Here is a 56,615-nt window from a genome sequence, read left to right on the forward strand (position 1 = left end):
GGTTTCGTCGGGGACCTTCAGGGTATCCTCACGCAGGTCCGGCGGTGGGGGTCGTCACGGGCGGCGCCCCCCCCCCGGCCGCTGCGGCCGGGGGCGGAGCGCGTCTCCGGGGCGGATCCGTCAGATGTGGATCTGGGCGGCCGTCCAGCCGGCGGAGCCGGTGGCGATGACGCCCTGGTCGGCCCAGCCGTTCCGGTTGAGGTACGCACGGAGGCTGCCGTTGGCGCCGACGATCACGTAGTCGGCGCGGCCGTCGGCGTCGAGGTCGGTCATCCGGACCTGCGGGCCCGTCCAGGAGGACGAACCGGTGGCGACGGTGCCCTGGTCGGACCAGCCGCCGTGGCCGTCGCCGCCCTTGTTCAGCAGCACCCGGGCGCTGCCGTTGTCGCCGATCACCAGGTAGTCGGCCCTGCGGTCCCCGTCGTAGTCGGAGAAGCGGACCTGGGAGTCGGTCCAGCCCGCCGAGCCCGCGGCGATGAAGCCGAGGTCCTCCCACTTCACGGTCGTTCCGGTGCCCGCGTTGCGGTAGGCGTGGACGCTGCCGTTGGCACCGACCACGAGGTAGTCGCCGCGGCCGTCCCCGTCGATGTCGGCGAAGCGCACCTGACCGCCGGTCCAGGCGGCCGAACCGGTGGCGATGGAGCCGATGTTGGACCAGGAGATCGAGCCGTTCGCGCCCGCGCGGTTCAGCAGCGCCTGGGTGCTGCCGTTGGCGCCGACGACGAGGTAGTCGCTGCGGCCGTCCCCGTCCATGTCGGCGAAGCGGACCTGGTTGCCGGTCCACGAGGACGAGCCGGTCGCGACGGACCCGAGGTCGGTCCAGGCGATCGCCCCGTTCGCGCCCGCCTTGTTGAGGAAGGCGCGGGTGCTGCCGTTGGGACCGACGACCAGGTAGTCGGCGCGGCCGTCCCCGTCGAGGTCGACGTCGGAGTCGGCGACGGTGGTCGCCTCGGGCAGGGCGGGCTTGACGACGACGTTCTCGACGATCCAGCCCTTGCCCGCGGCCCGGGCGACGGCGTCGTGGAACGCCGTCGCGATCTTGGCGTAGCCGGCGTTGTTCGGGTGCAGGCCGTCGCTCAGGTCGGCCGTGGTCACGGCCGAGGTGTCGGCCAGCTCGACGTGCGCGCCCTGGGCCTGGTAGTCCGACACCAGGGCGCGGACGGCGTTGTTGTAGGTGACGACCCGGGCCTGCGCGGCGCCGTCGGCGTTCGGGACGATGGTGGCGACGACCACGGTGATCCCCGGGGCCGAGGCGCGGATCCGGTCGACGAGGGCCTTCAGCCGGGCCGGCGCGTTCGCCACGTCGACGTTCTTGTTGATGTCGTTGGTGCCGATCTTCAGCGTCACCACGTTGGGCCGGGCCCGGTACAGCCATGACCCGACGTTGTCGTGGATCCCGCCGATGAACCAGCCGGAGTGGCCCTCGTGGTCGGTGTCCGGCAGGGTGCCGCCGCTCAGCGAGCCCACGAAGTCGACGGTGTTCCCGTGGCCCTGGAGCTTGTTCCACAGGTCCGGCCGGTAGCCGTCCCGGGTGCTGCTCCCGACGCCCAGGGTGATCGAGTCGCCCAGCGGCATGACGGCCAGCCGCGGGACCTTCCACTGCGGGTCGCCCGGCACCGGGGTCGGCAGCGGGGTCGGGCCGGGCGGCGGCGCGGGGGCCGGGCCGGAGACGGGCTCGCCGCGGTAGGTGTAGCCGTTGAGGGCGGTGACGGCCGCCATGGGGTTTCCGTCGCGGTACTGGTCGACGGCGAGGAAGTTGGGCTTCTTGCGGGCGGCCGGCATGCAGAACCGCTCCGCCCGGTTCTGCAGCTTCTCGTTGTCGTTCTTGTACGTCGGGTCCATCGCCACGTCACGGAAGTGGTTCATGACGAACAGGGGCCGGAACCTCGTCGGCTCCCCGGTGACCCCGGTGGCGTACCCCTGGGTGCTCAGCGGGACGTTGTCCCAGCGGGTCCGGCAGGTCCAGTCGGAGGAGCCGAGGCCGGGGCCCATGGACCAGTAGTTCTCGACCGTCCACTCGTCGTCGTTCATGATGCCCAGCGACTCCTTGTCGCCTCCCTGGCTGAACATCACCAGCCGGTTGTTGCGGGCGATCATGTCCTGGACCCTGGGCCAGCCGTTCTCCTTCACCTTCCACTCGCGCGGGTCGAAGACCAGGTCCGAGAGGGTTCCGGCGGTGGTGACGGCGCCCTCGGCGTTCCGCACGCCGAGCAGGCCGCCGAGCGCCGCGCGCAGCTGGTCCCCGGAGACGTGGTCCTCCATGAAGATCGTCACGATCTCGCCGGGACGGCTCCGCAGGAACGACCCGATCTCGCCCATCGGGACCGTCATGGCCTGCCGGGTCGCGGTCGAGCAGTCGGGCTTGTGGCAGAGGACGATCCGGCCCTCCTGGTCGTAGACGTCGACCATCAGGCCCCGGACGCCGTCGTTCAGCTGGGTCTGGATGCTGTGCGGCTGGTTGGGCGCGATGATGTGCCCGGCGTCCTGCTCGGTGTTGCTCATGGAGTTGTGCGTGGTCAGGTACGTCATCTGGTCGAAGGTCCGCTCCGAGGCCGCCGGCATCGGGCTCCGTACCGGATCGGCCGGGGTGAGGTACCAGACGGTGTCGGTGGTGGCGCTGCCCGTGATCGTGACGTCCTGGTGGATGTTGCCGGGGTTCACCGTCAGGCGCCGGCCGTCCGAGGGGCGGTGGATCAGGTAGCGGTCGCCGCCGACGGGCGACAGCGACCACTCGGTGTCGGCGCCGCCGCAGCCCAGCAGCCGGACGAAGTCGCCGTCGCGGCCCGCGCAGGCCCCGCCGCCGGCGAGGGCGATCTCGTACGCGCCGTTGGCGAGCCCCCGGAACTCCCACTGCTGGTTGTCCTCGTCGCCCTTCGGGGGACGGGTGGTCAGCGGGTCGTCGAGCGGGACCTCGATGGGGTAGACCGCGGACCCGGAGAGGTTGTTGCCGTTGACGATGCTCTGCACGTAGTAGCGCACCGCCGGGGTGGGCGCGGCCGAGGCGGGTGCCGCGTCCACGACGACGATGAAGACGCTCAGCGCGCCGATGGCCAGGACGCCGGCGAGGAGCCGGGCGATCCGGTCACGGAACCCGGCCCCTCTGCTCGTTCGTCGTGCGGCGGAGGTTGTTCGCAAGGTGCATCCTTCCCGGAGGGGGACTCGTGGGGCGGAGCGGGCCGGGCCGAGGGAGGTGCGGGCCGGCGACCGGGAACCCTCCCCCGGCGGACCTGCTCCCGCCCGTGCGGAGGGCGCGCCCGCCGCACGGGCCCGGGACGCGGCTCCGCGGCCGTGGAGCACCGGCCTCGGCCGCGCTCGCCGGGCCGGGACCGCGACCTGGGCCGTCACCCTCGGCGCACCCCTCGGCCTCCCCGTCTCCCCGTCTCCCCGTCTCCCCGTCAAGCGTTCGGTCGTTGCCGAGCACAGACTCCGCGCCGGCACTGCCGTACCGCTTACGTGTCGCTAACGCCCCGGGAGCGGGCCGTCCGCGGGCCCGGAGCCTGTCACGGGCGCGGGTCCGGGCCCGGGGGGCGACCGGTTCCGCGACGGCGGACAATGGGCTGTCCAAGAGAGTCCGGCAGCCGAGGCCGGAGCGGGAGCGGGGAGCGGGGAGCGGTGCGGACGGCGGATCCGGGACGCGGATCGGGCCGTGGACCCGAGCCGTGGACCCGGGCCGGGGCCGCGGGTGGGTGGTCGGTACGACCACGGTGCCGCGGCCACCACCCGGCTCCGCCCCGTACCGCCACGTCCTGCTCGTCCCGTCCCGTCACGGGCACGATCCGCCGGACAGCACCTCAGGAGGGGAAGCGTGACCGAGACCGGCAACACCCGATCCGCCGCCAGTGAGACACACGGGGAACCACGGAGCCGGCTGCGGCGCCTGATGCGCTTCGTCCCCCTGGTCGCCCCCGTCCTCCTGTGGGCCGTGCCGTGCTGGGTGCTCCTGCACACCGGCCAGCACTGGCCGCTCCCCGTCACGCTGCTCGGCACGGCCCTGTCCGTCCTCGGCCTGGTCGGCATGCCGCTCGCGATGGCGCGGGGTCACGGCCGGCGCCAGCAGGACCGGGCGGCGATCGTCGGGGACACGCTGCTGGGCGCCGTCTGGGTCCTGTTCACCTGGTCCGTCCTGCTCGGCGTCCTGCTGCGGCCCGCCCTGTCCGTCGCCGGCGTCGGCGACGGACAGGAACGGGCGCGCATCGTCACCTGGGCCGTCCTCGGCGTCGCCGCCGTGCTGCTCGCCTGGGGGTACACCGAGGCCCGGCGCGTGCCGCGCGTGCGCCGGCTCGACGTGGAACTCCCGCGTCTGGGGGCCGGGTTGGACGGCACCCGCGTCGCCCTGATCACCGACACCCACTACGGTCCGCTCGACCGCGCCCGCTGGTCGGCCCGGGTCTGCGAGACGGTGAACACCCTGGACGCCGACCTGGTCTGCCACACCGGCGACATCGCGGACGGCACGGCCGAACGCCGCCGCGCCCAGGCCGCGCCCCTGGGCACCGTGCGGGCGACCCGCGCCCGGGTCTACGTCACCGGGAACCACGAGTACTACAGCGAGGCCCAGGGCTGGGTCGACCTGATGGACGAACTGGGCTGGGAGCCGCTGCGCAACCGCCACCTGCTGCTCGAACGCGGCGGCGACACCCTCGTGGTCGCCGGCGTCGACGACGTCACCGCCGAGTCCTCCGGGCTCGCGGGCCACCGCGCCCACCTCGACGGCGCCCTCGACGGCGCCGACCCCGGCCTGCCGGTCCTGCTCCTCGCCCATCAGCCCGCGTTCGTCGACCGCGCGGCGGCCCACGGCGTCGACCTCCAGCTCTCCGGCCACACCCACGGCGGCCAGATCTGGCCGTTCCACTACCTGGTCCGCCTCGACCAGCCGACCGTCGCCGGCCTCAGCCGCCACGGCTCGCGCACCCTCCTCTACACCAGCCGCGGCACCGGTTTCTGGGGCCCGCCCTTCCGCGTCTTCGCCCCCAGCGAGATCACCCTCCTCGTCCTCCGCTCGCCCGGCCGCACCACGTCGCCGTAGCGGCGCGCGGCGGCCGGGGGCGCCGCCGGCCCCGACGGCGGCGCCCCTCCGGCCGGGCGCGTCCGGGAACGGCGGTGCCTGAGACGGCTCCGCCACGACGCGAAGGAGGGCGGCCCGCCCCGCCCGGCCCGCCCGGCCCGCCGGCCCCGGGTTCGCCGGCCTTCGGCGGTGCCCCTGGGACGAACCGTGGTGGATTCGGCGAGACGCCGTCACCGAACCGTGAAACCCGGGCGCGAACCTGAATCCCGTCACAGCGCAGCCGGTGCGCTGTCGTCGGGGGGAGTACCGCCATGAGTGCCGTCGTCCGCAGAGCCGCCGCCGTCCTCGTCTCCGTCTCCGCGCTGGCCCTGACCGCCTGCGGTCCCTCCGAGGACGCCGCCGCGGACCGACCCGCGACGCCGACCGCGCCCCCGTCCGCCTCCGCGACCCCGGCGACACCGGTCTCGCCGACGACGCCCCCGTCACCGACCGCCCCCGCCGAGCCTCCGGTGTCCACCCCGCCGGCCGCGCCGACGAAGCCCGTCACGCCGACGGCGCCCCCCGCACCCCCCTCGCCGACGGCCGACCCGGACCACGCCGTCTTCCCGTGCGGCACCCACGACGTGACGTTCACCGCGAGCCTGGCCGAGCCCACCACCAGCAGCTACCTGCTGAAGATCACCAACAGGACCGCCAAGCCGTGCCGGGTGCTCGGCCACCCCGTCGTGACCTTCGGCGACCTGGACGGACACGCGACGGAACGCGGCACGGCCCCCGGCATCGAGGAGGCCATCCGTCTCGCCCCGGGCCGATCCGCCTACGCGGGGCTCATGGGCGGTCCCAAGGGCCCCGGGAGCCGGACGGTCTCCTCGATCGCGATGACCATGACCACCGACTCCGACCTGGAGCAGACCCCGCTCACGGCCGCCACGCCCGGCCTGAACGTGTCCCCCGGAAACTCCGTCACCCCGTGGACCGACAACCCCGAGGACGCCCTCAGCCTGTGACGATCCGCCAGGAGGCGTCGGGCGGCCGCCCCCGACGCACCCGGTGAGCGCGAGCGCACCCGCCGCCCCCGGTCACCCCAGGAAGCTGAGCCGCACCTGCCGCTCCGGGTTGTCGACGTTCGTGTCGACCAGGCAGACCGACTGCCAGGTGCCCAGGGAGAGGCGGCCCGCCACGACGGGAAGGGTCGCGTGGGGCGGGAGGAAGGCGGGGAGGACGTGGTCGCGGCCGTGGCCGGGGGTGCCGTGGCGGTGCTGCCAGCGGTCGTCGGCGGGGAGCAGGTGGTGGAGGGTGGAGAGGAGGTCGCTGTCGCTGCCGGCGCCGGTCTCCAGGACGGCGAGGCCGGCGGTGGCGTGGGGGACGAAGAGGTTGAGGAGGCCGTCACGGCCCGTGGCCGTCTCCGTCAGGAAGTCCTCGCAGACCTTGGTGAGGTCGGTGACCGTCTCGCTGGCGCCGGTGGTGAGGCCGATGACGCGGGTGGTGAAAGAGTGTGACATGGGGTCATCCTGCCGTCCGAGGCGCAGGATCGCCCGTCCACGCTCCGAGACACCGTTGACCGTGTCGGCCGCGGGTCGCTACGTTCGCGCCATGTTGCGTACAGCCCTGCTCACCACGCGCGGTCACATCGACCTGCTGCGGGTGGCCTCCGCCACCTGTTCCCGCGGCTGCTGACGCCTTCTTCCCTCTGGTCCGCCCGTCGGGCCGGGTCCCCTTCCTGACGCTCTGATCCTCTCGCCGTACGCGTGTGCCTTCCGCGTGCGGTGACGTCGACGCGTACCCCTCTTCCCCCTCCCACCGGAGTTCCGTCATGGCCGTCGGTCACGCGCCCCCACCCCCCGCATCCCTTCTGCCGGATATATCGCTTATTCCGGATGTCGAATCGCTCACCCCCACCCGCCGCCCCGGGCGCCGGACCACCGTGCCGCGCTGGCTGCGGCGGGCCGTCGGGCCCGTGCTGCTCCTGCTGCTGTGGCAGGTGTCGAGCGCCACCGGGGTGCTCGCCCCCGAGGTGCTCGCCTCGCCCGGGACGATCGCGCGGTCCGCCGCCGGCCTGGTCGCCGACGGCACCCTGCCGACCGCGATGGGGGTCTCGCTCCAGCGGGTGGCGGCCGGACTGCTGATCGGCGGGGCCGTGGGCGTCACGCTCGCCCTGCTGTCCGGACTCTCCCGGCTCGGTGAGGACCTCGTCGACGCGACGGTGCAGATGCTGCGCACCGTCCCCTGGGTGGGACTGATCCCGCTGCTGATCATCTGGCTGGGCATCGGCGAGGCGCCGAAGGTCGCCCTGATCGCGCTGGGGACCGCCTTCCACCTCTATCTGAACGTGTATGCCGGGATCCGCGGCGTCGATGCCCAACTCGTCGAGGCGGGGCAGTCGTTGGGGCTCGGGCGGTGGGGGCTCGTGCGGCACGTGGTGCTGCCCGGCGCGCTCCCGGGCGCGATGACCGGGCTGCGGTACGCGCTCGCCACCGCGTGGCTCGCCCTCGTCTTCGGCGAGTCCATCAACGCCGACGCCGGGATCGGCTTCCTGATGAACCAGGCGCGGGAGTTCTTCCGCACCGACGTGATCGTCGTCTGCCTCGTCGTCTACGCCTTCCTCGGCCTGCTCGCCGACGCCGTCGTCCGCACTCTCGAAAGGCTGCTGCTGCAATGGCGACCGACCTTCACCGGACAGTGACCGTCCGAGGGCTCACCCGTTCCTTCGACGGCCGTCCGGTCGTCGACGGGCTCGATCTCACCCTGGAACCGGGGCAGTTCACCGCGCTGCTCGGGCACAGCGGCTGCGGCAAGTCCACCCTGCTGCGGGTGCTCGCCGGGCTCGACCGGGAGATCTCCGGCACCGTGCTCGTGCCGCGCCGCCGCGCGGTCGCCTTCCAGGCCCCTCGGCTGATGCCGTGGAAGCGGGTCTGGCGCAATGTGCTCCTCGGCCTGCCCGGCCGTCCCGACCGGGCCGTGGCCGACCGCGCCCTGGAGGAGGTCGGGCTCGGCCACCGGGCGAACGTCTGGCCCAAGACCCTCTCCGGCGGTGAGGCCCAACGCGCCTCTCTGGCACGGGCGTTGGTACGCGACCCGGACCTGCTGCTGCTCGACGAGCCGTTCGGCGCGCTCGACGCGCTGACCCGGATCAAGGCCCAGCGGCTCGTCGCCGAACTCTGGCGCCGGCGCGGCTGCACCGTGCTCCTGGTCACCCACGACGTGGACGAGGCGCTGCTCCTCGCGGACCGGGCACTGGTGATGCGCGACGGCGTCATCGCGTACGACACCCCGGTCGCGCTCGACCGGCCCCGCTCCCCCGCCGACCCCGCCTTCGCCGCCCTCCGCGGCCGCCTCCTCGCCGAACTCGGCGTCGAGGAGGGCCACGACGCCGGGGACGCCGAGGACGGAAAGGGCCGGGAGGCCGGGCCGCCGGAGTCCCGCGCCCCGGCCCCCGACCCTGCCCCCGACCCGGCCGCCGTCCCCGAGTCCGCCCCCGCCTCCTCCCCCACCCGCGTTCCCGCCGCGGCCACCCACCCCTAGGAGTCCCCTGTGAAGTCCCTCCGACGCACCCTCTCCGCCGCGCTGCTCCTGCCGCTCGCGCTGCTCGCCGCGACCGCCTGCACGCCCGCCTCCGGCGCCGACGCCGGCGGGAGCACCGACGGCAAGGGCGATCTCGTCCTGAACGTCGGCGACCAGAAGGGCGGCGCCGAGGCCGTCCTGCGCGCCGCCGGGGAGCTCGACGATCTGCCGTACCGGGTGAAATGGTCCACGTTCACCTCCGGGCCACCCCTCCTCGAAGCCATCAACGCGGGCGCCGTCGACATCGGCGGCGTCGGCAACACCCCACCGGTCTTCGCCGCCGGCGCCGGCTCGAAGATCACCGTGATCGCCGCGACCCACGGCGACTCGGCGGGCGAGGCCATCCTCGTGCCGAAGGACTCGCCGCTCCGGTCGGCCCGTGACCTGAAGGGGAGGAAGGTCGCGGTGGCGCAGGGCAGTTCGGCGCACTTCCAGCTGATCGGCTCGCTGGAGAAGGCCGGGCTGACGCTGAAGGACGTCCAGGTCACCCTCTTGCAGCCGGCCGACGCGCTCGCCGCCTTCACCAGCGGCAAGGTCGACGCGTGGGCGGTCTGGGACCCGTACACCTCCCAGGTGCTGCACAGCGGTTCGGGCCGGGTCCTCACCGACGGGCGGGGCCTCGTCAACGGCCTCGGTTTCCAGGTCGCCGCGCCGGCCGCGCTCGCGGACGCCGAGAAGTCGAAGGCCGTCGGCGACTTCGTCGAGCGGCTGCGGCGCGCCCAGGGCTGGGTGTTCGCGCACCCGGAGGAGTGGGCGAAGGTCTGGGCGAAGGAGACGGGGCTGCCGTACGAGGTGGCGCTCGCCGCCGTGAAGCGCAGCAATGGCACCCGCATCCCGGTCGCCCTCGACGAGGCGGCGATCGCCTCCGAGCAGAAGATCGCCGACACGTTCGCCGGGCTCGGCCTCATCCCGAACCGGTTCCGCTTCGCCGACTTCGTGGACAACCGCTTCGACAAGGACCTGCCGCCGTCGACCACCCCGGCGCGCTCCTACGGAAAGGACGACTGACCCATGACGGTCCACCTGCACTGGTTCCTGCCGACCGGCGGCGACGGGCGCACCCTCGTCGACCGGCACGCCTACACCGACGGCGGGATCACCCGGAACCGTTCGGGCGCCGCCGCCGGGGTCCGCGCTCCCGACATCGAGTACCTGGCGCAGATCGCCAAGGCGGCCGAGCGGCTCGGCTTCGAGGCCGTGCTGACGCCGACCGGCACGTGGTGCGAGGACGCCTGGCTGACGACGGTCGCGCTGGCGCAGCACACCGAGCGGCTGAAGTTCCTGGTGGCGTTCCGGCCGGGGGTGATCTCCCCGGTGCTCGCCGCGCAGATGGCGGCGACCTACCAGCGGATCACCCGCGGCCGGCTGCTGCTGAACGTGGTGACCGGCGGGGACTCCGTCGAGCAGCGGCGGTTCGGCGACCACCTGGACCACGACCAGCGGTACGCGCGGACCTCCGAGTTCCTGTCGATCGTGCGGGGTGTGTGGAGCGGACGCCCGTACGACTTCCGGGGCGAGCACTTCCAGGTGGAGGGCGGGCTCACCGCGCTGCCGCCGGACCCGCTGCCGGAGCTCTTCTTCGGCGGCTCGTCCCCGGCGGCCGGTCCCGTCGCCGCCGAGCACGCGGACGTCTACCTCACCTGGGGCGAGCCGCCGTGGCAGGTGAAGGAGAAGATCGACTGGATCCGCCGGCTCGCCGAGGAGCGCGGCCGGACCGTGCGCTTCGGCATCCGGCTGCACACGATCTCGCGCGACACCTCCCGCGAGGCGTGGGCGACGGCCGAGCGGCTGCTGGCCGACCTGGACGCCGGGACGGTCGCGGCGGCGCAGGCGCTGCTCGGCCGCAGCGAGTCGGTGGGCCAGCAGCGGATGCTCGCCCTCCACCGGGGCGGCGCGCTGGACCGGGACCGGCTGGAGATCGCCCCGAACCTGTGGGCGGGCGTGGGGCTCGTCCGGGGCGGGGCCGGTACGGCGCTGGTCGGCAGCCACGCGGACGTGGCCGACCGTGTCGAGGAGTACCACGACCTGGGCGTGGAGCACTTCGTGCTCTCCGGCTACCCGCATCTGGAGGAGGCGTACTGGTTCGGCGAGGGCGTCACCCCGCTGCTCGCGGAGCGCGGCCTGCTGACCACGGTCCCGGCGTCGCCCCTGCTGGCCGGCGTGGCGGGGATCGGGGGCGGACGCTAGTCCCTTCCCTTCGGGCCGGGCCGGGGAGCCCTCCACGCTCCGAAGGCGACGGGCAGAACACCGCCCGGCGGACGGGGGTGGGGTCCGGGAAGATCCCGGGCCCCACCCCCGTTGGTAGAAACGTGAACGATTCTGTGGTCGAAGCAGCGGTCCGGGCGGTGGACGTCATCGTGATCGGCGCCGGGCAGGCGGGGCTCTCCGCCGCCTTCCACCTGCGACGGGTCGGTCTGGAGCCGGACCGGGACTTCGTCGTCCTCGACCACGCGCCGCGCCCCGGCGGGGCCTGGCAGTTCCGCTGGCCCTCGCTGACCTACGGCAAGGTGCACGGGATGCACTCCCTGCCGGGCATGGAGCTGACCGGGGCGGATCCCGCCCGGCCCTCCTCCGAGGTGATCGGCGGCTATTTCGACACGTACGAGCGGACCTTCGGTCTGCGCGTGCACCGGCCCGTGGACGTGGCCGCCGTCCGGGAGGGCGAGGGCGGGAGGCTGCGGGTGGAGACCTCGGAGGGGGTGTACGCGGCCCGTGCGCTGATCAACGCCACCGGCACCTGGGACCGGCCGTTCTGGCCGCGCTACCCCGGCCAGGAGACCTTCCGGGGCGTCCAGCTGCACACCACCCGCTACCCGGGGCCGGAGGCGTTCGCCGGGCGGCGGGTGATCGTGGTGGGCGGCGGCGCGTCGGCCACCCAGCACCTCCTGGAGATCGCCGGCCACGCCGCCGCGACGACCTGGGTCACCCGGCGCGAGCCGGTCTTCCGCGAGGGCCCCTTCGGCGAGGCCGAGGGCCGCGCCGCCGTCGCCCTGGTCGAGGAGCGGGTCCGGCAGGGGCTGCCGCCGCGCAGCGTGGTCTCGGTGACCGGGCTGCCGCTGAACGACGCCATCCGCGCGGGGCTCGCGAACGGCGTCCTGGACCGGCAGCCGATGTTCGAACGGATCACGCCGACCGGGGCCGTCTGGGCGGACGGCCGCACGGTCGAGGCGGACGTGATCCTGTGGGCGACCGGCTTCCGGCCGGTGATCGACCACCTGGCCCCGCTGCGCCTGCGGGGGCCGGGCGGGGGCATCCAGCTGGAGGGGACCCGTGCCGTCCTGGACGAGCGCGTCCACCTGGTGGGTTACGGCCCGTCGGCCTCGACGATCGGTGCCAACCGGGCCGGTCGGGCGGCGGTGAGCGACATCCGCCGTCTCCTCGCCCGCGAGGAGGCGCGGGCAGGCGCGCCGGTCACGGTCTGAGCGAGCCGTCACGCGGCCGCCCCTGCCCGTCCGGGGACCGCAGCCCGGCCCCGGGCCCGTACCGGGACCCCCCGTCCGGTGCGTAGCGGGGCCGGGACCCCTCGTGCGGCGCGTACCGCGTCCCGGCCTCGGGTACGTACCGCGTCCCGCCGTCCGGCGCGCACCTCAGCGCCTCCTCCGGGCAGACGGCGCCGCGGGTGAGGAGGACCTGGGTGAGCACGTCGTGGGCGAGGGCGAAATGCCGCTCGTCCGGATGGGTGGTCAGCCTGATCTCGACCCAGGCGTCGTCGAAGGCCACTCCGGCCACCCGGGCCAGTCGCCTGGCCTGCCAGGAGGTGATGGGGGACCAGATCCAGCGACGCCGTCTGAGCTGCTTCATGCGCTGCCCAACGAGCCGGACGTCGTCGCGATACCGAGCAAATCGGTCGATATCCCGACACCCCACTTCCCGCTCGCCCATCCCTCGCGCGCCTGCCTCCGCCGCTCGTCGAATGCGGCCACGTTCGCCCGGCGGTCCGCGCGGTCGGCGGTGAAGCGGGTGCCCCCGGGGCCACGGCGACGAAGTGAGCCAGGGCGCAGTCGAGCGAGCCCGCACACACGGCGGCGCCGCCGGTTCCCTGGGACGGGGAACCGGCGGCGCCGTGAACTGCGAGCGTCAGACGAGCCAGCCCAGGAAGTGGAGGACGCCGGCGAGCAGATCGGTGATGACGTTCATGGTGGTGCTTCTCCTCGTACAGGTGTTTCGTGGGACAGCGCAGTCGCGGTCTGCAGCCCGTCGCTTGCGCACCGTAATCATCCGACGCCGTACGGGAGTTGGGCAACGAATCCGGAGACGATCACACGTTCGTGGGAACAACCGCTCCCACGTTCGCCTGTTCGTCACGGCGGACCAGGGTGGCGTACGTGCCGTCCACGGCCATCAGTTCCTCGTGCGTGCCGCTCTCGGCGATCCGGCCCGCTTCCAGGACCACGATCCGGTCGGCGTCACGGACGGTGGAGAGGCGGTGGGCGATGGTGATCGTGGTGCGGCCGGCGGAGAGGGCGTCGATGGCCTGCTGGACCGCGCGCTCGGTGCGGGTGTCGAGGGCGCTGGTCGCCTCGTCGAGGATGAGCACCGGCGGGTCGCGCAGGATCGTGCGGGCGATGGCCAGGCGCTGCTTCTCGCCGCCGGAGAAGCGGTAGCCGCGCTCGCCGACCAGGGTGTCGTACCCGTCCGGCAGCGAGGCGATGTGGTCGTGGATCTGGGCGGCCCTGGCGGCGGCCTCGATCTCCTCGCCGGTGGCGTCCGGCTTGGCGAAGCGCAGGTTGTCGGCGACGGAGGCGTGGAAGAGGTACGTCTCCTGGGAGACGACGCCGATCGCGTCCGCGAGGGTGTCGAAGCCGAGGTCGCGGACGTCGACGCCGTCCAGGGTGACGCGCCCCTCGGTCACGTCGTACAGCCGGGGCACGAGGTAGCTGAGCGTCGACTTGCCGGAGCCGGTGGGGCCGACGACGGCGAGGCTTCCGCCGGCGGGCACCGTCAGGTCGATGGAGTCGAGGGTGGGCCGGCCGGCGCGCTCGGGGTCGTAGTGGAAGCGGACCTTCTCGAAGCCGATCTCGCCGCGGACGGCGCCGATGCGGACGGGCTCCTCGGGCTCGGTGATGTCCACCGGGAGGTCGAGGTACTCGAAGATGCGCTGGAAGAGCGCGAGCGAGGTCTGCATCTGGACGCCGGTGGAGAGCAGGCTCACGGTGGGCCGGAAGAGGCCCTGCTGGAGCGAGACGAAGGCGACCAGGGTGCCGAGGGAGATCGCGGCGCCGCCGGCCTGCATGGCGAAGCCGGCCGCCCAGTAGAGCAGGGCGGGCATGGCGGCCATGACGATGCCGATGACGGACATCCGCCAGCGTCCGGCCATGGAGGAGCGCACTTCGAGGTCGACGAGGCGCTCGGACTCCCGCGCGAAGGACTCGGTGAGCGAGTCGGCGCGGCCCATGGTGCGGCCGAGCAGGATGCCGCTGACGGAGAGCGATTCGGTGACGGTCGCCGCCATGGCGGCCATCTGCTTCTGGCGCTGGGTGGTGATCCGCTTCCGCTCGCCGCCGACCCGCCGGCTGATCCAGACGAAGACGGGGAGCAGGAGGAGCGAGAAGAGGGTGAGCCGCCAGTCGAGGGCGAGCATCGCGACCACGGTCGCGACGACCGCGGTGAGGTTGGAGACCAGGGAGGTCGCCGTCGAGGTGACGGTGGCCTGCATGCCGCCGATGTCGTTGGCGATCCGGGACTGGACCTCGCCGGTCCGGGTCCGGGTGAAGAAGGCCAGCGGCATCCGCTGGAGCCGGCCGTAGACGGCGGTGCGCAGGTCGTGCATGACGCGCTGGCCGACCGTGGTCGAGATCAGGGTCTGGAGCACGCCGAAGACGCTGGTCAGCACGGCGGTGGCGATCATGCCCAGGGCGAGCAGGCTGAGCAGCCCGGTGCGCCCCTCGGGGATCGCGGTGTCGAGGATCTCCTTGAGGAGGAACGGGGTGGCGACCGAGACCAGCGAGGCGGCGCCGACCAGGAGGCCGACGAGCGCGAGGCGGGCGCGGTAGGGGCGGAAGAGGCCGAGGATGCGCCGCAGCTGGGCGGGCTCCTTCGGCTGCGCGGGATCGCGCGGCGGTGGCGTCCAGGTGGACTCGTCGTGGGGGCGCATGGGCTCCTTCGAGGGGATGCGACGTCAGGGTGCGCACACGTGGGGCGCACATCGGACTGTAGCTCACTCTTACCTATGTTCACAATGAACAAGGTCCTGATAATGTTCCCCCATGAACACCCCCGCCGTGAGCGCCCCCGACCCCGACGGGCTCCTCGCCGAGCAGCTGCTCCGGCTCACCCGCCGGCTCCACCGCATCCAGAAGCGCCACCTGGAGCCGGTCGGCATCACCCCGGCCCAGTCCCGGCTGCTGCGCCTGGTCGCCCACTTCGGCGACGCCCCGCCCCGGATGGCCGACCTCGCCGCCCGCCTGGAGGTCGTCCCCCGCGCCGTGACCAGCCTCGTCGACGGCCTGGAGGCGGCCGGACGGGTGCGTCGGGTGCCCGATCCGGCCAACCGGCGGGTGATCCGGATCGAGCTCACCGACGAGGGGCGCGCCACGCTGCGGGAGCTGCGAAGCGCGCGCCGGGCCGCCGCAGAGGACATCCTGGCTCCATTGACCGTCGAACAGCGCGAGGTGCTCGGAGGTCTGCTGACCGCCCTGGCCGGGCCCGTCCCGGAGAGCGGCTGCTGACGCCGCCGGCGCCCGCGCCGAGGGGAGCCGTGCCATGCCGCTGCTGGAACCGAACCCGCAGGCCCTCAGCCCGGGCCGGAAGCGGACCCCGGCTCCCGACCGGGTCGCGGACCTCCAGGCGCGGGGCACCCCGCGGCGGCTGCGCGAGGATCTGGCGGCCCTGCTCGGGCCGGAGAAGGTCCTCTCGGGCGTCTCCGACCTGGTGCGGTACGCCTCCGACGCCAGCCCCTACCGGTTCCTGCCGCAGGTGGTCGTCGTCGCGGAGGACGTCGACGACATCTCGGCCGTGCTGTCGTACGCGCACGGAAAGGGCCGCGAGGTGGTCTTCCGGGCCGCCGGGACCAGCCTCAACGGCCAGGCGCAGGGCGAGGACATCCTCGTCGACGTCCGCCGCCACTGGGTGGGCGTGGAGGTCCTGGACGGCGGCGCCCGGGCCCGGATCCGCCCCGGCACCACCGTCGTCCGGGCCAACGCGGCGCTCGCCCCCCACGGCCGGGTCCTCGGCCCCGACCCGGCCAGCGCGGTCGCCTGCACCATCGGCGGGGTCGTCGCCAACAACGCCTCGGGCATGACCGCCGGCACCACCCGGAACTCGTACCGGACGGTCTCCTCGCTCACCTTCGTCCTCCCGAGCGGCACGGTCGTCGACACCGCCGACCCGGCCGCCGACGAGGAGCTGGCCCGCGCCGAGCCCCGCCTCTGCGCGGGACTGCTCGCGATCAAGGCCGAGATCGAGGCCGACACGGAGCTCACGGCCCGGATCCGGGCCAAGTACGAGATCAAGAACACCAACGGCTACCGGCTCGACGCCTTCCTCGACGGCGCCACCCCGGTGCAGATCCTGCGCGGTCTCATGGTCGGCTCCGAGGGCACCCTCGGCTTCCTCTCCGAGGTCGTCTTCGACACCCTCCCGCTCGACCGGCTGGTCTCCACCGCCCTGCTCTTCTTCCCCACCCTGCCCGCCGCCGCGGCGGCCGTGCCCCGATTCAACGAGGCCGGGGCGCTCGCCGTCGAGCTGATGGACGGCAACACCCTGCGGGCCTCGGTGCGCGTGCCCGGCGTCCCGGCCGACTGGGCGGAGCTGCCCAGGGACACCACGGCGCTGCTCGTCGAGTTCCGGGCACCGGACGAGCCGGCCCTGGCCGCGTACGAGCGGGCCGCGGGAGAGGTGCTCGCCGGACTCGACCTGGTCGCCCCGGTGCCCTCCGCCGTCAACGCCTTCACCCGCGACCCGGCCGTCATCGGCGGCTACTGGAGGGCCCGCAAGGCGTTCGTGACGGCCGTCGGCGGCTCCCGCCCCTCCGGCACGACCCTGATCACCGAGGACTTCGCGGTGCCCCCGTCCCGGCTCGCCGAGGCGTGCGCGGAACTCCTCGACCTCCAGGGCCGGCACGGCTTCGACGCGGCCGTCGCCGGCCACGCCGCCCACGGCAACCTGCACTTCCTCCTCGCCTTCGACGCCGCGGACCCCGCCGACGTCGAGCGGTACGCCTCCTTCATGGACGACTTCTGCAAGCTCACCGTCGAACGCTTCGACGGCTCCCTGAAGGCCGAGCACGCCACCGGCCGCAACATCGCCCCCTTCCTGGAACTGGAATGGGGCCCCCGGGCGACCGCGCTCATGTGGCGGACCAAGGAACTCGTCGACCCGGACGGGGTCCTGGCCCCCCGCGTCGTCCTCGACCGGGACCCCCAGGCCCATCTGCGCGGCCTGAAGACCATCCCGTCCGTGGAACGGATCGCCGACCCCTGCATCGAGTGCGGCTTCTGCGAACCGACCTGCCCCAGCCACGACCTGACGACCACCCCCCGCCAGCGGATCGTGCTGCGCCGGGAGATGCTCCGGCAGGCCGACGGCTCCCCCGTCGAGCAGCGGCTCCTGGAGGCGTACGGCTACGACGCCGTCGACACCTGCGCCGGCGACTCCACCTGCAAGCTGGCCTGCCCCGTCGGCATCGACACCGGCGCGCTGATGAAGGAGTTCCGGCACGAGCGGCACTCCCCGCGCGAGGAGCGGATCGCCGCCCTGGCAGCCCGGCACTTCCGTGCCGTGGAGGTGTCCGCCCGGCTCGCCGTGGGCGCCGCCGGACGGATGGGCGACGGCTTCCTGGAGCGGGTGACCGGCCTCGCCCGCAAGGCCGTCCGGCCCGACCTCGTCCCGGAGTGGCTGCCCGAGATCCCCGGCGCCGCCCGGCACCGGCTGCCCCGCACCCACCGCCCGGCGGCCACCGCCGTCTACTACCCGGCCTGCGTCAACCGCATCTTCGGCAACGCCGAAGGAACTCCGGGTCCCTCCCTGCCCGAGGCCGTCGTCGCCGTCTCCGCCCGGGCCGGCCGGCCCGTGTGGATCCCCGACGACGTGGCCGGCACGTGCTGCGCCACCATCTGGCACTCCAAGGGGTACGCGGCGGGCAACGAGGTGATGGCCAACCGGATCGTCGAGGCCGCCTGGGGCTGGACCGCCGGCGGCCGCCTCCCGCTCGTCGTGGACGCCTCCTCGTGCACCCTCGGCATCGCCCACGAGGTCGTGGAGTACCTCACCGACGACAACCGCGCGCTGCACGCCGAACTCACCGTGGTGGACTCCCTGGTGTGGGCCGCCGACGAACTCCTCCCCCGGCTGGAGGCCCGCCGACGGCTGGAGTCGGCGGTGGTGCACCCCACCTGCTCGATGCGGCACCTCGGGGACGCGGAGAAGCTCACCGAGGTCGCGGAGTTCTGCGCCGACGAGGTCGTCGTACCGGTCGACGCCGGCTGCTGCGCCTTCGCGGGCGACCGGGGCATGCTCCACCCCGAACTGACGGCCTCGGCCACCGCCCGCGAGGCCGCCGAGGTCACCGCCCGTCCCTTCGACGCGTACCTCTCCGCCAACCGGATGTGCGAGATCGGCATGGACCGCGCCACCGGCCGCCGCTACGCCTCCGCCCTCCTCGCTCTGGAGCGTGCCACCCGCCCATGAGCCCGGAGCCTGTCCGGAAACGGCTCCCCCCGGCGGGTGAACCACCCGCCGGGGGGTGCGCCGCGGACGAAACCGGGTAACTCCTCCCCTTCCGTGTCGTCACCCGGACGGGGGAACCACCACCGTGACCGCAGAGCAGACCGCAGCAACCCCGGCGCCGGACCCGGACCCGCAGGGGGATCCGGCCCCGGACCGGCACCGGAATCCGGACCCAAGCGCCCCGGAGGACCGGAACCGGGAACGGCCCGCCGAGGAGTACCGCTTCCAGCCCGGCAAGCTCACCGCCCTGGAGGGCAGACCCACCTCGCCGTGGGTGATGGCCCGCCGGCTGCCGCAGCTCGTCCGCAGAGGGCTCGCGCTCGGCTGGCGGGTGGACCGCAGGGCCGTCACCGTGCTCCTCTCCTGCCAGGCCGTCTCCGCCGCCCTGGAGGCCACCGGCCTCGTCGCCACCGGCGCCACCCTCACCTCGCTCGTCGCCCCCGGCGACATCCGGGACCGGCTCGTCGAGGCGCTGCCGTCGATCGCGCTGATCGCCGCCGCCGTGGGCCTCAGGGCCGTCCTCGGCATCGTGATCTCCGACGTCTCCTCGCGCCTCTCGCCGCGGATCTCCCGCGAGGCCGAGCTGGAGATGCTGCACGCGGCGGCGAACGCCGAGCTCACCGCGTACGACCACCCCGGCTTCAACGACAAGTGGGACCACGCCGACCGGGGCGCCGACGTCGCCAAGGACCTCATCACCGAGTCGCAGATGCTGATGTCCTGCCTCGCCTCGATCGTCGCCGCCGCCGGCGTCGTCGCCGTCCTCCACCCCGTGCTGCTGCCGCTGCTCGTGCTCGCCGTGCTCCCCCAGGCGCTGGCCCGGATGAAGGGCGCGCACCTCCAGTGGGAGAGCAGCCGGGCCGTCTCCGCCGAGCGGCGCACCCTCGGCCATCTGCGCTGGTACATCGCCGACCGGCAGATCGCCGACCAGCTCCGCTCCGGTACCATGTTCGGCTTCCTCCTCGGCCGCTACCGCGAGATCGGCGCCCGCGTGGACGCCGTCACCGACCGGTCCATCCACCGCGGCTCGCGCTGGGCGATGGCCGGCTCGGTCGCCGGCGGCGCCGCCTCGGCCGTGATGTGGGGCGCGCTGGTGCTGCTGCTCGCCTCCGGGCGGATGACGCTCGCGTCGGCCGGCACCGCGGTCTTCGCGCTCCAGACGGTCGGCAACAACCTGTACGGGATCGTCGGCTACGGCACCCGGATCTTCCGCACCGGGCTGTACGTGGACGACTGGGCCGACTTCATCGCGGAGGCGGGCGGCCACCGCCTGGACCGGGGCACGATCGTCCCCGGCCCGCCGAAGAGCGTCCGCGCCGAACGGCTCTGCTACACGTACCCGGACGCCGACCGGGCCGCGCTCACCGACGTCACGCTGGAGGTGCGGGCCGGCGAGATCGTCGCCCTGGTCGGCGAGAACGGCTCCGGCAAGACGACCCTCTCCCGGCTGCTCACCGGCCTGTACCTGCCGAGCGAGGGCACCGTGACCTGGGACGCGCGGGACGTCCGGGAGCTCGACGCGTACGCGATGTGGCGGCACACGGCGGTCGTCCCGCAGGTCTTCGCGCACTGGCCGCTCTCCGCCGAGGAGAACGTGACGCTGGGCCAGCCGCGCGGCGGGAGCGGGGCGCTGCTGCGGGCCGCCGAGCGGTCCGGCGCGGGCGAGGTCGTGGACGGGCTGCGCAGCGGCTGGGGGACGCTGCTGGCACGGGAGTGGTTCGGCGGGGTCGAGCTGTCCGGCGGCCAGTGGCAGCGGATCGCGATCGCGCGGGCGTTCTACCGGCCCGGGGTGCTCGTCCTCGACGAGCCGACGAGCGCCCTCGACGCCCGGGCCGAGCACCGCATCTTCGCCGGACTGCGGGAGGTCGCCGAGGGGCGGCCCGTCGTGCTCGTCACGCACCGGCTGGCCAACGTGGCGGTCGCCGACCGGATCGTCGTCCTCGGGCACGGGCGGATCGTGCAGGAGGGCACCTACGCCGAACTCTCGGGCGCGCCGGGACTCTTCCGGGAGCTCCTGGAGCTCCAGAACGACCGGGGCGTCCCCGGACCGCGGCAGCCGGAGGAGTCCGCGGGGCAGGGGTGACGGGCGGGTCCCACGGGGGCCCGGACGGCCGGATCCGTACCGTCCGCGCCGGAAAATCCGTTGCCGAGGGCCCGCGCGGAGGGCGAACCTGGCACAGATCCCGCACCCCGGGATCCGCACCCACGGGGTCCTTCGAAGGGCCCCGGCCGACGCACGCCCGCGTGCGCCCGGCCCACCTCCCCGTCCGCCCCCGAGCACCCCTGGGGACGTCATGCAGATCCATCAACTCCCTTACGCCGACCCGGGGGTGCCCGACGTCCGGTCGGGGACCCGGTTCCTGATCTGGCTCGGACGCATGCAGCTCGGCGGGCAGGTGCGGTCGCTGCTGTGGGGGCTGCTGCTCCAGCTGTCCATCGCCGGTCTGCCGATCGGCGTCGGCCTCGCCGTGCAGGCCGTCGTCGACCGTGACGGCGGCGGGCTCGCGCTCGGCTGCGGGGTGGTCGTGGCGCTCGGCGCCGGCATCGCCGTCGGCGACACGATGCTGCACCGCACGGCCGTCACCAACTGGATCACCGCCGCCGCGCGGGTCCAGCAGCTGCTCGCCCGCAGGACCGCCGAGCTCGGCTCGCTGCTGACGCGGCGGGTCGCGGCGGGCGAGGTGGTCGCCGTGTCCACGGGCGACGTCGAGAAGATCGGCTGGTTCGTGGAGGCGTTCTCCCGCTTCGCCGCCGCCGTCCTCACCCTGCTGGCCGTCTGCGTCGGGCTCGTCGTCTACGAACCGGCGCTCGGCGCCGTCGTCGCGATCGGCGTCCCGGCGCTCGCCCTGGCCGCGCTGCCGCTGCTGCCCCGCGCGACCCGCCGGGCGGACGAGCAGCGCGAGAAGGCCGGCAAGGCCACCGAACTCGCCTCCGACACGGTCGCCGGGCTGCGCGTGCTGCGCGGCATCGGCGGCGAGGAGCTGTTCCTCGGCCGGTACCGGGCCGCCTCCCAGGAGGTCCGCCGGGCGGCCGTGCGCAGCGCCCGCATGTGGGCGCTGATCGCCGCCGTGCAGGTGCTGCTGCCGGGCCTGCTGCTCATCGCCGTGGTGGTGTACGGGGCGGGCCTGGCGCTCGATGGCCGGATCACGGTCGGCGCGCTGGTCACGGTCTACGGCGCGGTGGCGCTCACCCACCATCCGCTGCGGAACGTGGAGGAGATCGCCATGGCGTACGCCTTCTCCCGGCCCTCGGCGAAGCGCGCGGCGCGGGTCCTGGCCCTCCGCCGGGTCACCGAGCCCGCCGGCCACGGGCCGGACGGCCGGGAGCGGAAGGCGTCGGGCGACCTGTACGACCCGGTGACCGGGCTCATCGCCCCCGCCGGGATCCTCACCGCCGTGGTGTGCGGGGACCCGGACGCGGCCGGGCGGCTCGCCGACCGGCTCGGCGGGCACCCGGCCGAGCCGGGCGACGACCACGTCTCCGTCCGGCTGGGCGGGGTCCCGCTCGACGAGCTGCCGCTGGACGCCGCCCGGACGGCCGTCCTCGTCCAGGACAAGGAGCCGGTGCTGCTGTCGGGCACCCTCCACGACCTGCTCGACGTGCCCTCCTCCGGCTCCGTCCGGCCGGAGGACGCCCTCGCCGCCGCCCAGTGCGACGACGTGCTGGACGCGCTCGCGCAGGCGTCGGTGGACACCGACGGCGATCCGATGCGGACCCGGATCACCGAGCGGGGCCGCTCGCTCTCCGGCGGGCAGCGCCAGCGCCTCGCGCTCGCCCGCTCGCTGGTGACCGGCCCCGAGGTGCTCGTCCTCGACGAGCCGACCTCGGCGGTCGACTCGCACACCGAGGCCCGGGTCGCGGCCGGCGTCCGCAAGCTGCGCTCCGGCGCGACCACCGTGGTGCTGGCCTCGTCGCCGCTGCTCCTGGACCTGGCGGACCGGGTGGTCCTGGTCCACGAGGGCAGGGCCGTCGCGCACGGCACCCACCGCTCGCTCCTCGCGGACGAGCCGCTCTACCGGGCGGTCGTCACCCGGGAGACGGACGACGAACACGCCGCGGCGCCGGCCGGACCCCCCGAGGGTCCCCGGGCGGCCCGCCGGCTCGAAGCACTGGAAGGGGAAACCGCATGATCGGCCTGGCGCCGCCCGCGTACGACCCGGCGGCCCCCACGACCGCCACCACCCTGCCGGTCGCCGCCGGCACGACCGTCCGGGCCTACACCGGCGGCCTGCTGCGCCGGCACCGCAGGGCGTTCGCCCTGCTCATCGGCGTGAACGCGGTCGCCGTGACCGCGTCCATGGCGGGGCCGTACGTCCTCGGCCAGGTGGTGGACCGGCTCGCCGAGGGCGCCCGGGATCTCCCTCTGGGAAACGCGGTCGCGGTCTTCGCCGTCGCGCTGGTGGTGCAGACGGTCTTCGTGCGGCTGGTCCGGCTGCGCGGCGCGATGCTCGGCGAGGAGATGCTCGCCGACCTGCGCGAGGACTTCCTGGTCCGCGCGGTCGGCCTCCCGCCGGGCGTGCTGGAGCGGGCGGGCACCGGTGACCTGCTCTCCCGCATCACCACCGACGTGGACCGGCTGGCCAACGCGATGCGGGAGGCCGTGCCGCAGCTGGTCATCGGCGTGGTGTGGGCGGGGCTGCTGATCGGCGGGCTCGCCCTCACGGCGCCGCCGCTCGCCCTGGCGGTGGTGGTCGCCGCGCCGCTGCTGATCGCCGGCTGCCGCTGGTACTTCCGGCGGGCGCCCTCGGCCTACCGCTCGGAGGCGGCGGGGTACGCGGCGGTCGCCGCCGCGCTCGCCGAGACCGTCGACGCGGGCCGCACCGTCGAGGCCCACCGCCTCGGCGCGCGCCGGGTCGCGCTCTCGGACCGGCGGATCCAGGAGTGGACGCGATGGGAGCGGTACACCCTCTTCCTGCGGTCGGTGCTCTTCCCGGTGGTCAACCTGACGCACATCACGGTGCTGTGCGGCGTCCTCGCCATCGGCGGGTTCTGCGTCTTCCGGGGCTGGATGGACGTCGGGCAGCTGACGACCGGCGCGCTGCTCGCGCAGATGCTGGTGGACCCGATCGGGATCGTGCTGCGCTGGTACGACGAGCTCCAGGTGGCGCAGGTGTCGCTGGCCCGGCTGGTGGGCGTGCGGGACATCGAGCCGGAGCCCGGCGACGGGTCGGTGCGGCCCGACGGGCGCGCGGTCGAGGCGGCCGGGGTGCGCTTCGGGTACCGGGAGGGCGTGGACGTGCTGCACGGCGTGTCCCTCGCGGTGGCCCCGGGCACGCGGCTCGCGCTCGTCGGCCCTTCCGGCGCGGGCAAGTCGACGCTGGGCCGGCTCCTCGCGGGCATCTACGGGCCGCGCGCCGGTGCGGTCACGCTCGGCGGCGCCGAGCTGGCGCGGATGCCGGCCGAGCGGGTCCGCGAGCACGTGGCGCTGGTCAACCAGGAGCATCACGTCTTCGTCGGCACGCTCCGCGACAACCTGCTGCTCGCCCGCCCGGAGGCCGGTGACCCGGAGCTGTGGACGGCGCTGGCGGCGGTGGACGCGGAGGACTGGGCGCGGGGGCTCGACGCGGGCCTGGACACGGAGGTCGGTTCGGGCGGCCGGGCGCTGACCCCGGCGCAGGCGCAGCAGATCGCGCTGGCCCGGCTGGTGCTGGCCGACCCGCACACGCTGGTCCTGGACGAGGCGACCTCGCTGCTCGACCCGCGCGCCGCCCGGCATCTGGAGCGCTCGCTCGGGCGGGTGCTGGACGGGCGGACGGTCGTGGCGATCGCGCACCGGCTGCACACGGCCCACGACGCCGATCTGATCGCGGTGGTGGAGAACGGCCGGATCAGCGAGCTGGGCAGCCACCACGACCTGGTCGCGGCGGACGGCGCGTACGCGGCGTTGTGGCGCTCCTGGCACGGCTGAGCCCGGCCCCCCGGCCCGGGGGCGACGACCGTGACCCGCGCCCGGGCAGGGCGCGGGTCACGGTCGCGGGGCGGCGGGTCAGACGCCCGCGACCGACTGGATCCAGGAACGGTAGGCCGTCACGTTGGTGTACGCGGTGGTCGTCTGGCGGTCGCTGGTGGAGGCGACCCCGACCTGGACGCCGTTCGCCATCATCGGGCCGCCGGAGTCGCCGCCGGCGGTGATGCCGTCGCCGCGCCGGGCGCAGATCGCCGAGCCGTTGTACGCGTCGCGGCAGCCCCCGGTCACCGTCACGTTGGCGACCTTCAGGTAGCGGGACTGACAGGTGGCCTCGGAGCCGCACTGGGAGGTGGCGCCCCAGCCGTAGACCTGGACGTTCTGTCCGACGCTCACGGAACCGGGCTGGCCGAGCCGGGCGTAGGTCGCCGTCACGGAGCGGTCCAGGCGGACCAGCGCGAGGTCCGAGCTGTGGGTGTAGGTCTGGACGCCGTTGGCGACGGTCCCGCCGCTGTGCTGGTCCAGGCTGCCGATCCGGAAGGACAGTCCGCCCCCGGTGACGCAGTGCTTGGCCGTCAGGATCCAGGTGGGGGCGATGATCGTCGCGGAGCAGGTCTCCCTGCCGTTGGAGAGGAGCCGGGCCGCCCAGGGGCCGCTCTGGGCGTAGCCGCCGCCGATGATCGGCTGGACGGCCGCGGCGTCGGCGCGGGCGGGCGGCTCCGCCGCCGCGGCGGCGGGCGCGAAGAGGGCGAGCACGGAGAGCGCGGCGGCGGCCGACGCCCATATGCGGTGCGTACGCAAGGTTCCTCGTCTCCGACGGCACACGGAGGCGCCGCCTGTGGGGGGAGTGGGTGGAACCAGGGTCGTCACGCGCCGGACCTCCGGGTAATCCCGTTCGTCCATAACACCGCGTTATCCCCGGGGACCGGGGTCGCGGAGGGGAGCGCGGGACGCCCCGCCGCCGGGCCGGCGCCCAGGTCGCGGCGCGGGGCGCGGCGCGGCGCGGGGCGCGGCGCTAGAAGAAGCCGAGGGCCGAGGCTCCGCCGACTCCGCCGAGGACCATGAAGGCCGGCATGAGGACCTTCAGCTCGACCCAGCTGCCGGCCCGGAAGCGCATGCCCTTGGGCGGGCCGATCGGGTACCAGCGCTTGCGGCCGACGGGGATCGGCCAGAGGATCGGGCAGCCGGAGACGGTGAGGGCGTCGCCGATGTCGTGGACGAGGGCGCCGAGGACGATCGGCAGGCCCAGCCACAGGTACTCCTGGCCGGGGCCGGTGAAGAGCCAGTCCGAGCCGTTGCCCGGCTGGTCGAGGACGCCGGCGAGGATCCAGGCGCTGGTCGCGCCGAGCAGCCAGACCAGGACGTCGCTGGACATCCGGGCGGCCCGCCACAGCAGGCCCTCGACGGCGAGGACGAGGTGGACGAAGAGGATCGCGAGGACCGCCCAGCGGCCGCCGGTGACGGCCGCGACCGAGCAGCCGCCGCCGATGAGGACGGCCCACAGCCAGGTGTGGGTCAGGGTGCGGTGGCCACCGGAGCGGCGCGGGTCCTGGGGGCTGCGGGTCGCCTTGTAGACGGCGTACGACAGCTTGTCGACGATCTCGCAGAGGCCCCGGGAGACGGGGCCGAAGGCGCGCGAGATGGTGGCCGACTTGTGGTCCAGGTCGGGGGCGAGGGCGGCACCCGCGCACAGCAGCGCGCCGACGAGCAGCACCGGCCAGGGCATCGGGTAGTCGAAGGCGGCCGCGGCGGCTCCCACGCCCAGCCAGGCCGCCGCTCCGGACAGCGAGTGCGCCGGTCCCATCATGGTCGGTGTCGCCCCGTTTCTCCCCTGCCGGCGCCGAGTTGACGACCGGTCGACGGAGCAGCCTATCGGGCGTGATCTTCACGTTCGACGGCCGGTTCCCTCATCCGGGCGGAATGCAGGCAAGATGGGGACGTGACCCTTATCGATCAGCTGCCGCCGACCGCCGACCCCGATGCCCTCTTCGAGGCTTTCTCCGCCTGGGCCGAGGAGCGCGGCATCACGCTCTACCCGGCGCAGGAGGAGGCGCTGATCGAGGTGGTCTCCGGGGCGAACGTCATCCTGTCGACCCCGACCGGGTCCGGGAAGTCGCTGGTGGCTGCCGGAGCGCACTTCACGGCGCTCGCCAACGACCAGGTCACCTTCTACACGGCGCCGATCAAGGCGCTGGTGTCGGAGAAGTTCTTCGACCTGTGCAAGATCTTCGGCACGGAGAACGTCGGCATGCTGACCGGCGACGCGTCCGTGAACGCGGACGCGCCCGTCATCTGCTGCACGGCCGAGGTGCTGGCCTCGATCGCGCTGCGCGACGGCAAGGACGCCGACATCGGCCAGGTCGTCATGGACGAGTTCCACTTCTACGCGGAGCAGGACCGGGGGTGGGCCTGGCAGATCCCGCTCCTCGAACTGCCCCAGGCGCAGTTCGTCCTGATGTCGGCGACGCTCGGCGACGTGTCGATGTTCGAGAAGGACCTGACCCGGCGCACGGGCCGGCCGACCTCGGTGGTCCGCTCGGCGACCCGGCCGGTGCCGCTCTCCTACGAGTACCGGCTCACGCCCATCACCGACACCCTGACCGAGCTCCTGGAGACGAAGCAGGCGCCCGTCTACATCGTGCACTTCACGCAGGCGCAGGCCGTCGAGCGGGCGCAGTCGCTGATGAGCATCAACATGTGCACGCGCGAGGAGAAGGACAAGATCGCCGAGCTGATCGGCAACTTCCGCTTCACCACCAAGTTCGGCCAGAACCTCTCGCGGTACGTCCGGCACGGCATCGGCGTGCACCACGCGGGCATGCTGCCGAAGTACCGGCGGCTCGTGGAGAAGCTGGCGCAGGCCGGTCTGCTGAAGGTGATCTGCGGGACGGACACGCTCGGCGTGGGCGTGAACGTGCCGATCCGCACGGTGCTCTTCACCGCCCTGACCAAGTACGACGGCAACCGGGTCCGGACGCTGCGCGCCCGTGAGTTCCACCAGATCGCGGGCCGGGCAGGCCGGGCCGGCTTCGACACCGCCGGCTTCGTCGTGGCACAGGCGCCCGAGCACGTCATCGAGAACGAGAAGGCGCTCGCGAAGGCGGGCGACGACCCGAAGAAGCGCCGCAAGGTGGTCCGCAAGAAGGCCCCCGAGGGCTTCGTCGCCTGGAGCGACACCACCTTCGAGAAGCTTCAGACCGCCGAGCCGGAGCCGCTGACCTCCCGCTTCAAGGTCACCAACATCATGCTGCTGTCGGTGATCGCCCGCCCGGGCAACGCCTTCGAGGCGATGCGCAAGCTCCTGGAGGACAACCACGAGCCGCGCCGCAACCAGCTCAGGCACATCCGGCGGGCCATCGCGATCTACCGCTCGCTGCTCGACGGCGGTGTGGTGGAGCAGCTGGACACCCCGGACGCGGAGGGCCGCACGATCCGGCTGACCGTCGACCTCCAGCAGGACTTCGCGCTGAACCAGCCGCTGTCGACGTTCGCGCTGGCCGCCTTCGACCTGCTGGACCCGGAGTCCCCGTCGTACGCGCTCGACATGGTCTCGGTGGTCGAGTCGACGCTGGACGACCCGCGCCAGATCCTCGCCGCCATGCAGAACAAGGCGCGCGGCGAGGCCGTCGGGCGGATGAAGGCGGACGGCGTCGAGTACGAGGAGCGGATGGAACGGCTCCAGGAGGTCTCGTACCCGAAGCCGCTGGAGGAGCTGCTCTGGCACGCGTACAACGTCTACCGGAAGTCGCACCCGTGGGTCGGCGACCACCCGGTGTCGCCGAAGTCCGTCATCCGCGACATGTACGAACGCGCCATGACCTTCACCGAGTTCACCTCCCACTACGAGCTGGCGCGGACCGAGGGCATCGTGCTGCGCTACCTCGCGAGCGCGTACAAGGCGCTCGACCACACCATCCCGGACGACCTGAAGACGGACGACCTGGAGGACCTGATCGCCTGGCTGGGCGAGATGGTGCGCCAGGTGGACTCCTCGCTGCTCGACGAGTGGGAGCAGCTGGCGAACCCGGAGATCCAGACGGCCGAGGAGGCGCAGGAGAAGGCCGACCAGGTCAAGCCGGTCACGGCGAACGCCCGCGCCTTCCGCGTCCTGGTGCGCAACGCGATGTTCCGCCGGGTGGAGCTGGCGGCGCTCGACAAGGTCGGCGAGCTGGGCGAGATGGACGCCGAGTCCGGCTGGGACGCCGACGCGTGGGGCGAGGCGATGGACGCGTACTGGGACGAGTACGACGACCTCGGCACGGGTCCGGACGCGCGCGGCCCGAAGCTGCTCGCGATCGAGGAGGACGCCGCGCACGGCCTGTGGCGCGTCCGGCAGACCTTCGCCGACCCGAACGGCGACCATGACTGGGGCATCGGCGCGGAGGTCGATCTCGCGGCCTCCGACGAGGAGGGCCGGGCGGTCGTCCGCGTGACGTCGGTCGGACAGCTGTAGCGGACAGGACGCAGAGGACACCCCGAGGAGGACGCTCGTGACCAACCCCGCCGACAGGCTCGTGGACCTGCTCGATCTGGAACGGATCGAGGTGAACATCTTCCGCGGCCGCAGCCCGCAGGAGTCGCTCCAGCGGGTCTTCGGCGGGCAGGTCGCCGGCCAGGCCCTGGTGGCGGCCGGACGGACCGTGGACGAGGGCCGTCCGGTGCACTCGCTGCACGCGTACTTCCTGCGGCCGGGCCGGCCGGGCGTGCCGATCGTCTACCAGGTGGAGCGGGTGCGGGACGGCCGGTCGTTCACGACCCGGCGGGTCACGGCCGTCCAGGAGGGCCGGACGATCTTCAATCTGACGGCCTCCTTCCACCTCCCGGAGGAGGGTGCCTTCGAGCACCAGCTGCCGCCCCGGCACCTGGTGGACCCGGAGAGCCTGCCGAAGCTCGCGGACGAGGTCCGCGACCACCTCGGGGGGCTGCCGGAGTCGATGGAGCGGATGGCGCGGCGGATGCCCTTCGACATCCGGTACGTCGACCGGCTGCGGTGGACCAAGGACGAGGCCAAGGACGCCGACCCGCGCAGCGCGGTGTGGATGCGGGCGGTGGGGCCGCTGGGCGACGACCCGCTGGTGCACACCTGCGCGGTGACGTACGCCTCCGACATGACGCTCCTCGACGCGGTGCGGATCCCCGTCGAGCCGCTGTGGGGACCGCGCGGCTTCGACATGGCGTCGCTGGACCACGCGATGTGGTTCCACCGCCCGTTCCGGGCCGACGAGTGGTTCCTGTACGAGCAGGAGTCCCCGGTCGCGACGGGCGGCCGGGGACTGGCCCGGGGCCGGATCTACGACCGGGAGGGCCGGATGCTCGTCTCGGTGGTCCAGGAGGGCCTGTTCCGCGCCCTGGCCTGACCCCGGGGCCGGGTCACTCGTACTCGGTGCCGCCCTTGCGGGTGAGGTAGGCCGGGCTGACCGCCTTGGCGACGGCCCGGCCGCCCGTGACCGGGCTGTACCGCTCGACGGCCGGCCGGACGACGACGCCCTCCCTGAGGTGGGCGGAGCGCCCGGAGACGGTCTCGGCGCCGCTCGCGTGGGCGAGGACGGTGTCCAGGTCGTACGGGCCCTCGTACAGGCGCGGGACGAGCGGCACCTCGCCCGGCTCCAGGACCCGGGCCGGGTCCAGCCAGCGGACCTGCCCGTCGATCTCGGCGGAGACGTCGAAGAGCGCGTAGCCGATGGCCTCGCGGCGGGCGTCGGCGCCGTAGGCGAGGTCCTGGACGCCGGAGCCGTACACCTCGCCGAAGAAGCCGACGCGGGTGGCCCCGAGGCGGGTGGCGAGCCGCTCGGCGGCCGCGGGCAGGCCGTGGGCGTGGACGGCGCGCCAGTAGAGGTTGCGCGGGTCCTCCCGGAGGGCGAGGCCCTTGGCGCCGAAGCCCTTGGAGGAGACGTGCACCCCGCCGCCGCCGGCGACGTAGGTGAGCAGGCAGGCCGTGCCGTGGATCTTCTCCGTGAGGACGACCTCCTCGCCGGGCTCGAAGACGCCGGGGTAGCGGTGGAGGTTCTCGATGTCCACCCAGGGCAGCAGGGCGGGCGCGGCCTCGACCTCGCCGCTCATGGTCGGCGGGACCGGCGGCACCCATTTGGTGATCCCGAGCGTCTCCGCGAAGTCGGTGCCGTCGGCGGCGGCCCGGTCCAGGTCGACCCCGGCGAGGGTGCCCGGCCGGCAGACGATCCCCTGCGACAGCTCCCCGCGCAGCCGCACCGCCTTCACGCGGTCCGACGCCTTCCCGGCCAGGCGTCCGGTCAGTCCCAGTTCGTCGACGAGCGCGGCGGGCAGCACGGCCTGCTCCGGGATGTAGACGGCGGTGTCGCCGGTCCGGTAGGCGCCCTTGGCGACGACGGCCCGGTAGAGGCCGACCTGGGCCAGTTCGAGGGCGTCGGCGTTCGGATGGGGATGGACGGTGAGGATTTCGGCGGTGACGCGCAGGGTGGACATGGTTCAGGGCTCCGCTCGGTGTGGTCGGCGTTTCTCTCTCATCGCCGGTCACTGTGCCGGGCCGGAAAATCCGTGGCCTCCCCTTTTCCCGCTGGTAGCCTCACGCCTCCCCGGCCGGCGGGTCCAGGCCCGGCAGGGTGTCCTGCTCGACCTCGTGGCGCCGGGTGCGGATGCCGGGGGCCGGCGGGTGGAGCTTGGCGTCGCAGGTGGGGCCGAGGCCGGTGCGGCGGGAGCCGGCGCCGGTGAGGGGGCGGCCGCAGAGGCGGCAGCGGACCGGACGACGCGCCGCCGGGGCGGAATCGACCGCGATTGCCAGCGGTTCTTCACTCATGTTGTCATCACGTCCTAGTCTCGACGAGGAGCTCCCCATGAGTCTGTACGACATTCCGCTGAAGAACCTGGCCGGTGAGCCGGTCTCCCTGGCCGACTACCGCGACCGCGCCCTGCTGGTGGTGAACGTGGCCTCGAAGTGCGGCCTCACCCCGCAGTACGAGGGCCTGGAGCGGCTGCAGAAGGCGTACGGGGAGCGCGGTCTCACCGTCGTCGGCGTGCCCTGCAACCAGTTCCTCGGGCAGGAGCCGGGGTCGGCGGAGGAGATCCGGTCCTTCTGCTCGACGACGTACGGCGTCACCTTCCCCCTCCTGGAGAAGACCGACGTCAACGGCGACGGCCGGCACCCGCTGTACGCGGAGCTGACCCAGGTCGCGGACGCCGACGGCGAGGCCGGTGACGTGCAGTGGAACTTCGAGAAGTTCCTGATCTCCGCCGACGGGACCGTCACCCGCTTCCGTCCGCGCACCGAGCCGGAGGCCGCCGAGGTCGTCGCGGCGATCGAGGCGCTCCTCGCCTGAGCGGCGCGGACCCGCGCGCACGGGCCCCGGGCGGACGGCCCGGGGCCCGTGCGCGCATAGGATAGGATCATCAAGATCAGATCGTGACGACCGTAGGAGGTGGGTTCCATCCGCACGACGCAGGCAGGATGCTCCCCCTCGGCGGCCGTACCAGCGGCTCGGTCGTAGCGGCCGCGGGAGCCTCCTCACGGCTTCCCGGAAGGTCTTTCATGGCGCTCGACCCCTCTGTCCCCCTCCGCACCGCCACCGTCTCCCGGCTCCGCGCCGCGGGCTGCGTGTTCGCCGAGGACGAGGCGGAACTTCTCTTCTCCGCGGCCCATGACGCCGCCGGCCTCGACATCCTCGTCGAACGGCGCGCGGCGGGCCTCCCCCTGGAACACATCGTCGGCTGGGCGGACTTCGCCGGCCTGCGGATCACCGTCGAGCCGGGCGTGTTCGTGCCCCGGCGGCGCACCGAGTTCCTCGTCGAGCGGGCCGTGGCGCTGGCCGCGCCCGGCGCGCTCTGCGTCGACCTGTGCTGCGGCTCCGGCGCGGCCGGCGCGGTGCTCCTCTCGGCGGTGCCGGAGGCCCGCGTCTACGCGGCGGACGTCGAACCCGCCGCGGTGGCGTGCGCGCGCCGCAACATCGAACCGCGCGGCGGCCACGTCTTCGGCGGCGACCTCTTCGCCCCGCTGCCGGAGGAGCTGCGCGGCCGGGTCGAGGTGCTGGTCGCCAATGTGCCGTACGTCCCGACCGAGGAGGTCGGACTGCTGCCGCCCGAGGCCCGCGAGCACGAGCCGCTGGTCGCGCTCGACGGCGGCCCGGACGGCCTCGACGTCCTGCGCCGGGTGGCCGCCGACGCGCCCGGGTGGCTGGCGCCGGGCGGGCACCTGCTCGTCGAGACGAGCGAGCGCCAGACCGGCGCGGCGGCGGCCGCCGTCGCCGCGCACGGTCTGACGCCGCGCTTCGTCTCCTGCGAGGAGCGCTACGCCACCGTGCTCGTCGCGACCCTCGGGGAGTGACGGTCAGCGGCCGAAGGTGTCGATGTTCTCGATGAGCCAGGTGCCGTCCCGCAGCACCACGTCCACCGCGAACATCGCGCCCGCATAGACGCCCTGGTCCTGGGCCGCGGCCTGCTTCCCGCCCGCCTGGGACCGGGGCTTCCCGGCCGTGCTGACGCTGCTCTGGTCGGCGTAGACCAGGACCCGGGCGCGGTCGCCGTCGATCCGCTCGACCGCGCTGTCGGTGACGGTCGTGGTGATGACCGGCTTCTGCCGGCCGGCCTGGGCGAGCACCCCGGCGAAGAGCGTCCGGTGCTGCTCCACGGCCTTCCCGGTGAGGAAGGTCTTCCCGGCCTCCGCGAAGGCGCCCGTGTCGGTGTGGTCGTAGGAGAAGAGGGCGGCGACGGCCACCGCCGTCCGCCCCTTGATCTCGCTGGTGCGGGCGAGGTCGGTGAGCGCCGTGTTCCCGCGCGCGGGATCGTCGCGGAGCTCGCCGGCCCTGCTGTGCGCCCACCCGGCGAAGCCGCCGAGCAGGAGCGTCAGGACGCACAGGACCAGCAGCGGGAGGCGGTGCCGAGGCCGCTGCGCCGTCCCCTCGCCGGTCTCCTCCCGCTCCGGGACCTCGGCCCGGTCCGGTACGGGCTTCGCCGCCGGTCGCCGCCGCCCCGGGGGCGCGGGCTCGGTCAGGACGCCCACCGGGCTCCCGGCGCCGGCCTCCCCGGAGTCGGCGGGGCCTGCCGGGGCGGAGGCCGCGGGGGTGGCGGAGGCCGGCTGGTCGGCGCGGGCCTGACGGCGCCGCTGGCGGTTGAGGTGGTGGCGGGGCGTCGGCATCGTGCGGTGTCCTTTCGGGTGCTGGCGGCTGTCGCGGGCGGTCGGTGCGGCCCGGTCAGCCGGACGCGGTCCCGCCCACGGGGGCCTGCCCCAGCGCACTGAGCTTCCACTGGCCGCCGGCGCGGGTGAGTTCGCCCAGCATGCGGCTGTCCTTGTCGGTGCTCCTGCTGTCCGGCGTGGTGACGGTGACCCGCAGGGCGACCAGCAGCCGGGCCCGCCCCGAGCGGTCGTCGAGCTCGGTGACGGCGCCGGACAGCACCCGGGCCGTCGTCACCGTCTTCGCCGCCTTCACCTGGTCGGCGAACTCCTCGCGTCCGCCGACGAGCTGCTCGTGCAGTTCGCCGGTCGTGGAGGACTCCCAGAGGTCGAGCCCCTCGTCCACGCGCCGGTGGTCGAGCGTGTTGAGGTTCTGCACCGCCTGCTCCCCCGCCGCGAGCGCCCGATCGCGCTCCGCGGCGTACGCGGCGGAGTCGTCGTGGGCCGCGGCGTACCAGCCCTGGCCGGTCCAGGCCGCGAAGCCGCCCGCGACCAGGGTGAGCACGAGGGCCACGACCAGGGCCGGCCGGGCACCGGCCGCCGTGCGGACCGCGCGTGTCATGGGGTGCTCCCGTCTCCCGCCCAATGTCAGCGGGCCTTGATGTCGGTGATCCGCCACCGGTCGTCCTGGAACCGGGCGGTGACGGTGAGCTGGGCCGCCGCGGCGGTGGCGGCGCCCTTGTCCCGCCGCGAGACCTGGTCCAGGAAGACGAGGAGGCGTGCGCTGTCGCCGTCGAGTTCGATCACGCCGGTGCGGACGGCCTGGGTGGAGAGGGTGAGGCGCTGCTCGACCAGGCTCTTGCGGACCTGGGCGAACAGATCGCCGTACTGGCGGGCGGCGCGGCCGGCCAGCACGGTGGCGGCGGACCGCTCGGCGGCGCCGGAACTGGTGGGCGTGTAGGAGAAGATCCGGGCCAGTCCCTCGCTGACGTCGCCGGCGACCCGGTGGGTGGCGGCGGTGTCGGTCAGCGCCCTGTTGTCCGCCGAGGGGGTGGAACGGAGCTGGTGGGCCCCGTAGAAGAACGCGCTGCCGCCGAGGAGGAGGGCGGCGACGGCGGTGGGCACGAGGGCCTTCCGCAGTCGGGCGGCGCGACGGCCGGCGGGGGCGGAGCCGGAGTCGGAGTCGGAGCTGGAGCCGGTCGCGGTGTCGGCGTCGGGCGCGGCTTCGGTGTCGGTGTCGGTCCCGGTCCCGGTCGCGGTCCCGGTCCCGGTCGCGGTCCCGGTCCCGGTCGCGGTCCCGGTCTCGGTCGCGGTCTCGGTCCCGGTCCCGGTCTCGGTCTGGTCGTCGTTCAGGAGGGTCACTCGTCCTCCTCCGCTCCGGCGACGGGGACCGCGCTGAGCGCCGCCACTCTCCACGTGTTCTCACCGGTGCGGGTCAGCACGGCCTCCAGGCGCTTGCGGTCGGTGGTGGCGGCGCCCTTCCGGGGGGTGACGTCCACGCGGACGGTCGCGATGAGCTTGGCCGTGCCGGCGCGGGTGTCGAGGGCGGTGAGCGCGGCCTCGGTGACGGTGGCCCGGGCGGAGGCGCCCGCCGCGGGCTCGGTGCGGCCCAGTTCGGTGCGGAGCGGGCCGGTGGAGGCGTCGCGCCAGGCGTCGATGCCCGCCGCGGCGCTCTCGCGGGTGGAGGCGTCGAGCGTGTTCAGGACGGTGAGGCGCTGCCGGCCCTCGGCGAGGGCGGTGTCCCGCTCGCGGCCGAAGGCGAGCTCCTGGTCGGTGCGGGCCTCGAGGTAGATCCAGGCTCCGGTGCCGCAGAAGCCGAGGGCGACGGCGACGGCGACGGCGGAGAGGAGCCCGGCCCGCCTCATCGCTCGCTCCCGGTGTCCAGTCCGAGGAGTCCGGCCAGGTCCGTCGGGCCGCCGGTCCCGCCCGGCAGGGCCAGCGCGCCGGGGAGCGTCCGCGCGACGGCGGCGCCCTTCCGGCCCTCGGGGGTCAGGGTGCCCGCGCCGCGCGGGGCGGGCGCTGCGCCGCCCTCGGGGGCGTGGGCGGAGCCGCGTACGTTGATCCCGGACCCGGCCGGACTCGTGCAGGCGGCCCCGGTGTTGAGGGCGGGCGCGGTGCCGAGGTCGAGGCCGTTGCGGTAACGGGTACCGCCGTAGCCCGAGGTGCAGGGCAGCGGCTTGAAGAAGGTGACGGCCATGCCGATGTTCAGGCGTCCGTCGTCGACGGCGGTGGCTCCGGCCGCGACGGCGGCCGGGTAGGTCACGAGCAGTTCCTCGATGCCGCGCTGCCGGGTGAGGGCGATCTCCGAGGGGGTGAGGAGGTTGGCGAGGACGACGCCCAGGCTGGGGTCGACGTCGTTCAGGAGGCCGCTGACCTGGCCCGCCGCGTCGGGCGCGACGGTCAGCAGCCGGCGCAGGTCGGCGTCGGAGTCCTTGAGGGTGGCGGCGAGTTCGCGGGCGCCGGTGGCGAAGTTCCGGATGGCGCGGCTCTCGTCGGCCTGGGTGCGCAGGACGACCTCGCCGTCCTGGATGAGCCGGGTGGTGACCGGCAGGGCCTCGTCGGCGGCCTGGACGAAGGCGCTGCCGCTGTCGAGGAGGACCTGGAGGTCGTCGCCGTGTCCCTCGAACGCCTTGCCGAGCTCGTCGACGACGGTGCGGAGGGACTCCAGCGGGACGGAGCGGGTCAGGTCGTCCATGCTGCTGAGCACGTCGGTGACGGGGGCCGGCACCTGGGTGTCGGGCTGCTCGATGCGGGCGCCGTCGGCGAGGAAGGGGCCGTCGTCGCTCTCCGGGCGCAGGTCGATGTACTGCTCGCCGACCGCGGAGAGCCCGGCGACGACGGCTCGGGCGTCGGCGGGGATCCGGGGGGCCGACTTCTTGATCCGCAGTTCGGCGACGACGCCGTCGGCGGTGAGGTCGATGGCGCCGACGCGGCCCACGGAGACGCCCCGGTAGGTGACGTCGGAGTGGGGGAACAGCCCGCCCGCGCGGGCGAGATGGACGCGGACGGTGTAGTGGTCGGCGACGCCGGCGTAGTGGCCGAGGTCGGCGTAGCGGACGCCGACGAAGCCGAGGACGGTGACGGCGATGACGAGGAACGCGAGGTTCTTCAGCCGTACGGTACGGGTGATCACCGGTCTCCTCCGTCCTTCGGCGGGGTGGCCGGCCCGGTGGTGCCGGGGCCGAGGGGGGTGCCCGGCCCGGACGGGGGGGCCGTCCGGACCGGGGGCAGGGGGAGGGGCGACCCGGCGCCCCGGGCGGTGCCGTCGCCGCCCCGGCGCTGCCCGGCGGGCGCGTTCGGGTCCGTCGGGGAGGGCGTGGGGCCGGGGGTGGAGCCGGGGTCGGCCTGGGGGACGATCGGCGGGATCACCTCGGTCCCGGGTTCGGCCGCGAGGTGGAGGTAGGTGTTGAGGTAGTCGCCCTTGATGCCCTTCATCACCTCGTCGGTGAAGGGGTACGTCAGCAGGACCTGGAGCGATTCGGGCAGGTCGGCGCCGGCGTCCGCGAGGGCGGTCAGGGTCGGGGCGAGGGCCTTGAGGTCGGCGACCATGTCCTTCTTGCTCGCTTCGACGGTGGTGACGGCGACCCCGGACAGGGTGTCCAGGGCGCGGAGCATGGTGAGCAGGGAACCCCGCTGGTTCTCCAGCGTCTTCAGGCCGGGTGAGAGGTCGGTGAGGATCGTGCCCACGTCCTTCTTGCGGCCGGCGAGGGTGGTGGAGAGCCGGTTGAGGCCGTCGAGGGCGCGGGTGATGTCGCCGCGGTGCGCGTCCAGGTTCGTCACCAGCGTGTTCACCCGCTTGAGCATGGAGCGGACCTCGGGTTCGCGTCCGCCGAGCGCCGCGTTGAGTTCGCGGGTGATGGTCTTGAGCTGGTTGACGCCGCCGCCGTTGAGGAGCAGGGAGAGGGCGCCGAACACCTCCTCGACCTCGGTGTTGCGGCTGGTGCGGGCGAGCGGGATGACGGCTCCGTCGGCGAGCCGGTCGCCGGTGTCCCGGCGGGCCGCGGCCTGCTGGACGCCGGACCGGGACGCGCCGGCGGGGAGCGGGGCGACGAGCTGGACGTACTTCTCGCCGAGGAGGCTGGACTGTTCCACCCGGGCGCCGGTGCCCGCGGGCAGCCGGACGTCGCCGTTGATCTTCAGGGTGACGCGGGCGGACCAGGTGGCGGGGTCCAGTTCGATGGCGGTGACGCGGCCGACGGCGACGTCGTCGACCTTGACCGCGGCCTGCGGCACGAGGCTGAGGACGTCGGCGATCTCGGCGGTGACGGTGTAGGGGTGGTCGCCGAGGTCGGCGCCGCCGGGCAGCGGCAGGTTCTCGATGCCGTCGAACCGGACGGGGATCGAGGGGACCGCGCCGAGGGCGACGGCCAGGCCGAGGCCGAGGGCGACCGCGCCGGCGGCGCCGGCTCCGGCGGCCCGTCGGGAGGGCAGGCGGGGGCGTCTCACCGCTCCTCCTCTCCGGGGTTCGCGGGGGCGTCGGTGCCCGCCGGGGGTCCGCTGCTCGCGGCGGCTCCGGACACGGGCAGCGGGAGCAGCGGTCCGCCCATGCTGATCTCGTTGAGGTTGGCGCGGCCGTCGATGGTGCGGGTGTCCTTGTCGTAGGCGTCGACGAGGTTGCCGGCGGCGAGCGGGGCGACGTCGAGGGCCTCGGCGAGGGAGGCCCGCTGGTCGACGAGGGTCTGGGTGAGGGGCACGAGCCGGTCGACGTTCTTCTTCAGTTCGCCGCGGTTGTCCTTGATGAAGGTCTTGACCTGGGCGAGGGCCTTGCCGAGTTCCTTGAGGGCGCCGGCGAGGTCGTCCTTGTTCGCGGCGAAGAACCCGACGACCTCGTCGAGGCGTTCCTGGGCGGTGCGGACGTCGCCGTCCTTCTCCTTGAGCATGGTGGTGAAGGTCTGGAGCTGTCCGAGGGTGGTGAAGAACTCGTCGCTGCTGCCGTCGAGGGTCTTGGCGGCCTTGCCGAAGCGTTCGATGGAGCCGCCGATGGCCTCGCCGTTGCCCTTGAGGTTCTTCGCTCCGGTGTCGAGGAGCTTCGAGAGGGCTCCGGTGGAGTTGGCGCCGTCGGGGCCGAGCGCCCGGCTCAGGTCGGTGAGGGAGGCGTAGAGCTGGTCGATCTCGACGGGGACGCGGTTGCGGGAGGCGGGGAGTTCGGTGCCGTCGTCGAGGGCGGGGCCGGAGGTGTAGGCGGGGGTCAGCTGGACGTACCGGTCGGCGACGATGCTCGGGGCGACGACGAGGGCGCGGGCGTCGGCGGGGACGCGGACGCCTTCGTCGAGGCGGAGGGCGACGCGTACCCGGGTGCCCTGGGGCTCCACGGACTCGACCTCTCCGACGCGGACGCCGAGGACGCGCAGGTCGGAGCCGGCGTAGATGCCGACGGCCCGGTCGAAGTAGGCGGTGACGCGGATGCCTTCCTCGTCGAGGGCGCGGACGGCGACGAGTCCGCAGGCGGCGAGCACCGCGAGGGTGAGGCCGGCGGCGAGGGGCCTTCTGGTCCTGGTCATCGTGCACCGCTCCCCTGGGCCGCCGCCTTCTGTTTCGGCGGCATGCATCCGGTCGTGGGCTGGGAGCCCTCGGGCAGGTAGCCGCGGGGCACCACGCCGCACAGGTAGCTGTCGAACCAGCGGCCGTTGCCGAGGGTGTTGCCGACGAGCCGGTAGTAGGGGCCGACGAGCGCGAGCGTCTTGTCGAGCTGGCCGCTGTTCTTCTCCAGGACGCCGGTGACGCGGCTCAGGGCCTTGAGGGTCGGCCCGAGCTGCCGCTCGTTGTCGCCGACGAGGCCGCCGAGTTCGGTGCCGAGGGCGCGGCTGCCCTTGAGCAGGGCGCGGATGGCGTCGCGGCGCTTGGTGAGTTCGCCGAGGAGCGAGCCGCCGTCCTCCAGGAGGAGCTCGAAGCTGGACTTCCTGTCCTTGAGGGTCTTGGTGAACTTCTCGCTGTTCCGGAGGAGCCGGACGAGTTCGGTGTCGCGCTTGGAGACGGACTTCGACAGCTGGGAGAGGCCGTCGGCGGCGTTGCGGACGTGCGGCGGCGAGTTCTTGAAGGTGTCGGAGATCGTCTCGAAGCTCTCGGCGAGCTTTCCGGTGTCGAGGGCGTCGATGGTGCCGCTGAGGTCCTGGAACGCCTGGGTCACGTCGTACGGCGAGGTGGTGCGCGCCAGCGGGATGCGGGTGCCGGGGTCCTGGCGTGCGGAGCCCAGCGGGTCGAGGGCGAGGTACTTCTCGCCGAGGAGGGTCTTGATGGCGATGGCGGCGGTGGTCCGGTCACCGACCCAGGCGTCGCCGACCTCGAAGACCACCTTGACCTTGGCGCCGTCGAGGGTGACGGCGGTGACCTCGCCGACCTTGACGCCGGCGACGCGGACCTCGTCGCCGGCGTCGAGCCCCGCGGCCTCGGAGAAGTCGGCGCTGTAGGTGGTGTCGTCGCCGACGAGGGGGAGCCGTTCGACGTTGTAGGCGAGGGCGGCCAGGAGGCCGAGGAGGAGCAGTCCCACGACGGCGACGGCGATCGGGTTGCGTTCCCTGGCGGGCTTGATCCGGAGGGGGCTCATCCGCGGCACCTCGGTTCGGTCACGGCGATGCCGGTCGGCGGCTTGGAGCCGTCGGACGTCCTGACGCCGGTCACGCGCGCCTCGCAGAGGTAGAGGTTGAACCAGGAGCCGTACGAGGAGAGGCGGGCGAGTGCGGTCAGCTTGCCGGGGGTGTTGGCGAGGAACCGCTCCAGGGCGGGGGTGTGGGCGCCGAGGGTGCCCGAGAGCCGGCCGAGTTCGCGGATGTCCTTCTTGAGCGGGGCGCGGCTGTCCTGGAAGAGGCCGGCGGTCGTGGTGGTGAGGGCGCCCATGGCCTGGACCGCCTCGCCGAGGGGCTTGCGGTCGGTGTCGAAGCCGGTGACGAGCTTCTGGAGGGTGACGACGAGGTCCTCGAAGCCGGCCTCGCGGTCGTTGAGGGTGGTGAGGACGGTGTTGAGGTGGGTGACGACGTCGCCGATGACCTGGTCCTTGGCGGCCACGGTCCGGGTGAGGGAGCCGATGTGGCGGAGCAGGCTGTCGACGGTGCCGCTCTCGCCCTGGAGGACCTGGACGAGCGAGCCGGCGAGGTCGTTGACGTCGGCGGGCGACAGGCCCTCGAAGAGCGGCTTGAAGCCGTTGAAGAGGAGGGTGAGGTCGAGCGCGGGGGTGGTGCGGTCGAGCGGGATCGTCCCGCCGTCGTCCAGGGTGCCGGTCACGTCGCCGCTGCCCCGGCCGAGGGAGACGTACCGCTGGCCGACCATGTTGAGGTACTTGACGGCGGCGGTGGCGGAGCGGGGCAGGGTGCGGTCCTCGCGGACCGTGAAGGTGACCTGGGCGGTGCGCCGTTCGACGACGCGGACGTCGGTCACCTCGCCGACCTTCACGCCGGCGATGCGCACGGAGTCGCCGGCGACGAGGCCGGTGACGTCGGTGAACAGCGCCTTGTAGGAGCGGGTGGCGGAGCCGACGCCGGTGTTGGCGATGCTGAAGCCGAGGACCGTGGTGGCGACCGCCGTGACCAGGACGAAGGCGAGGGACTTGAGGACGGTGCCGGTCAGTCCGCGGCGCCGGGTGTGGGTCTGCTTCCTCGTCATCGGAGGGTCACCTCCGCTCCGCGGAAGGCGGGGCCGGCGAGCAGGCTGCTCCAGTCGGGCAGGGCGTCGGCCCGCTGTCCCGCGCCGGGGGCGAGGAGTTCGGTGACGAGGTCGTTCTCCTGCGGGGAGTTGGCGGGGCCGAGGTCCTGGTCGGCCGCGGCGGAGGCGCGGGCGGCGGGTGCGGCCGGGACGCCGAGGTAGGGCACCGGGTAGCAGCGGGGGCCGCCGCCGGAGTCGTACCGGGGGGTGTCGCGGCCGGGGACGTACGCGCCCCGTGAGGGCACGGTGGTGACGTTCACGTGGAGTCCCGGCCGGTCGGTCCCCTTGCCGAGCGCCTTGTCCATGGCGGGCACGAACTGGGCGAGGGTGCGCAGGGTGCAGGGGAAGGACGAGGAGTACTCGGCGAGCAGCTCCAGGGTGGGGCGGCTCTTCGCGCTGAGCCGGATGATCGTGTCCTTGTTCCTGCGGAGGAAGGCGGTCAGGTCCTGGGCGGTGCGGGTGGTGGCGCCGAGGGTGTCGGAGAGCGCCGCCTCCTGCTCGGCGAGGGTGCCGCTGGTGGTGGTGAAGTCGGTGAGCGCGGTGAGGATGTCCGGGGCGGCGTCCGCGTAGAGGTGGCTGACCTTCACGAGTTCCTTGAGGTCCCGGGTGAGGGCGGGCAGTTGGGGGTTGAACTTCTTGAGGTGGCTGTCGAGCCGGGCGAGGGTGTCGCCGAGCTTGTCGCCGCGTCCTTCGAGGGCCTGGGAGACGGCGGAGAGGGTGGCGGAGAGCTTCTGCGGCTGGACGGCGGTGAGCATCGGCAGGACGTTGTCGAGGACCTGCTGGAGTTCGATCGCGTTGCCGGAGCGGTCCTCGGGGATGACGGCGCCCGGGCCGAGCGGCTCCGGGGAGGGGTGCGCGGGCGGTACGAGGGCGACGAACCGCTCGCCGAAGAGGGTGGTGGGCAGCATCTGGGCGCGGACGTCGGAGGGGACGTGGTCCAGGGCTCCGGGGCGCAGGGCGAGGGTGAGGCGGGCGCCGGTGCCGGTGGCGTCGATGGCGCGGACCTCGCCGACGACGACGCCGCGGAGTTTCACCTCGGCGCCGAGGTGCATCTCGTTGCCGACGCTGCCGGTCTCGACGACGACCGGGTCGGAGTCGGTGAACTTCTTGTCGTAGACGGCGACCGCCAGCCAGGCGAGCAGGGCGGGCATTAGCAGGAAGACGACGCCGGCGGACCGGCGGCGCAGGGTCTCTCCTCGTGGAGCGTTCATCTCACCCCGCCACCTTCACGGTCGTGGTCGCGCCCCAGAGGGCCAGGGACAGGAAGAAGTCGGTGACGCTGATCAGCACGATGGCGTTGCGCACCGACCGGCCGACGGCGATGCCGACGCCGGCGGGGCCGCCGGAGGCGCGGAAGCCGTAGTAGCAGTGGGCGACGATGACCATGACGCTGAAGATGAGCACCTTGAGCATCGACAGCAGGACGTCCGTCGGTGACAGGAACAGGTTGAAGTAGTGGTCGTACGTGCCCTGGGACTGGCCGTTGAAGAAGACCGTCACGGTGCGCGAGGCCAGGTAGGACGAGAGCAGGCCGACCGCGTAGAGCGGGACGATGGCGACGACGCCGGCGATGATGCGGGTGGTGACCAGGTACGGCATGGAGCGGATGCCCATGCCTTCGAGGGCGTCGACCTCCTCGTTGATCCGCATGGCGCCGAGCTGGGCGGTGAAGCCGGCGCCGACGGTCGCGGAGAGGGCGAGGCCGGCGACGAGCGGGGCGATCTCGCGGGTGTTGAAGTAGGCGGAGACGAAGCCGGTGAAGGCGGCGGTGCCGATCTGTTCGAGGGCGGCGTGGCCCTGGAGGCCGACGACGGTCCCGGTGAAGAGCGTCATCGCGATCATGACGCCGACGGTGCCGCCGACGACGCCGAGTCCGCCGGAGCCGAAGGCCACCTCGGCGAGCAGCCGCTGCACCTCCTTGAGGTAGCGGCGCAGGGTCCTCGGGACCCAGAGCAGGGCCCTCACGTAGAACAGGAGCTGGTCGCCGGAGCGGTCGAGCCAGGCGAGCGGGGAGGCCATCGTCTCAGCCTCCCTTCGGCGGGACGATCTGGAGGTACAGGCCCGTCAGCACCATGTTCACGAAGAAGAGCAGCATGAAGGTGATGACGACGGCCTGGTTGACGGCGTCGCCGACGCCCTTGGGGCCGCCACGGGGGTTGAGCCCCCGGTAGGCGGCGACGATGCCCGCGATGAAGCCGAAGATCAGGGCCTTCAGTTCGCTGATGTACAGGTCGGGCAGCTGGGCGAGGGCGGAGAAGCTGGAGAGGTAGGCGCCGGGGGTGCCGCCCTGGAGGACGATGTTGAAGAAGTAGCCGCCGAGAGTGCCGACGACGGAGACCATCCCATTGAGGAGGACGGCGACGGCCATGGTGGCGAGGACGCGGGGGACGACGAGGCGCTGGACCGGCGAGACGCCCATGACCTCCATCGCGTCGAGCTCCTCGCGGATCTTGCGGGAGCCGAGGTCGGCGCAGATCGCGGAGCCCGCGGCGCCGGCGATGAGGAGGGCGACGATGAGCGGGCTGGCCTGCTGGATGACGGCGAGGACGCTGGCGCCGCCGGTGAAGGACTGGGCGCCCAGCTGCTGGGTGAGCGAGCCGACCTGAAGGGCGATCACGGCGCCGAACGGGATGGAGACGAGGGCCGCAGGCAGGATGGTGACGCTCGCGACGAACCAGAACTGCTCGACGAACTCCCGGAACTGGAAGGGCCTGCGGAAGACGGCCCGGCTCACCTCGGCGGCGAGGGCGAAGAGGCGGCCGGTCTGCCGCAGCGCGCCCCCGATCACGAGCCGCCGCCGGTGGTCGGTATCGGGACGGTCGGCGCTGCGGCGTGCCGCGCGTAGGTCGCCTCGATGGCGGCGCGGGCGGCGGGCGGCAGCGTGTCCAGCATGCCGAGGACGCGCTCCCGGCGGCGGGCGACGGCCGCGCGCGGGGGCAGGCCGGGCGAGGGTTCCAGCTGCGGGACGATGACGCGGGGTGTGTCCGGCCGGCCGGCGGGGGCCTGGTCGGCCTCGGCGGCGAGGGTGGCCGCGTCCTTCTCCTCGGACATGCCGATGGGGCCTTCGCGGCGGCCGGCGAGGAACTGGGTGACGACGGGCTCGTCGCTGGTCAGGAGCACCTCGCGGGGCCCGAAGGTGACGAGGTTGCGCCGGAAGAACATCCCCATGTTGTCGGGGACGGTGGCGGCGATGTCGAGGTTGTGGGTGACGATCAGCATCGTCGCGTCGATCCGCGCGTTGAGGTCGATCAGGAGCTGGGAGAGGTACGCGGTGCGGACCGGGTCGAGGCCGGAGTCGGGCTCGTCGCACAGCACGATCTGCGGGTCGAGGACGAGCGCGCGGGCCAGGCCGGCGCGCTTGCGCATGCCGCCGCTGATCTCGCCGGGCAGCTTGCCCTCGGCGCCGAGGAGGCCGACGAGGTCGATGCGCTCCATGACGATGCGCCGGATCTCGGACTCGCGCTTGCGGGTGTGCTCGCGCAGCGGGAAGGCGATGTTGTCGAAGAGGGTCATGGAGCCGAAGAGGGCGCCGTCCTGGAACATGAGGCCGAAGAGCTTGCGGGTCTCGTAGATGTCCCGTTCCGGACTGCGGACCATGTCGACGCCGTTGATGAGGACCCGGCCCTGCTGGGGTTTCAGCAGCCCGATGAGCGATTTCAGGAAAACGGTCTTTCCGGTTCCGGAAGGACCGAGCATGACGCTCACCTCTCCGGCCGGCAACGTCAGCGACACGTCCTGCCAGATGTTCTGCTTGCCGAAGGACATGGTCAGTCCCTCAACGACTACTTCGATTCCCATCCCACCTCCAGCAGGCGTGCGTGGCGCGTGCGCCGCGGGCGCACGGTAGGCCGTTCTGGATCACCCGGACAATAGGTGTGGCGCAAAGTCATTGATCCGCTTCCGCGTTTGTCACGGCGGAGACAAAACCGGGAGGTTCTTTTGTCTCCGCCGCGACAGAATGGGGCGCCGACCTGCGGCTGAGCGTCGACTCCCGGGAACGCTACGGCTGAGTAACCTCGCGGGGCAATACCGGATCCGGAGTTTTCGCGGAACAGGCACCGCCAGGGGCCCGCTTATCAGGCCGGAGACAATTCCGTGAGAGCGCTTGTCATCCTCGTAAGAATTCGGGCGACCTGACCGGCGGAACCCCTCCCCGACCTCGTCTGATCGATCAGAATTGTCGACATTACGCACGCCGGAACCAAGCGCATTCTCGCCATCGCTCACCCCCTTGACAGGCATTGAGACGTCTTCAAAGAATCATGGTTCGCGCCATTGTTCGGCTAAGTTTCCCGCAAGTAACGTCAGGTTTCACGGCGGGACGACTACCGGCTCGCCGGCCATTCCGGCCCCGCCGCGGCACCCCCACCGAAGCACCCTCTGCCGGTCAATCCCCAAGGAGAGTCCCAGAGCCATGAAGAAGTCGATCAGAAACCTGGCCGTCGTCGCGGGAGGCGCCTCCGCCGCCTTCGCCCTCACCGTGAGCCCCGCCACCGCGGTGCCCTCGACCGTCTGGACCGTCACCCCGAACCCGGCCAGCATCACCGCGGTCAACAGCGGGAACATCGTCCTCAGCGTCAACGGCATCGCGATGACGTGTACGAAGTCGAACGGCGCGGGCACGGGAGCGAGCACCACCGGCAACCCGGCGACCGTCGGCCAGATCACCTCCATCGCCTTCGGCGCGACGGGTGCGCCCTGCACCAGCGTGCTGGGCCCGGTGACCACCGTCCCGACCACCCCCTGGACGATCGTGGCGCAGGACTACACCGCCGCGACCGGGGTCACCAAGGGATACGTCGGCAACGTCGACGCCAAGGTGACGGTCGGCGCCTGCGTCTTCCGCGTCACGGGCAAGGCGTCCGCCACGTACACCAACTCGACGGGCGCGCTGGCCGTCAACAGCGTCGCGGGCGAGCTCACCGTCGTCTCGTCGACCGGTTGCGGTGCGGCCGTCCCGGTCGGCGCCAAGCCGACCTTCAAGGGCACGTACCTCTTCAAGGCGGGCACGGCCATCCCGAAGATCGTCGGCTCGAACCCGTAAGGGTCCAGGAACCCGCGTCCGTCCGGCCGGCCTCCCGGCCGGGCGGACGCGGGGCTGTCCGCACCCCCGCACACCAGCCCTCCCCCAGGAGTCTCCGCGCCGTGAAGAAGCCGATCGGAAAGCTCGCCGCCGTCGCAGGCGCGACCGCGGCCGTCTGCGCCCTCACGGCCGCATCGGCCCCGGCGGCGCCGTCGACCGTCTGGACCGTCAGCCCGTCACCGGCCGGCTTCTCGGCGACGAACAGCGCCAACGCCGTCCTGCTGATCGAGATCGTCAAGGGCAACGGCATCGGCATCACCTGCTCCCGCACGGCCTTCTCCGGCACCCTGCGGAGCGCCACCGGCGACCCGGCGGCCGTCGGCACCGTCGGCGCCGTCACCCTCGGCTCCTCCGGCGCGGCCTGCACCAGCGCCCTCGGCCCGGTGACGTTCGCTCCGTCCCCGCCCTGGACCTTCGTCGCCGAGGACCACACCGCCTCCACCGGTGTCACCGAGGGGCACCTCGCCGACGTCGATCTCAGGGGGACCGTCGGCGCCTGCGTCTTCCGCGTCCGGGGACGCCTTCCCCTCACCTACACCAACGCGACGGGCAGGCTGACCCTCTCCGCCGCCACCGGCGACCTGACCGTCGTCTCCCAGACCAACTGCGGCGACGCGGCGCCGGTCGGCGTCAGCCTCGTCGTCAGGGCGGACCACCTCGTCAGGACGACGGGCACCGCCCTCCCCCCGGCGATCGTCGGCACCGGCCCGTGAGCCCCCGCACCCGCACCTCCCCCGCGTTCGCGCACGACCCCGAGCGGAGCACCCGATGAGAGGCCCACGGCCCACCCCCCGTCCCTCCCGCGCGCGTGCGCGCGGCGCGACGATCGCCGCGTTCGTGGCGCTCGCCCCCCTGCTCCCGGCGGCGGCCGTCGCCATGGGGACCCTGAAGGTCGACACCGCGCTGCCCTACGTCTGCGCCCTGCCCTCGGGGCAGCAGCCCGCGACCGTACGGATCACGGCGGCCTTCCCCGAACGGGCGGCCGTGGGCGAGGAGATCCGGCCCGCCGACGTCACCACGACCGTGGAGCTCCCGGCGGCGGCCGTGGCCGACCTCACGGCGCTGGAGGCCGCCACCGTACGGGCGGAGACCCGGCTCGCCGTCGGCGTGTCCCAGAACGGGCAGCGCGCGGAGGCGACCTGGAGCGGCACGGTCCAGCCCGTCGCCGTGCCCGCCGAAGGCCCGCTCACGCTGACCACCTCCGGCGACGTGCCGATCCTGACCACGGACACCGCCGGCGATCTGACCCTCGCCGCCGGGGGGATCGCCGTCGACCTCGCCCCGAGCACCGCCGACGGCGCGGCGACCGTGCCCGCCTCCCTCGCCGTCACCTGCGTCCCGCACCCGGACGCCCAGGGCGGTACGCGGCTCGCCACGGTCCCGGTCGGTGCCGGCACCGGCACCGGGGAACCGAGCACCCCCGCCCCGACGCCGACCCCGCCGTCCCCGTCCGGCTCCTCCCCGGCGTCGCCGTCCCCCTCCTCCGGCCTTCCTCCGCCGTCGCTCCCGGGGGACCCGACGGGCCCCGCGCGCCCGCCGGTCACCGGCGGGGCGGGCGAGCCGCCGCGTGTCGGACCGCGGGCGGACGCGGGACCGGCGGACGCGGGACCGGCGGACGCCGGCGAGGAGACGCCCGGCACCCCGGCACCCCGCCCGGACGTGCCCCCGTGCGTGACCGAGAAGCCGACGCCCGTCTCGCTGTCGGCGTACATCACCGGCTACTCCAACGTGCGCAAGCTGAACGGCGCCTCGCTCCTCCCGGTGACCTGCATGCTGATCGAGCAGGGCGACATGCAGATACCGACCACCCCTCCGCCGGAGGGCGAGTTCCACTTCACCAACCTGTCCCTGGGGAACCTCGACTACCAAGGGCGCAAGCAGACCCCGCCGTTCACCTCCACGTTCCTGACCTTCGACTTCCAGCCGGTCACCGCGACGATGGTCCTGGAGCAGACGGGGCCCATCACGATCGACACCCTGGTCCGCGTCATCTTCGCGACCGGCGACAACCACCTGGAGAACACGGTCCGGGCCCCGCTCGTCCTGCGCGTCCTCGACGTCGAGGTGAACGGCGTCCCGCTCGACGTGGGCCCCTCCTGCCGCACCGCCGCTCCGCTCTCCTCGCCGGAGCCCAAGCCCGCCGAGTACCCCGGGAACCACCTCGTGCTGCTCGGGCTGGGGAAGATCCCCTTCGGCCTGCCCGCCGAGGGGTACATCCTGACCGGCGGCGGCCCCCTCACCGGGGAGGTGACCATCCCGGCCTTCCAGGGGTGCGGCTCCGACGGCGAGAACTTCGACCGGCTCTTCACCGCCGCCATCTCCGGCCCCGGCAACCACCTCAAGCAGATCCAGGGCCAGACCTGTTCCGTGGGCGTCGAGGTTCCGCCTCCGGACCAGTGCACCGAGGACCGCCAGCCGCTCGTCGTCCCCAAGCCCGAGCGCTGATCCCCCGTACCCCCGTCCCGCCCCCTCCGACGAAAGGCACCCCGCCATGCCCCGCATCACCGCCCGCACCAAGCTGGCCACCGTCTCGGCCCTGACCGCGCTCGGCGCCTTCGCCTCCATGGGCACGGCGACCGCGGCCGCCCCGGTCCTGAACGGCGGCTGGGCCCCCTCCACCCGCTGCCCCGTCGACGCCACCGCGATGATCACGTCCGACGGGCTCGACAAGGCGCCGCAGTGCATCGTCTCGTACTCGCTCAGCGGCTCCATCAAGCTCGGCAACACGACGGTGACCACCGGGAAGACCAACCTCCAGATGGGCGTCGTGCAGAACGTCGACGGCACCAACTCGGTGGTCGCGCCCGCCGGCGGCGCGCTCATCGCGGACTCCGCCACCGTCCCGGGCGGGCTGATGGGCCTGATGTGTCCGAGCGACATCCCGTTCATCACCGACATCTGCCGGCAGCTGTCGGACGCCAAGCTCAACAAGATCACCGCCACCATGGAGTCGGTCGGCACCCCCTCGAACTTCGACCAGATCGCGGGCGTCCTCACCGACCAGCCGATCGTGACCATCCCGGTCCGCATCCGGCTGCAGAACCCGTTCCTCGGCGACAACTGCTACATCGGGACCAAGTCCAACCCCATCCTGCTCCGCCCGAAGAACCTCGACGCGCCCTCGTTCGGCGTCGAGCGCTTCGACGGCAACGGCACCGCGAACGAGGAAGGCGACATGAGCCGCCTCAACCTCCTCGGCTCCACCCAGTACGACGACAGCTTCGCCGTCCCCGGCGCCAGCGGCTGCGGCCTCGGGCTGTTCGGCATCATCGACGCGGCGGTCAACCTGAAGACGGGCCTGCCCTCCGCCGCCGGCAAGAACAAGCTCACGCTCAACAACACCCAGACGTTCCTGACCGGCCTCTTCGCCCCCGGCGTCCTCGCCCCCGACGCCGGCAAGGTCTTCTCGCGGAACTGGCACTCCGCCGTCAACTAACGGCCACCCAGGGGTGATTACCGGCCGACTCGGCCCCCAGCGCCCCGCCGGAAGACATGAACCTTGCTCAAGTTGTGTACAGCACACAACAGTTGTCCTAGCTTTCAGCAGTCCACATCGGTACGTACCTGACGGCTCCTGCGGCGCCCGCCCCTCCCGGCCGGGCGCCGCAGCGCCGCTCCCCCACCGGTCACGTAGCAGAGCAAGGGATCGGTCATCCATGCCCTCCATCGCACAGTCACCGGAGCTCGGTGAGCCGCTCGATCCGCTGCCCCGCGAGTTCGCCGCCCTGATGAGACCGGAGATCCCGGGCCTCATCAAGGAGATCGGCGTGGAGATCGAGCGCGCCTATCCCGTGTACGCCCACCTCTTCAACGGGCCCCACTCGGACGCGATCCGCCAGGGCGTGGAACAGGCCCTGGCGGCCTTCGTGGACCGGGTCGACCGCCCCGGCGCGAAGTCCGCCCTGCGCGACGACCTCCTGCGCCAGTTCGGCCGGGTGGAGGCGTACGAGGGCCGGGACCTCGACACGTTACAAGGCGCCTACCGCCTCGGCGCCCGCATCGCCCTGCGCCGGGCCAAGAGCATCGGGCGCACCTACAACCTCTCCCCCACCCTCATCCTGGCCTTCGCCGACGCCCTCTTCGCGTACGTGGACGAACTGGAGACGCTCTCCCGCGAGGGCTACCTCGCCGTCCAGAGCCGCGCGGTCTCCGACGTCTCCGCCCTGCGCCGGAAGCTGCTCCACCTCGTCGTGGCCGGCCCGCCGCTGCCCCGCGCGACCATCGCCGAACTCTGCCAGGAGGCGTCCTGGCAGCTCCCCGCCGAATGCACCCTGGTCGCCGTCCGGCCGCCCGCCACCGGGGTCCTCCAGGCCCGGCTCGACCGGGACGTCCTCACCGACCTCAGCCTGCCCCATCCCCATCTGCTCGTGCCCGGCCCGCTGACCGGCGAACGCCGGGCGATGCTCGACTCCGCGCTGGCCGGGACGCCCGCCGTCCTCGGACTGACCGTGCCGACCACGCAGGCCGCCCACTCGCTGCGCTGGGCCCGGCAAGTCCTCCGGCTGATCGACGACGGCATCGTGCCGGACGCCGCCGCCGTCCGCTGCGAGGACCACCTCACGACCCTGTGGCTGCTCACCGACCCGGCCCTGACGGACCAGCTGGCCCGCCGCGAACTGGCCCCGCTCGACGGGCTGTCCGGCACCCGGCGGGAGCGGCTGATCGAGACCCTGCGGGTGCACGTCTCCACCCGCGCCCCCGCCGAGCAGGTCGGCGAGCTGCTCGGCGTGCACGCCCAGACGGTCCGCTACCGCCTGCGGAACCTCGACAACCATTTCGGCGACCGGCTCCTGGACCCCGACCGCCGCTTCGCCCTGGAGGCGGCGCTGCGCTCGCTCCACCTCCGCGGCCGCGAACAGGCCGACTGACGGCCTACGCCTCCCGGGGGACCAGCCGGCAGCGCGCCGGGCCGACCGCCTGGAGGGTGATCGCGGGGGCCACCGGCACCTCGGTGTCCACCGCCTCGAAGCCATGGCGCTGGAGGATCGTGGCGAGCGCGATCACCGACTCCAGCATGGAGAAGTGCTGGCCGATGCAGGCCCGCGGCCCGCCGCCGAAGGGGAACCAGGCGTAGCGGGGCCGTGCGGCCTCCGCCTCGGGGGTGAAGCGGTCCGGGTCGAAGCGCTCGGCGTCGTCCCAGTAGGCGGGGTGCCGGTGGGTGACCCAGGGGGCCACGATGACGTCGGCGCCGGCCGGGATCCCGACCCCGCCGACCGTCGTGGCGGCGACGGCCCGGCGGCCGATGACGGGCGCGGCGGGGAAGAGCCGCATCGCCTCCTTGAGGACCCGCGTCACGTACGGCAGGGCGTCGAGGTCGGCGGCGCCGGGGGCTCGCCCGGCGAGGACCCGGTCGACCTCCTCGTGGGCGCGCCGCTGCGCCTCGGGGTGGAGGGCGAGGAGGTGGAGGGCGAAGCCGAGCGAGGTGGCCGTGGTCTCGTGGCCGGCGAGCAGGAAGACGAGGACCTGCTCGCGCAGTTCGGTGGCGGAGAAGGCTCCGTCCTCGGCGCTCTCGGCGGCCATGAGCAGGGTCAGCAGGTCGTCGCCCTCGGTGCCGGTCCGCCCGGTGGCCCTGCGCTCGGCGATGATCCGGTCGCACTCCTCGTAGAGCGCCTTGTGGAGGGCGGCGGCCCGGCGGTTGGCGGGGGTGGGCCACTCGCGGGGCACGTTGACCGGGGAGTAGCCGCGGCGGAGCACGTACGAGCCGACGCCGGGGAAGCAGCGCTCGACGACCTCGACGGCGGAGTCCACGTCGGTGCCGAAGAGGATGCGGGCGACGGCGCGCAGGGCCAGCCGGGTCGACTCGTGGAGGACGTCCACGGAGGTGCGGCCGGCCTTCCCCCACTCGGCGGTGAGGGTGGTGACCTCGGTGGCGATGGCGTCGGCGTAGCTGTCGACGCGGCGCTTGGTGAAGAGCGGCTGGACGAGCCGGCGCTGGCGCAGGTAGTCGTCGTCCTGGCTGGTGAGCAGGCCGTTGCCGAAGGACTCGCGGATCTCCTGGTAGAAGGAGTTGTCCTTGCGGAAGTTGGCGGACTCGCCGGCGAGGACCTGCTGGGCGCCTTCGGCGGAGAAGACGGCGTAGACGTGGGCGCGGGCACCGGGCGGGCCGGCGCTGATGCGGACGACGTCGCCGTGTTCGCGCCGGGCGCGCAGGAAGGTGCCGAGCGAGTCGTTCTTCAGGTCGAACATGGATCCGACGACGGGCAGTCCGGTGAGGACCGGTGCTTCGGTCCGGGCTTCGGTTCGGGCTTCGGTGTCCATATGACTTCCCCCTGGTTCGCGGCGCCGGGGCGATTGTCCCGCAGGGAGGTGACCCGTGGGTAGCTTCCGCCAGCGGGCCGTCCGGATCTGGCCTGTTGGCCGGATCCAGGCGGTTGTCGGTGGCGTCTGGGAGGCTCGTCGGCATGGACGAGAACACGAGGGGCGAGCGCCCCGGGATGACCCTCCAGCTGACGATCGACTGCGCGGATCCGGCCCGGCTGGTGCCGTTCTGGGCGGAGGCGCTGCGGTACGTGCCGGAGCCGGCGCCCGACGGGCACGCGAGCTGGCGGGCGTACTGGGCGGCGACCGGGGTGCCCGAGGAGGAGCTCGGCGACGGCGCCGGCGACCTGGCGGAGTCCCTGGTGGACCCGGAGGGCGTCGGGCCGCGGGTGTGGTTCCAGCAGGTCCCGGAGCCCAAGACGGTGAAGAACCGCGTCCACCTGGACCTGAAGGTCGGCGGTGGACGCGGGGTGCCCCTCGCGGTGCGCCGGGCGCGGGTCGACGGGGAGGTGGCCCGGCTGACCGCGCTCGGCGCGACCGTGCTGTACGCGATGGACGAGCCGCACGGCATGGACTACTACGCGGTGGTGCTCCAGGACCCGGAGGGGAACGAGTTCTGCGTGGTCTGACGGACGGGGTCCCGGGTCATCCGGCGTCGCGCGGGTCGAAGGAGCGGGTGTCGACGGTCAGCGGCTCGGGGAAGGCCGCGGCGACCGCGTCCCAGCGGGTGAACTTGAAGTTGGTGCCCTCGCGGTCGCCGTCCGCCGGGGTGGCCTCGCCGTCGTGGGTGACGAGCAGGCCCTGGGGGAAGGCGCCGCCGAGGGGCACGTTCACCACGGTGGCGCCGTCGGAGTGCTGGACGCCGTCGGTGGCCGGGCCGTCGGTGACGGCGAAGGAGCCGAGGTAGGCGTTGCCGTCCTCGCGCGCGTAGACGGCGAAGCTGTCGTCGCCCTGGCTGGAGGCGAGGACGTAGCCCTCGCCGTCGCCGCCGTGGTAGACGGTGACGCCCTCCGCGTCGGCGCTCAGGTGCTCACCACCGAAGCCGGGGTCGTGCGCGGTGTCGAGGACGCACTCCTCCTCGGCCTCGTCGTAGCTCCACGGGGTGCCGTACTCGCGGACACGGTCGAGGAGTTCGGGCCGCTCGAACTCCTCGTCGTCGAGCTCGATCCGCCAGAGGCCGACGGCCTCCTGGGCGGCGTAGAGGACGTGCTCCTCCTGGTCGACGGCCATGCCCTCCACCTGCGGCAGCTCGCCGGGGTCCGCGCAGGGCCGCCAGGAGGTGCCGTCGGGCAGGGCGAAGGAGGCGGGCAGGTCGAGCGTGGACTCGGTGCGGTAGCCGACCCGGCCGCCGCGGTCCTCCAGCTCCAGCAGGCGCAGCCGGCTGCGCTCGCGCTGGGAGACGACGACGTAGGCGTCGTCTCCGTCGCGGTACGCGGCGAGGCCGTAGGAGGTGGTCTGGTCGTCGACCTCGGCCTCGCTCGCGGCGAAGACGGGGGTGACGCCGGCGGCGGTGACGTCCTTCAGCGGGGGGCGGCCGGCGGCGACGGCGGCCGGGTCGATCGCGTAGGCGCGGATCCGGTCGCGGCCGCGGTCGCTGACGACGGCCAGGTCGGTCCTGCGCCCGTTCAGCTCGAAGCCGTAGACCAGGTCGATGTTGTTGAACCGCCCGGGGGCGGCGTCCGGGCCGGGGGCCTGCGGGGCGGCGACGTGCTGCAGACGGCGGCCGTCGAGCCCGTGGACGTCGAGCCCGCCCTCCTTGAGGGTGCCGATGACGAGGCTGCGGCCGGGCCGGGTGGGGTCGACCCAGACGGCGGGGTCGTCCGCGTTCGCGTTCCCGCCCGCCTCGTCGTCGTACACGACGGGCGTCTCGACGCGGGCGGTGACGGTGACGGGGTGGGGGGCGGCGGGGACCGCGGCCACGACGCTGAATGCGGCGGCCAGGGCGGTCAGGGCGGAGGCGCTCACGGTACTCCTCGGTAGCGGTCTCGGACGGGCCGAGACGCTACGGAGGCGGAATGGAGCGGCCCTTGCGGAGCCGTGAATTCCGAACGGCCGTCCGGCACACGCGGATAGCCTTCCGGTCATGGGGACCGATATCGAAGGTGCGATCGAGGTGCGGGGGCGGGACGGGCGCTGGGCGGTCCGTGACTGGCTGCCCGACTGCGCGTCGGTGCGCGACCGGAGCGCGCGGGAGATCCTGTTCGGGTACGGCGGCGCGCTCCAGGTGGACCGTCCGCTGTGGGACGCGCGGGGCGTCCCGGAGGGGGCCTCCGAGGACATCCCCGACGACGAGATCAACCACAGCCACTCGTACGCCACATGGGCCGAGGTGGCGGCCGTCGACTGGGACGCGCCACTGAACGACCGCGCCGACGGCAACCACCTCGGGGTGTGGGTGCCGGGGCCGGACGGCGAGCTCGTCCTGGACTACGTGGGCTGGGCGCCGCTCGCCGTCCTGGACGCGTCGGAGGAGCTGTTCGGCGAGGACCTGTGGCCGTGGGAGTGGCCACCGGGCGGCGAGGTCCCCTTCGAGGGTGCGGTCTACCGTCCGGTGGTGTACACGGCGCGGATGTTCGCGCCGCCGGACGGTGACCGCTGGGGTCCCGTCTGGACGATCATGCGTGACCTGGCGGCCGTCCACGGTGACGAGAACGTCCGCCTGATCGTCTGGTTCGGCTGAGGCCGGGCCCCGCGCCGGAGGGCTACTTGCCGAGGGCGCGGCCGATGACCATCCGCTGGATCTCGCTCGTCCCCTCGAAGATCGTGTAGATCGCGGCGTCGCGGTGCATGCGCTCCACCGGGTACTCGCGGGTGTAGCCGTTGCCGCCGAGGATCTGGATCGCCTGCCCGGTGACGGTCTTGGCGACCTCGCTCGCGTACAGCTTCGACATGGAGCCCTCGGCCTTGGTGAAGGGCTTGCCGGCGGTGGCCATCCAGGAGGCGCGCCAGACCAGCAGGCGGGCCGCGTCGATCTGGGTGGCCATGTCGGCGAGCTGGAAGGCGACGCCCTGGTTCTCGATGATCGGGCGGCCGAACTGGACCCGGGTCTTGGCGTAGTCGAGGGCGACCTCGTACGCGGCGCGGGCGGTGCCGACGGCCATGGCGCCGACCGCCGGGCGGGACGCCTCGAAGGTGGCCATGGCGGCGTTCTTGACGCGCTCGCCGCCCGTCTTCGCCTTCTCGCGGGCGCGGGCCAGGCGCTCGTCCAGCTTGTCCTTGCCGCCGAGCAGGCAGGAGCCGGGGACGCGCACGTCCTCCAGGACGACCTCGGCGGTGTGCGAGGCGCGGATGCCGTGCTTCTGGAACTTCTGGCCCTGGGAGAGGCCGGGGGTGTCCGGCGGCACGATGAAGGAGGCGTGGCCCTTGGAGCCGAGCTCCGGGTCGACGACGGCGACGACGACGTGGACGTTGGCGATGCCGCCGTTGGTCGCCCAGGTCTTGGTGCCGTTGAGCACCCACTCGTCCTTGGCCTCGTCGTAGACGGCCCGGGTGCGCATGGAGGCGACGTCGGAGCCGGCGTCGGGCTCGGAGGAACAGAAGGCGGCGACCTTCACGTCGTTGGCGTCGCCGTACATCTGCGGCACCCAGGTGCCGATCTGCTCCTCGGTGCCGTTGGCGAGGACGCCGACGGCGGCGAGGCCGGTGCCGACGATGGAGAGGGCGATGCCCGCGTCGCCCCAGAAGAGCTCCTCCATGGTCATCGGGACGCCGAGACCGGTGGGGTCGAAGAACTGCTGGGCGTAGAAGTCGAGGGAGTAGATTCCGAGCTTGGCCGCCTCCTGGATGATCGGCCAGGGGGTCTCCTCACGCTCGTCCCACTCGGCGGCGGCCGGCCGCATGACGTCCGCGGCGAAGCCGTGAAGCCAGTCACGGACTTCCTTCTGGTCGTCGTTGAGCTCGAACGTGAACTCGGCCATGTTCCCTCCCAGCAGTATGTTACTTGCGGTAACACCCAGTCTGTTACCGGCGGGTACAGCTGTCAACCTGCGGATCCTCCCGGGCGAAGCGGATCGGACGGTTCGGCACAGCATGCCGGTCGGGTGTTACGTTGCGACAGCCTCAGGTCATCGCACGGGCGGGGAGACACGCTTATGGACATCGCACACCGGACCACCGACCAGCAGAAGCCCGCCGAGCAGCGGCGGCGCGAACTGCTGGAGGCGGCGGACCGGGTGGTGCTCCGCGACGGCCCCAAGGCATCCATGAACGCGATCGCGGCCGAGGCGGGCATCACCAAGCCGATCCTCTACCGCCACTTCGGCGACAAGGGCGGCCTCTACCGCGCCCTCGCCACCCGCCACACCGACGCCCTCCTCGCCTCGCTGCGCGCCGCCCTCGACGCGCCCGCCGACCGGCGCCGCCGGGTCGAGGCCACCCTCGACACCTACCTCGCCTCCATCGAGGCGATGCCGCAGGTCTACCG

At 73.4% G+C, this 56,615-nt stretch carries 48 protein-coding genes (1 of these 48 running past the window's edge); 24 read left to right on the top strand and 24 right to left on the bottom strand.

Annotated features, from left to right (window positions below; genetic code table 11):
• Positions 1-120: 120 nt before the first annotated feature.
• Positions 121-3,135: an FG-GAP-like repeat-containing protein gene (locus ACFVU3_RS25930; protein WP_390069763.1), complete on the bottom strand. Its 3,015-nt coding sequence runs from the start codon at positions 3,133-3,135 to the stop codon at positions 121-123.
• 670 nt (positions 3,136-3,805) lie between these two features.
• Here ACFVU3_RS25930 and ACFVU3_RS25935 point away from each other — a divergent pair.
• On the top strand, positions 3,806-5,026 hold the full coding sequence (locus tag ACFVU3_RS25935) for a metallophosphoesterase (protein ID WP_390069765.1): 1,221 nt from the start codon (positions 3,806-3,808) through the stop codon (positions 5,024-5,026).
• Between the two features lie 290 nt (positions 5,027-5,316).
• Entirely contained in the window at positions 5,317-6,012 is a 696-nt protein-coding gene (locus tag ACFVU3_RS25940) for a DUF4232 domain-containing protein (RefSeq protein WP_390069767.1), read from the top strand.
• A gap of 72 nt (positions 6,013-6,084) precedes the next feature.
• On the opposite strand, the gene ACFVU3_RS25945 is transcribed toward ACFVU3_RS25940, so the two are convergent.
• Entirely contained in the window at positions 6,085-6,507 is a 423-nt protein-coding gene (locus tag ACFVU3_RS25945; RefSeq protein WP_390069769.1) for a YjbQ family protein, read from the bottom strand.
• A gap of 311 nt (positions 6,508-6,818) precedes the next feature.
• Between ACFVU3_RS25945 and ACFVU3_RS25950 the strand changes: the two genes are divergently transcribed.
• The 5 genes from ACFVU3_RS25950 (at position 6,819) to ACFVU3_RS25970 (ending at position 11,988) form a co-directional block, all read left to right on the top strand.
• Positions 6,819-7,688: an ABC transporter permease gene (locus ACFVU3_RS25950; protein WP_390069771.1), complete on the top strand. Its 870-nt coding sequence runs from the start codon at positions 6,819-6,821 to the stop codon at positions 7,686-7,688.
• Positions 7,661-8,527: an ABC transporter ATP-binding protein gene (locus ACFVU3_RS25955; protein WP_390069773.1), complete on the top strand. Its 867-nt coding sequence runs from the start codon at positions 7,661-7,663 to the stop codon at positions 8,525-8,527. Before ACFVU3_RS25950 ends, ACFVU3_RS25955 begins: the two co-directional genes overlap by 28 nt.
• A 9-nt stretch (positions 8,528-8,536) precedes the next feature.
• The gene (locus tag ACFVU3_RS25960) at positions 8,537-9,574 is read left to right on the top strand and encodes an ABC transporter substrate-binding protein (protein ID WP_390069775.1); all 1,038 of its coding nucleotides are present in this window, start codon (positions 8,537-8,539) and stop codon (positions 9,572-9,574) included.
• A gap of 3 nt (positions 9,575-9,577) precedes the next feature.
• Complete coding sequence (locus ACFVU3_RS25965) at positions 9,578-10,753, top strand: LLM class flavin-dependent oxidoreductase (protein WP_390069777.1); 1,176 nt, start codon at positions 9,578-9,580, stop codon at positions 10,751-10,753.
• 122 nt (positions 10,754-10,875) lie between these two features.
• Positions 10,876-11,988, top strand: a complete 1,113-nt coding sequence (locus ACFVU3_RS25970; protein WP_390069779.1) for an NAD(P)-binding domain-containing protein — start codon at positions 10,876-10,878, stop codon at positions 11,986-11,988.
• On the opposite strand, the gene ACFVU3_RS25975 is transcribed toward ACFVU3_RS25970, so the two are convergent.
• Entirely contained in the window at positions 11,978-12,367 is a 390-nt protein-coding gene (locus tag ACFVU3_RS25975) for a hypothetical protein (protein WP_390069781.1), read from the bottom strand. The two genes, ACFVU3_RS25970 and ACFVU3_RS25975, sit on opposite strands and share 11 nt — an antisense overlap.
• Before the next feature lie 457 nt (positions 12,368-12,824).
• Positions 12,825-14,660 (bottom strand): ABC transporter ATP-binding protein, encoded by a 1,836-nt coding sequence (locus tag ACFVU3_RS25980; protein ID WP_390069783.1) that lies wholly within the window; start codon positions 14,658-14,660, stop codon positions 12,825-12,827.
• Positions 14,661-14,787: 127 nt separating this feature from the next.
• Between ACFVU3_RS25980 and ACFVU3_RS25985 the strand changes: the two genes are divergently transcribed.
• The 5 genes from ACFVU3_RS25985 (at position 14,788) to ACFVU3_RS26005 (ending at position 24,140) form a co-directional block, all read left to right on the top strand.
• Complete coding sequence (locus ACFVU3_RS25985) at positions 14,788-15,234, top strand: MarR family winged helix-turn-helix transcriptional regulator (RefSeq protein WP_390069994.1); 447 nt, start codon at positions 14,788-14,790, stop codon at positions 15,232-15,234.
• 34 nt (positions 15,235-15,268) lie between these two features.
• Complete coding sequence (locus ACFVU3_RS25990) at positions 15,269-18,193, top strand: FAD-binding and (Fe-S)-binding domain-containing protein (RefSeq protein WP_390069785.1); 2,925 nt, start codon at positions 15,269-15,271, stop codon at positions 18,191-18,193.
• A gap of 124 nt (positions 18,194-18,317) precedes the next feature.
• Entirely contained in the window at positions 18,318-20,315 is a 1,998-nt protein-coding gene (locus ACFVU3_RS25995) for an ABC transporter ATP-binding protein (RefSeq protein WP_390069787.1), read from the top strand.
• 211 nt (positions 20,316-20,526) lie between these two features.
• The gene (locus ACFVU3_RS26000) at positions 20,527-22,362 is read left to right on the top strand and encodes an ABC transporter transmembrane domain-containing protein (protein WP_390069789.1); all 1,836 of its coding nucleotides are present in this window, start codon (positions 20,527-20,529) and stop codon (positions 22,360-22,362) included.
• Entirely contained in the window at positions 22,359-24,140 is a 1,782-nt protein-coding gene (locus ACFVU3_RS26005) for an ABC transporter ATP-binding protein (protein ID WP_390069791.1), read from the top strand. The genes ACFVU3_RS26000 and ACFVU3_RS26005 overlap by 4 nt, the downstream gene beginning before the upstream one ends.
• 78 nt (positions 24,141-24,218) lie before the next feature.
• Here ACFVU3_RS26005 and ACFVU3_RS26010 read toward each other — a convergent pair whose 3' ends face one another.
• Complete coding sequence (locus tag ACFVU3_RS26010) at positions 24,219-24,923, bottom strand: S1 family peptidase (RefSeq protein WP_390069995.1); 705 nt, start codon at positions 24,921-24,923, stop codon at positions 24,219-24,221.
• Between the two features lie 229 nt (positions 24,924-25,152).
• The gene (locus tag ACFVU3_RS26015; protein ID WP_390069793.1) at positions 25,153-25,944 is read right to left on the bottom strand and encodes a metal-dependent hydrolase; all 792 of its coding nucleotides are present in this window, start codon (positions 25,942-25,944) and stop codon (positions 25,153-25,155) included.
• 132 nt (positions 25,945-26,076) lie between these two features.
• Here ACFVU3_RS26015 and ACFVU3_RS26020 point away from each other — a divergent pair, with 132 nt between their 5' ends.
• A complete protein-coding gene (locus ACFVU3_RS26020) occupies positions 26,077-28,590 on the top strand; it encodes a DEAD/DEAH box helicase (RefSeq protein WP_390069795.1) in 2,514 nt (837 codons plus the stop codon).
• 37 nt (positions 28,591-28,627) lie between these two features.
• Positions 28,628-29,494, top strand: a complete 867-nt coding sequence (locus ACFVU3_RS26025; RefSeq protein WP_390069797.1) for an acyl-CoA thioesterase — start codon at positions 28,628-28,630, stop codon at positions 29,492-29,494.
• A 13-nt stretch (positions 29,495-29,507) separates the two neighbouring features.
• Here ACFVU3_RS26025 and ACFVU3_RS26030 read toward each other — a convergent pair whose 3' ends face one another.
• A complete protein-coding gene (locus ACFVU3_RS26030) occupies positions 29,508-30,578 on the bottom strand; it encodes an RNA ligase (ATP) (protein ID WP_390069798.1) in 1,071 nt (356 codons plus the stop codon).
• Between the two features lie 100 nt (positions 30,579-30,678).
• Positions 30,679-30,909: a DUF6011 domain-containing protein gene (locus tag ACFVU3_RS26035; protein ID WP_390069800.1), complete on the bottom strand. Its 231-nt coding sequence runs from the start codon at positions 30,907-30,909 to the stop codon at positions 30,679-30,681.
• Between the two features lie 37 nt (positions 30,910-30,946).
• Between ACFVU3_RS26035 and ACFVU3_RS26040 the strand changes: the two genes are divergently transcribed.
• Together ACFVU3_RS26040 and ACFVU3_RS26045 are read left to right on the top strand one after the other, a co-directional pair.
• On the top strand, positions 30,947-31,429 hold the full coding sequence (locus ACFVU3_RS26040) for a glutathione peroxidase (RefSeq protein ID WP_390069801.1): 483 nt from the start codon (positions 30,947-30,949) through the stop codon (positions 31,427-31,429).
• A 209-nt stretch (positions 31,430-31,638) separates the two neighbouring features.
• A complete protein-coding gene (locus tag ACFVU3_RS26045; protein WP_390069803.1) occupies positions 31,639-32,430 on the top strand; it encodes a putative protein N(5)-glutamine methyltransferase in 792 nt (263 codons plus the stop codon).
• A gap of 3 nt (positions 32,431-32,433) precedes the next feature.
• Here the strand turns inward: ACFVU3_RS26045 and ACFVU3_RS26050 are convergent, their stop codons facing one another.
• The 13 genes from ACFVU3_RS26050 to ACFVU3_RS26110 are packed head-to-tail and all read right to left on the bottom strand — an operon-like array spanning position 32,434 to position 44,649.
• A complete protein-coding gene (locus tag ACFVU3_RS26050) occupies positions 32,434-33,240 on the bottom strand; it encodes a hypothetical protein (RefSeq protein ID WP_390069805.1) in 807 nt (268 codons plus the stop codon).
• Between the two features lie 55 nt (positions 33,241-33,295).
• Positions 33,296-33,838 carry a nuclear transport factor 2 family protein gene (locus ACFVU3_RS26055; RefSeq protein WP_390069807.1) on the bottom strand — a complete coding sequence of 181 codons (543 nt, stop codon included), beginning with the start codon at positions 33,836-33,838 and terminating at the stop codon, positions 33,296-33,298.
• Positions 33,839-33,864: 26 nt separating this feature from the next.
• Positions 33,865-34,578 (bottom strand): hypothetical protein, encoded by a 714-nt coding sequence (locus tag ACFVU3_RS26060; RefSeq protein ID WP_390069808.1) that lies wholly within the window; start codon positions 34,576-34,578, stop codon positions 33,865-33,867.
• The gene (locus ACFVU3_RS26065) at positions 34,575-35,081 is read right to left on the bottom strand and encodes a hypothetical protein (protein ID WP_390069810.1); all 507 of its coding nucleotides are present in this window, start codon (positions 35,079-35,081) and stop codon (positions 34,575-34,577) included. The genes ACFVU3_RS26060 and ACFVU3_RS26065 overlap by 4 nt, the downstream gene beginning before the upstream one ends.
• Positions 35,078-36,349, bottom strand: coding sequence for an MCE family protein (locus tag ACFVU3_RS26070; protein WP_390069811.1), 1,272 nt, complete (start codon positions 36,347-36,349; stop codon positions 35,078-35,080). Before ACFVU3_RS26070 ends, ACFVU3_RS26065 begins: the two co-directional genes overlap by 4 nt.
• Complete coding sequence (locus tag ACFVU3_RS26075; protein WP_390069813.1) at positions 36,346-37,662, bottom strand: MCE family protein; 1,317 nt, start codon at positions 37,660-37,662, stop codon at positions 36,346-36,348. Before ACFVU3_RS26075 ends, ACFVU3_RS26070 begins: the two co-directional genes overlap by 4 nt.
• Complete coding sequence (locus ACFVU3_RS26080; RefSeq protein WP_390069815.1) at positions 37,659-38,717, bottom strand: MCE family protein; 1,059 nt, start codon at positions 38,715-38,717, stop codon at positions 37,659-37,661. The genes ACFVU3_RS26075 and ACFVU3_RS26080 overlap by 4 nt, the downstream gene beginning before the upstream one ends.
• On the bottom strand, positions 38,714-39,760 hold the full coding sequence (locus tag ACFVU3_RS26085) for an MCE family protein (protein ID WP_390069817.1): 1,047 nt from the start codon (positions 39,758-39,760) through the stop codon (positions 38,714-38,716). Before ACFVU3_RS26085 ends, ACFVU3_RS26080 begins: the two co-directional genes overlap by 4 nt.
• Positions 39,757-40,812, bottom strand: coding sequence for an MCE family protein (locus ACFVU3_RS26090; protein ID WP_390069819.1), 1,056 nt, complete (start codon positions 40,810-40,812; stop codon positions 39,757-39,759). Before ACFVU3_RS26090 ends, ACFVU3_RS26085 begins: the two co-directional genes overlap by 4 nt.
• A complete protein-coding gene (locus ACFVU3_RS26095; RefSeq protein WP_390069821.1) occupies positions 40,809-42,062 on the bottom strand; it encodes an MCE family protein in 1,254 nt (417 codons plus the stop codon). The genes ACFVU3_RS26090 and ACFVU3_RS26095 overlap by 4 nt, the downstream gene beginning before the upstream one ends.
• 1 nt (position 42,063) lies before the next feature.
• Positions 42,064-42,870 (bottom strand): MlaE family ABC transporter permease, encoded by an 807-nt coding sequence (locus ACFVU3_RS26100; RefSeq protein WP_390069823.1) that lies wholly within the window; start codon positions 42,868-42,870, stop codon positions 42,064-42,066.
• Between the two features lie 4 nt (positions 42,871-42,874).
• Positions 42,875-43,639: an MlaE family ABC transporter permease gene (locus tag ACFVU3_RS26105; protein WP_390069825.1), complete on the bottom strand. Its 765-nt coding sequence runs from the start codon at positions 43,637-43,639 to the stop codon at positions 42,875-42,877.
• Positions 43,636-44,649: an ABC transporter ATP-binding protein gene (locus tag ACFVU3_RS26110; protein WP_390069827.1), complete on the bottom strand. Its 1,014-nt coding sequence runs from the start codon at positions 44,647-44,649 to the stop codon at positions 43,636-43,638. Before ACFVU3_RS26110 ends, ACFVU3_RS26105 begins: the two co-directional genes overlap by 4 nt.
• 616 nt (positions 44,650-45,265) lie before the next feature.
• Here ACFVU3_RS26110 and ACFVU3_RS26115 point away from each other — a divergent pair.
• From ACFVU3_RS26115 to ACFVU3_RS26135, 5 genes are all read left to right on the top strand, one after another.
• A complete protein-coding gene (locus ACFVU3_RS26115) occupies positions 45,266-45,895 on the top strand; it encodes a hypothetical protein (protein WP_390069829.1) in 630 nt (209 codons plus the stop codon).
• Positions 45,896-45,996: 101 nt separating this feature from the next.
• Positions 45,997-46,647, top strand: a complete 651-nt coding sequence (locus tag ACFVU3_RS26120; RefSeq protein WP_390069830.1) for a hypothetical protein — start codon at positions 45,997-45,999, stop codon at positions 46,645-46,647.
• Between the two features lie 55 nt (positions 46,648-46,702).
• Positions 46,703-48,379 (top strand): DUF6801 domain-containing protein, encoded by a 1,677-nt coding sequence (locus tag ACFVU3_RS26125; RefSeq protein WP_390069831.1) that lies wholly within the window; start codon positions 46,703-46,705, stop codon positions 48,377-48,379.
• 46 nt (positions 48,380-48,425) lie between these two features.
• Positions 48,426-49,370: a hypothetical protein gene (locus ACFVU3_RS26130; RefSeq protein WP_390069833.1), complete on the top strand. Its 945-nt coding sequence runs from the start codon at positions 48,426-48,428 to the stop codon at positions 49,368-49,370.
• 220 nt (positions 49,371-49,590) lie between these two features.
• Complete coding sequence (locus ACFVU3_RS26135; RefSeq protein ID WP_390069834.1) at positions 49,591-50,802, top strand: helix-turn-helix domain-containing protein; 1,212 nt, start codon at positions 49,591-49,593, stop codon at positions 50,800-50,802.
• A gap of 4 nt (positions 50,803-50,806) precedes the next feature.
• Here ACFVU3_RS26135 and ACFVU3_RS26140 read toward each other — a convergent pair whose 3' ends face one another.
• Entirely contained in the window at positions 50,807-52,192 is a 1,386-nt protein-coding gene (locus ACFVU3_RS26140; RefSeq protein ID WP_390069835.1) for a cytochrome P450, read from the bottom strand.
• Positions 52,193-52,335: 143 nt separating this feature from the next.
• Here ACFVU3_RS26140 and ACFVU3_RS26145 point away from each other — a divergent pair, with 143 nt between their 5' ends.
• The gene (locus ACFVU3_RS26145) at positions 52,336-52,821 is read left to right on the top strand and encodes a VOC family protein (protein WP_390069836.1); all 486 of its coding nucleotides are present in this window, start codon (positions 52,336-52,338) and stop codon (positions 52,819-52,821) included.
• A 16-nt stretch (positions 52,822-52,837) separates the two neighbouring features.
• Here the strand turns inward: ACFVU3_RS26145 and ACFVU3_RS26150 are convergent, their stop codons facing one another.
• Positions 52,838-54,157 (bottom strand): phytase, encoded by a 1,320-nt coding sequence (locus ACFVU3_RS26150; RefSeq protein WP_390069837.1) that lies wholly within the window; start codon positions 54,155-54,157, stop codon positions 52,838-52,840.
• Between the two features lie 118 nt (positions 54,158-54,275).
• Between ACFVU3_RS26150 and ACFVU3_RS26155 the strand changes: the two genes are divergently transcribed.
• Positions 54,276-54,872: a hypothetical protein gene (locus ACFVU3_RS26155; RefSeq protein WP_390069838.1), complete on the top strand. Its 597-nt coding sequence runs from the start codon at positions 54,276-54,278 to the stop codon at positions 54,870-54,872.
• A 22-nt stretch (positions 54,873-54,894) separates the two neighbouring features.
• Here ACFVU3_RS26155 and ACFVU3_RS26160 read toward each other — a convergent pair whose 3' ends face one another.
• Positions 54,895-56,109 (bottom strand): acyl-CoA dehydrogenase family protein, encoded by a 1,215-nt coding sequence (locus ACFVU3_RS26160; RefSeq protein ID WP_390069839.1) that lies wholly within the window; start codon positions 56,107-56,109, stop codon positions 54,895-54,897.
• A gap of 174 nt (positions 56,110-56,283) precedes the next feature.
• Between ACFVU3_RS26160 and ACFVU3_RS26165 the strand changes: the two genes are divergently transcribed.
• Positions 56,284-56,615, top strand: partial view of a TetR family transcriptional regulator gene (locus ACFVU3_RS26165; protein WP_390069840.1) — the 5' portion only. The gene runs 316 nt beyond the window's last position; the window shows 332 of its 648 coding nt (coding positions 1-332); it begins with the start codon at positions 56,284-56,286; its stop codon lies off the right edge, out of view.

This window comes from Streptomyces sp. NPDC058052, from assembly GCF_042885515.1.
Lineage (GTDB): Bacteria > Actinomycetota > Actinomycetes > Streptomycetales > Streptomycetaceae > Streptomyces.

What these genes read in the sequence shown, in the direction of transcription:
- ACFVU3_RS26130 (WP_390069833.1), top strand. Translation starts at nt 48,426, where the DNA reads ATGCCCCGCATCACCGCCCGCACCAAGCTGGCCACCGTCTCGGCCCTG.
- ACFVU3_RS26125 (WP_390069831.1), top strand. Translation starts at nt 46,703, where the DNA reads ATGAGAGGCCCACGGCCCACCCCCCGTCCCTCCCGCGCGCGTGCGCGC.
- ACFVU3_RS26080 (WP_390069815.1), bottom strand. Translation starts at nt 38,717, where the DNA reads ATGACCAGGACCAGAAGGCCCCTCGCCGCCGGCCTCACCCTCGCGGTG.
- ACFVU3_RS26030 (WP_390069798.1), bottom strand. Translation starts at nt 30,578, where the DNA reads ATGTCCACCCTGCGCGTCACCGCCGAAATCCTCACCGTCCATCCCCAT.
- ACFVU3_RS26045 (WP_390069803.1), top strand. Translation starts at nt 31,639, where the DNA reads ATGGCGCTCGACCCCTCTGTCCCCCTCCGCACCGCCACCGTCTCCCGG.
- ACFVU3_RS26065 (WP_390069810.1), bottom strand. Translation starts at nt 35,081, where the DNA reads ATGAGGCGGGCCGGGCTCCTCTCCGCCGTCGCCGTCGCCGTCGCCCTC.
- ACFVU3_RS26100 (WP_390069823.1), bottom strand. Translation starts at nt 42,870, where the DNA reads ATGGCCTCCCCGCTCGCCTGGCTCGACCGCTCCGGCGACCAGCTCCTG.
- ACFVU3_RS25940 (WP_390069767.1), top strand. Translation starts at nt 5,317, where the DNA reads ATGAGTGCCGTCGTCCGCAGAGCCGCCGCCGTCCTCGTCTCCGTCTCC.
- ACFVU3_RS26035 (WP_390069800.1), bottom strand. Translation starts at nt 30,909, where the DNA reads ATGAGTGAAGAACCGCTGGCAATCGCGGTCGATTCCGCCCCGGCGGCG.
- ACFVU3_RS26085 (WP_390069817.1), bottom strand. Translation starts at nt 39,760, where the DNA reads ATGAGCCCCCTCCGGATCAAGCCCGCCAGGGAACGCAACCCGATCGCC.
- ACFVU3_RS26015 (WP_390069793.1), bottom strand. Translation starts at nt 25,944, where the DNA reads ATGATGGGACCGGCGCACTCGCTGTCCGGAGCGGCGGCCTGGCTGGGC.
- ACFVU3_RS25955 (WP_390069773.1), top strand. Translation starts at nt 7,661, where the DNA reads ATGGCGACCGACCTTCACCGGACAGTGACCGTCCGAGGGCTCACCCGT.
- ACFVU3_RS26040 (WP_390069801.1), top strand. Translation starts at nt 30,947, where the DNA reads ATGAGTCTGTACGACATTCCGCTGAAGAACCTGGCCGGTGAGCCGGTC.
- ACFVU3_RS26115 (WP_390069829.1), top strand. Translation starts at nt 45,266, where the DNA reads ATGAAGAAGTCGATCAGAAACCTGGCCGTCGTCGCGGGAGGCGCCTCC.
- ACFVU3_RS26155 (WP_390069838.1), top strand. Translation starts at nt 54,276, where the DNA reads ATGGGGACCGATATCGAAGGTGCGATCGAGGTGCGGGGGCGGGACGGG.
- ACFVU3_RS25950 (WP_390069771.1), top strand. Translation starts at nt 6,819, where the DNA reads ATGGCCGTCGGTCACGCGCCCCCACCCCCCGCATCCCTTCTGCCGGAT.
- ACFVU3_RS26055 (WP_390069807.1), bottom strand. Translation starts at nt 33,838, where the DNA reads ATGACACGCGCGGTCCGCACGGCGGCCGGTGCCCGGCCGGCCCTGGTC.
- ACFVU3_RS26110 (WP_390069827.1), bottom strand. Translation starts at nt 44,649, where the DNA reads ATGGGAATCGAAGTAGTCGTTGAGGGACTGACCATGTCCTTCGGCAAG.
- ACFVU3_RS26145 (WP_390069836.1), top strand. Translation starts at nt 52,336, where the DNA reads ATGGACGAGAACACGAGGGGCGAGCGCCCCGGGATGACCCTCCAGCTG.
- ACFVU3_RS26160 (WP_390069839.1), bottom strand. Translation starts at nt 56,109, where the DNA reads ATGGCCGAGTTCACGTTCGAGCTCAACGACGACCAGAAGGAAGTCCGT.
- ACFVU3_RS26140 (WP_390069835.1), bottom strand. Translation starts at nt 52,192, where the DNA reads ATGGACACCGAAGCCCGAACCGAAGCCCGGACCGAAGCACCGGTCCTC.
- ACFVU3_RS26000 (WP_390069789.1), top strand. Translation starts at nt 20,527, where the DNA reads ATGCAGATCCATCAACTCCCTTACGCCGACCCGGGGGTGCCCGACGTC.
- ACFVU3_RS25965 (WP_390069777.1), top strand. Translation starts at nt 9,578, where the DNA reads ATGACGGTCCACCTGCACTGGTTCCTGCCGACCGGCGGCGACGGGCGC.
- ACFVU3_RS26005 (WP_390069791.1), top strand. Translation starts at nt 22,359, where the DNA reads ATGATCGGCCTGGCGCCGCCCGCGTACGACCCGGCGGCCCCCACGACC.
- ACFVU3_RS26135 (WP_390069834.1), top strand. Translation starts at nt 49,591, where the DNA reads ATGCCCTCCATCGCACAGTCACCGGAGCTCGGTGAGCCGCTCGATCCG.
- ACFVU3_RS25975 (WP_390069781.1), bottom strand. Translation starts at nt 12,367, where the DNA reads ATGAAGCAGCTCAGACGGCGTCGCTGGATCTGGTCCCCCATCACCTCC.
- ACFVU3_RS26090 (WP_390069819.1), bottom strand. Translation starts at nt 40,812, where the DNA reads ATGACGAGGAAGCAGACCCACACCCGGCGCCGCGGACTGACCGGCACC.
- ACFVU3_RS26050 (WP_390069805.1), bottom strand. Translation starts at nt 33,240, where the DNA reads ATGCCGACGCCCCGCCACCACCTCAACCGCCAGCGGCGCCGTCAGGCC.
- ACFVU3_RS25945 (WP_390069769.1), bottom strand. Translation starts at nt 6,507, where the DNA reads ATGTCACACTCTTTCACCACCCGCGTCATCGGCCTCACCACCGGCGCC.
- ACFVU3_RS26095 (WP_390069821.1), bottom strand. Translation starts at nt 42,062, where the DNA reads ATGAACGCTCCACGAGGAGAGACCCTGCGCCGCCGGTCCGCCGGCGTC.
- ACFVU3_RS25980 (WP_390069783.1), bottom strand. Translation starts at nt 14,660, where the DNA reads ATGCGCCCCCACGACGAGTCCACCTGGACGCCACCGCCGCGCGATCCC.
- ACFVU3_RS25990 (WP_390069785.1), top strand. Translation starts at nt 15,269, where the DNA reads ATGCCGCTGCTGGAACCGAACCCGCAGGCCCTCAGCCCGGGCCGGAAG.